Origin of the sequence: Henriciella mobilis (assembly GCF_003576285.1) — a bacterium.
Classification (GTDB): domain Bacteria; phylum Pseudomonadota; class Alphaproteobacteria; order Caulobacterales; family Hyphomonadaceae; genus Henriciella; species Henriciella mobilis.
On sequence record NZ_QWFX01000016.1, the window covers coordinates 347,119 to 400,690 of the forward strand.

At 63.3% G+C, this 53,572-nt stretch carries 64 protein-coding genes (2 of these 64 running past the window's edge); 32 read left to right on the forward strand and 32 right to left on the reverse strand.

Annotated elements, in window-relative coordinates; genetic code table 11:
- Window positions 1–585, forward strand: the 3' portion of a protein-coding gene (locus tag D1223_RS17055) for a thioesterase family protein (RefSeq protein ID WP_119377555.1). 339 nt of this gene lie to the left of the window's left edge; 585 of the gene's 924 nt are visible here — the last part of the coding sequence; its start codon lies off the left edge, out of view; it ends in the stop codon at window positions 583–585.
- Here D1223_RS17055 and D1223_RS17060 read toward each other — a convergent pair.
- The 6 genes from D1223_RS17060 to D1223_RS17085 all read right to left on the reverse strand — a co-directional run bounded on the left by D1223_RS17060 (window position 582) and on the right by D1223_RS17085 (window position 5,828).
- Window positions 582–1,550 carry an alpha/beta hydrolase gene (locus D1223_RS17060; RefSeq protein ID WP_233353220.1) on the reverse strand — a complete coding sequence of 323 codons (969 nt, stop codon included), beginning with the start codon at window positions 1,548–1,550 and terminating at the stop codon, window positions 582–584. The two genes, D1223_RS17055 and D1223_RS17060, sit on opposite strands and share 4 nt — an antisense overlap.
- The gene (locus D1223_RS17065; protein ID WP_119377556.1) at window positions 1,550–2,299 is read right to left on the reverse strand and encodes a DUF4197 domain-containing protein; all 750 of its coding nucleotides are present in this window, start codon (window positions 2,297–2,299) and stop codon (window positions 1,550–1,552) included. The genes D1223_RS17060 and D1223_RS17065 overlap by 1 nt, the downstream gene beginning before the upstream one ends.
- Before the next feature lie 147 nt (window positions 2,300–2,446).
- Entirely contained in the window at window positions 2,447–2,791 is a 345-nt protein-coding gene (locus D1223_RS17070) for an acyl-CoA thioesterase domain-containing protein (RefSeq protein WP_119377557.1), read from the reverse strand.
- Window positions 2,792–2,887: 96 nt separating this feature from the next.
- Complete coding sequence (locus tag D1223_RS17075; protein ID WP_119377558.1) at window positions 2,888–3,313, reverse strand: hypothetical protein; 426 nt, start codon at window positions 3,311–3,313, stop codon at window positions 2,888–2,890.
- A gap of 165 nt (window positions 3,314–3,478) precedes the next feature.
- On the reverse strand, window positions 3,479–5,242 hold the full coding sequence (gene argS, locus D1223_RS17080) for an arginine--tRNA ligase (RefSeq protein WP_119377559.1): 1,764 nt from the start codon (window positions 5,240–5,242) through the stop codon (window positions 3,479–3,481).
- A 28-nt stretch (window positions 5,243–5,270) separates the two neighbouring features.
- Entirely contained in the window at window positions 5,271–5,828 is a 558-nt protein-coding gene (locus D1223_RS17085) for a hypothetical protein (protein WP_233353221.1), read from the reverse strand.
- Between the two features lie 121 nt (window positions 5,829–5,949).
- Here D1223_RS17085 and ispH point away from each other — a divergent pair, with 121 nt between their 5' ends.
- The 3 genes from ispH (at window position 5,950) to D1223_RS17100 (ending at window position 8,836) form a co-directional block, all read left to right on the forward strand.
- Window positions 5,950–6,900 (forward strand): 4-hydroxy-3-methylbut-2-enyl diphosphate reductase, encoded by a 951-nt coding sequence (gene ispH, locus D1223_RS17090; RefSeq protein WP_119377560.1) that lies wholly within the window; start codon window positions 5,950–5,952, stop codon window positions 6,898–6,900.
- Window positions 6,901–6,955: 55 nt separating this feature from the next.
- Window positions 6,956–8,248 (forward strand): adenylosuccinate lyase, encoded by a 1,293-nt coding sequence (purB, locus tag D1223_RS17095; RefSeq protein ID WP_119377561.1) that lies wholly within the window; start codon window positions 6,956–6,958, stop codon window positions 8,246–8,248.
- Between the two features lie 90 nt (window positions 8,249–8,338).
- Window positions 8,339–8,836 (forward strand): hypothetical protein, encoded by a 498-nt coding sequence (locus D1223_RS17100; RefSeq protein WP_119377562.1) that lies wholly within the window; start codon window positions 8,339–8,341, stop codon window positions 8,834–8,836.
- Between the two features lie 10 nt (window positions 8,837–8,846).
- Here the strand turns inward: D1223_RS17100 and D1223_RS17105 are convergent, their stop codons facing one another.
- Window positions 8,847–10,280, reverse strand: a complete 1,434-nt coding sequence (locus D1223_RS17105; RefSeq protein ID WP_119377563.1) for an alanine/glycine:cation symporter family protein — start codon at window positions 10,278–10,280, stop codon at window positions 8,847–8,849.
- Between D1223_RS17105 and D1223_RS17110 the strand changes: the two genes are divergently transcribed.
- Window positions 10,279–10,815 (forward strand): thioredoxin domain-containing protein, encoded by a 537-nt coding sequence (locus tag D1223_RS17110; protein ID WP_158588524.1) that lies wholly within the window; start codon window positions 10,279–10,281, stop codon window positions 10,813–10,815. The genes D1223_RS17105 and D1223_RS17110 overlap by 2 nt on opposite strands.
- Before the next feature lie 116 nt (window positions 10,816–10,931).
- A complete protein-coding gene (locus D1223_RS17115) occupies window positions 10,932–12,908 on the forward strand; it encodes a transglycosylase domain-containing protein (protein ID WP_233353222.1) in 1,977 nt (658 codons plus the stop codon).
- Between the two features lie 20 nt (window positions 12,909–12,928).
- Here D1223_RS17115 and D1223_RS17120 read toward each other — a convergent pair whose 3' ends face one another.
- The 6 genes from D1223_RS17120 to D1223_RS17145 form a co-directional block, all read right to left on the reverse strand.
- A complete protein-coding gene (locus D1223_RS17120; protein ID WP_119377565.1) occupies window positions 12,929–14,518 on the reverse strand; it encodes an FMN-binding glutamate synthase family protein in 1,590 nt (529 codons plus the stop codon).
- Window positions 14,519–14,781: 263 nt separating this feature from the next.
- Complete coding sequence (locus D1223_RS17125) at window positions 14,782–15,918, reverse strand: acyl-CoA dehydrogenase family protein (RefSeq protein WP_119377566.1); 1,137 nt, start codon at window positions 15,916–15,918, stop codon at window positions 14,782–14,784.
- A gap of 69 nt (window positions 15,919–15,987) precedes the next feature.
- The gene (locus tag D1223_RS17130; RefSeq protein WP_119377567.1) at window positions 15,988–17,202 is read right to left on the reverse strand and encodes an acyl-CoA dehydrogenase family protein; all 1,215 of its coding nucleotides are present in this window, start codon (window positions 17,200–17,202) and stop codon (window positions 15,988–15,990) included.
- 141 nt (window positions 17,203–17,343) lie between these two features.
- Complete coding sequence (locus D1223_RS17135; protein ID WP_119377568.1) at window positions 17,344–17,574, reverse strand: hypothetical protein; 231 nt, start codon at window positions 17,572–17,574, stop codon at window positions 17,344–17,346.
- A 25-nt stretch (window positions 17,575–17,599) separates the two neighbouring features.
- Window positions 17,600–19,042, reverse strand: a complete 1,443-nt coding sequence (locus tag D1223_RS17140; RefSeq protein WP_158588525.1) for a glycosyltransferase — start codon at window positions 19,040–19,042, stop codon at window positions 17,600–17,602.
- Between the two features lie 36 nt (window positions 19,043–19,078).
- Window positions 19,079–20,098 carry an NAD(P)/FAD-dependent oxidoreductase gene (locus D1223_RS17145; RefSeq protein ID WP_158588526.1) on the reverse strand — a complete coding sequence of 340 codons (1,020 nt, stop codon included), beginning with the start codon at window positions 20,096–20,098 and terminating at the stop codon, window positions 19,079–19,081.
- Window positions 20,099–20,242: 144 nt separating this feature from the next.
- On the opposite strand from D1223_RS17145, the gene D1223_RS17150 reads away from it, so the two are divergent.
- Together D1223_RS17150 and D1223_RS17155 are read left to right on the forward strand one after the other, a co-directional pair.
- Window positions 20,243–20,398, forward strand: a complete 156-nt coding sequence (locus tag D1223_RS17150; RefSeq protein WP_407647009.1) for a DUF2256 domain-containing protein — start codon at window positions 20,243–20,245, stop codon at window positions 20,396–20,398.
- A 199-nt stretch (window positions 20,399–20,597) separates the two neighbouring features.
- A complete protein-coding gene (locus tag D1223_RS17155) occupies window positions 20,598–20,783 on the forward strand; it encodes a hypothetical protein (RefSeq protein ID WP_119377572.1) in 186 nt (61 codons plus the stop codon).
- A gap of 96 nt (window positions 20,784–20,879) precedes the next feature.
- On the opposite strand, the gene D1223_RS17160 is transcribed toward D1223_RS17155, so the two are convergent.
- On the reverse strand, window positions 20,880–21,395 hold the full coding sequence (locus tag D1223_RS17160) for a SixA phosphatase family protein (protein WP_119377573.1): 516 nt from the start codon (window positions 21,393–21,395) through the stop codon (window positions 20,880–20,882).
- A gap of 123 nt (window positions 21,396–21,518) precedes the next feature.
- Between D1223_RS17160 and D1223_RS17165 the strand changes: the two genes are divergently transcribed.
- Entirely contained in the window at window positions 21,519–22,154 is a 636-nt protein-coding gene (locus tag D1223_RS17165; protein WP_119377574.1) for a peroxiredoxin, read from the forward strand.
- An 80-nt stretch (window positions 22,155–22,234) separates the two neighbouring features.
- On the opposite strand, the gene D1223_RS17170 is transcribed toward D1223_RS17165, so the two are convergent.
- Window positions 22,235–23,122 (reverse strand): branched-chain amino acid aminotransferase, encoded by an 888-nt coding sequence (locus D1223_RS17170; protein WP_119377575.1) that lies wholly within the window; start codon window positions 23,120–23,122, stop codon window positions 22,235–22,237.
- A 52-nt stretch (window positions 23,123–23,174) separates the two neighbouring features.
- Between D1223_RS17170 and D1223_RS17175 the strand changes: the two genes are divergently transcribed.
- Genes D1223_RS17175 through D1223_RS17185 form a run of 3 tightly spaced genes read left to right on the forward strand, consistent with a single transcriptional unit; the run spans window position 23,175 to window position 25,650 of the window.
- Window positions 23,175–23,651, forward strand: coding sequence for a MarR family winged helix-turn-helix transcriptional regulator (locus D1223_RS17175; protein ID WP_119377576.1), 477 nt, complete (start codon window positions 23,175–23,177; stop codon window positions 23,649–23,651).
- Entirely contained in the window at window positions 23,648–24,325 is a 678-nt protein-coding gene (locus tag D1223_RS17180) for a response regulator (protein WP_119377577.1), read from the forward strand. The genes D1223_RS17175 and D1223_RS17180 overlap by 4 nt, the downstream gene beginning before the upstream one ends.
- Before the next feature lie 11 nt (window positions 24,326–24,336).
- A complete protein-coding gene (locus D1223_RS17185) occupies window positions 24,337–25,650 on the forward strand; it encodes an ATP-binding protein (RefSeq protein WP_119377578.1) in 1,314 nt (437 codons plus the stop codon).
- Here the strand turns inward: D1223_RS17185 and D1223_RS17190 are convergent.
- Window positions 25,647–26,690: a class I SAM-dependent methyltransferase gene (locus tag D1223_RS17190; protein ID WP_233353223.1), complete on the reverse strand. Its 1,044-nt coding sequence runs from the start codon at window positions 26,688–26,690 to the stop codon at window positions 25,647–25,649. The two genes, D1223_RS17185 and D1223_RS17190, sit on opposite strands and share 4 nt — an antisense overlap.
- Window positions 26,687–27,622 carry a prolipoprotein diacylglyceryl transferase gene (gene lgt / locus D1223_RS17195; protein WP_119377579.1) on the reverse strand — a complete coding sequence of 312 codons (936 nt, stop codon included), beginning with the start codon at window positions 27,620–27,622 and terminating at the stop codon, window positions 26,687–26,689. Before lgt ends, D1223_RS17190 begins: the two co-directional genes overlap by 4 nt.
- An 87-nt stretch (window positions 27,623–27,709) precedes the next feature.
- Here lgt and D1223_RS17200 point away from each other — a divergent pair, with 87 nt between their 5' ends.
- Window positions 27,710–27,955, forward strand: a complete 246-nt coding sequence (locus D1223_RS17200) for an accessory factor UbiK family protein (RefSeq protein WP_119377580.1) — start codon at window positions 27,710–27,712, stop codon at window positions 27,953–27,955.
- A gap of 12 nt (window positions 27,956–27,967) precedes the next feature.
- Here the strand turns inward: D1223_RS17200 and modC are convergent, their stop codons facing one another.
- The 3 genes from modC to modA are packed head-to-tail and all read right to left on the reverse strand — an operon-like array spanning window position 27,968 to window position 30,499.
- On the reverse strand, window positions 27,968–29,065 hold the full coding sequence (gene modC, locus D1223_RS17205) for a molybdenum ABC transporter ATP-binding protein (RefSeq protein WP_119377581.1): 1,098 nt from the start codon (window positions 29,063–29,065) through the stop codon (window positions 27,968–27,970).
- Window positions 29,049–29,720, reverse strand: coding sequence for a molybdate ABC transporter permease subunit (gene modB, locus D1223_RS17210; RefSeq protein WP_119377582.1), 672 nt, complete (start codon window positions 29,718–29,720; stop codon window positions 29,049–29,051). Before modB ends, modC begins: the two co-directional genes overlap by 17 nt.
- A 5-nt stretch (window positions 29,721–29,725) precedes the next feature.
- A complete protein-coding gene (gene modA / locus D1223_RS17215) occupies window positions 29,726–30,499 on the reverse strand; it encodes a molybdate ABC transporter substrate-binding protein (protein ID WP_119377583.1) in 774 nt (257 codons plus the stop codon).
- Window positions 30,500–30,721: 222 nt separating this feature from the next.
- Between modA and D1223_RS17220 the strand changes: the two genes are divergently transcribed.
- From D1223_RS17220 to D1223_RS17245, 6 genes are all read left to right on the forward strand, one after another.
- Window positions 30,722–31,222, forward strand: coding sequence for a type III secretion system chaperone family protein (locus D1223_RS17220; RefSeq protein ID WP_119377584.1), 501 nt, complete (start codon window positions 30,722–30,724; stop codon window positions 31,220–31,222).
- Entirely contained in the window at window positions 31,209–32,015 is an 807-nt protein-coding gene (proC, locus tag D1223_RS17225) for a pyrroline-5-carboxylate reductase (RefSeq protein ID WP_119377585.1), read from the forward strand. The genes D1223_RS17220 and proC overlap by 14 nt, the downstream gene beginning before the upstream one ends.
- Window positions 32,016–32,018: 3 nt before the next feature.
- Window positions 32,019–32,660, forward strand: coding sequence for a hypothetical protein (locus tag D1223_RS17230; protein ID WP_119455268.1), 642 nt, complete (start codon window positions 32,019–32,021; stop codon window positions 32,658–32,660).
- Window positions 32,661–32,703: 43 nt separating this feature from the next.
- Window positions 32,704–33,483, forward strand: a complete 780-nt coding sequence (gene pgeF, locus D1223_RS17235) for a peptidoglycan editing factor PgeF (RefSeq protein WP_233350019.1) — start codon at window positions 32,704–32,706, stop codon at window positions 33,481–33,483.
- Window positions 33,484–33,580: 97 nt separating this feature from the next.
- Window positions 33,581–34,513, forward strand: a complete 933-nt coding sequence (locus D1223_RS17240; protein WP_119377587.1) for a ribose-phosphate pyrophosphokinase — start codon at window positions 33,581–33,583, stop codon at window positions 34,511–34,513.
- A 92-nt stretch (window positions 34,514–34,605) separates the two neighbouring features.
- Window positions 34,606–36,003 carry an NAD-dependent succinate-semialdehyde dehydrogenase gene (locus tag D1223_RS17245; protein WP_119377588.1) on the forward strand — a complete coding sequence of 466 codons (1,398 nt, stop codon included), beginning with the start codon at window positions 34,606–34,608 and terminating at the stop codon, window positions 36,001–36,003.
- 67 nt (window positions 36,004–36,070) lie between these two features.
- Here D1223_RS17245 and D1223_RS17250 read toward each other — a convergent pair whose 3' ends face one another.
- Together D1223_RS17250 and D1223_RS17255 are read right to left on the reverse strand one after the other, a co-directional pair.
- Entirely contained in the window at window positions 36,071–37,507 is a 1,437-nt protein-coding gene (locus D1223_RS17250) for a M23/M56 family metallopeptidase (RefSeq protein ID WP_119377589.1), read from the reverse strand.
- Window positions 37,504–37,905: a BlaI/MecI/CopY family transcriptional regulator gene (locus tag D1223_RS17255; RefSeq protein WP_119377590.1), complete on the reverse strand. Its 402-nt coding sequence runs from the start codon at window positions 37,903–37,905 to the stop codon at window positions 37,504–37,506. The genes D1223_RS17250 and D1223_RS17255 overlap by 4 nt, the downstream gene beginning before the upstream one ends.
- 216 nt (window positions 37,906–38,121) lie before the next feature.
- On the opposite strand from D1223_RS17255, the gene D1223_RS17260 reads away from it, so the two are divergent.
- Together D1223_RS17260 and pth are read left to right on the forward strand one after the other, a co-directional pair.
- On the forward strand, window positions 38,122–38,796 hold the full coding sequence (locus D1223_RS17260) for a 50S ribosomal protein L25/general stress protein Ctc (protein ID WP_119377591.1): 675 nt from the start codon (window positions 38,122–38,124) through the stop codon (window positions 38,794–38,796).
- Window positions 38,797–38,873: 77 nt separating this feature from the next.
- Entirely contained in the window at window positions 38,874–39,491 is a 618-nt protein-coding gene (gene pth, locus D1223_RS17265; RefSeq protein WP_119377592.1) for an aminoacyl-tRNA hydrolase, read from the forward strand.
- 10 nt (window positions 39,492–39,501) lie between these two features.
- On the opposite strand, the gene D1223_RS17270 is transcribed toward pth, so the two are convergent.
- A complete protein-coding gene (locus D1223_RS17270; RefSeq protein ID WP_119377593.1) occupies window positions 39,502–40,518 on the reverse strand; it encodes a TIR domain-containing protein in 1,017 nt (338 codons plus the stop codon).
- A 148-nt stretch (window positions 40,519–40,666) separates the two neighbouring features.
- Here D1223_RS17270 and ychF point away from each other — a divergent pair, with 148 nt between their 5' ends.
- The 3 genes from ychF to D1223_RS17285 all read left to right on the forward strand — a co-directional run bounded on the left by ychF (window position 40,667) and on the right by D1223_RS17285 (window position 42,947).
- Entirely contained in the window at window positions 40,667–41,764 is a 1,098-nt protein-coding gene (gene ychF, locus D1223_RS17275) for a redox-regulated ATPase YchF (protein WP_119377594.1), read from the forward strand.
- A gap of 95 nt (window positions 41,765–41,859) precedes the next feature.
- Window positions 41,860–42,318 (forward strand): EF-hand domain-containing protein, encoded by a 459-nt coding sequence (locus D1223_RS17280; RefSeq protein WP_119377595.1) that lies wholly within the window; start codon window positions 41,860–41,862, stop codon window positions 42,316–42,318.
- 137 nt (window positions 42,319–42,455) lie between these two features.
- Window positions 42,456–42,947 carry a flavodoxin family protein gene (locus D1223_RS17285; RefSeq protein ID WP_119377596.1) on the forward strand — a complete coding sequence of 164 codons (492 nt, stop codon included), beginning with the start codon at window positions 42,456–42,458 and terminating at the stop codon, window positions 42,945–42,947.
- On the opposite strand, the gene D1223_RS17290 is transcribed toward D1223_RS17285, so the two are convergent.
- A complete protein-coding gene (locus D1223_RS17290; RefSeq protein ID WP_119377597.1) occupies window positions 42,944–43,336 on the reverse strand; it encodes a VOC family protein in 393 nt (130 codons plus the stop codon). The two genes, D1223_RS17285 and D1223_RS17290, sit on opposite strands and share 4 nt — an antisense overlap.
- Window positions 43,321–43,962, reverse strand: a complete 642-nt coding sequence (locus tag D1223_RS17295) for an RNA polymerase sigma factor (RefSeq protein WP_119377598.1) — start codon at window positions 43,960–43,962, stop codon at window positions 43,321–43,323. Before D1223_RS17295 ends, D1223_RS17290 begins: the two co-directional genes overlap by 16 nt.
- Before the next feature lie 107 nt (window positions 43,963–44,069).
- Here D1223_RS17295 and rmuC point away from each other — a divergent pair, with 107 nt between their 5' ends.
- From rmuC to D1223_RS17330, 7 genes are all read left to right on the forward strand, one after another.
- Window positions 44,070–45,440 (forward strand): DNA recombination protein RmuC, encoded by a 1,371-nt coding sequence (rmuC, locus tag D1223_RS17300; RefSeq protein ID WP_119377599.1) that lies wholly within the window; start codon window positions 44,070–44,072, stop codon window positions 45,438–45,440.
- Window positions 45,441–45,488: 48 nt separating this feature from the next.
- Entirely contained in the window at window positions 45,489–46,049 is a 561-nt protein-coding gene (def, locus tag D1223_RS17305) for a peptide deformylase (protein ID WP_119377600.1), read from the forward strand.
- 180 nt (window positions 46,050–46,229) lie between these two features.
- Window positions 46,230–47,183, forward strand: coding sequence for a methionyl-tRNA formyltransferase (gene fmt, locus D1223_RS17310; RefSeq protein ID WP_233350017.1), 954 nt, complete (start codon window positions 46,230–46,232; stop codon window positions 47,181–47,183).
- Window positions 47,180–47,677 (forward strand): GNAT family N-acetyltransferase, encoded by a 498-nt coding sequence (locus D1223_RS17315; RefSeq protein WP_119377601.1) that lies wholly within the window; start codon window positions 47,180–47,182, stop codon window positions 47,675–47,677. The genes fmt and D1223_RS17315 overlap by 4 nt, the downstream gene beginning before the upstream one ends.
- Complete coding sequence (gene truA, locus D1223_RS17320) at window positions 47,674–48,447, forward strand: tRNA pseudouridine(38-40) synthase TruA (protein WP_119377602.1); 774 nt, start codon at window positions 47,674–47,676, stop codon at window positions 48,445–48,447. Before D1223_RS17315 ends, truA begins: the two co-directional genes overlap by 4 nt.
- Window positions 48,448–48,453: 6 nt before the next feature.
- On the forward strand, window positions 48,454–49,014 hold the full coding sequence (locus D1223_RS17325) for an AAA family ATPase (protein WP_119377603.1): 561 nt from the start codon (window positions 48,454–48,456) through the stop codon (window positions 49,012–49,014).
- A gap of 3 nt (window positions 49,015–49,017) precedes the next feature.
- Complete coding sequence (locus D1223_RS17330) at window positions 49,018–49,464, forward strand: cupin domain-containing protein (RefSeq protein WP_119377604.1); 447 nt, start codon at window positions 49,018–49,020, stop codon at window positions 49,462–49,464.
- Here D1223_RS17330 and D1223_RS17335 read toward each other — a convergent pair whose 3' ends face one another.
- From D1223_RS17335 to D1223_RS17360, 6 genes are all read right to left on the reverse strand, one after another.
- Complete coding sequence (locus D1223_RS17335; RefSeq protein ID WP_119377605.1) at window positions 49,465–49,935, reverse strand: GNAT family N-acetyltransferase; 471 nt, start codon at window positions 49,933–49,935, stop codon at window positions 49,465–49,467.
- Entirely contained in the window at window positions 49,932–50,348 is a 417-nt protein-coding gene (locus D1223_RS17340; protein WP_119377606.1) for a hydrogenase, read from the reverse strand. Before D1223_RS17340 ends, D1223_RS17335 begins: the two co-directional genes overlap by 4 nt.
- 47 nt (window positions 50,349–50,395) lie before the next feature.
- A complete protein-coding gene (locus tag D1223_RS17345) occupies window positions 50,396–50,809 on the reverse strand; it encodes a DUF3052 family protein (protein ID WP_119377607.1) in 414 nt (137 codons plus the stop codon).
- A gap of 12 nt (window positions 50,810–50,821) precedes the next feature.
- Window positions 50,822–51,400 carry a hypothetical protein gene (locus tag D1223_RS17350; protein WP_119377608.1) on the reverse strand — a complete coding sequence of 193 codons (579 nt, stop codon included), beginning with the start codon at window positions 51,398–51,400 and terminating at the stop codon, window positions 50,822–50,824.
- Window positions 51,401–51,466: 66 nt separating this feature from the next.
- Window positions 51,467–52,291, reverse strand: a complete 825-nt coding sequence (locus D1223_RS17355) for an alpha/beta hydrolase (protein ID WP_119377609.1) — start codon at window positions 52,289–52,291, stop codon at window positions 51,467–51,469.
- A 15-nt stretch (window positions 52,292–52,306) separates the two neighbouring features.
- Window positions 52,307–52,801: a CinA family protein gene (locus D1223_RS17360; RefSeq protein ID WP_119377873.1), complete on the reverse strand. Its 495-nt coding sequence runs from the start codon at window positions 52,799–52,801 to the stop codon at window positions 52,307–52,309.
- Between the two features lie 117 nt (window positions 52,802–52,918).
- On the opposite strand from D1223_RS17360, the gene D1223_RS17365 reads away from it, so the two are divergent.
- Complete coding sequence (locus tag D1223_RS17365) at window positions 52,919–53,389, forward strand: MaoC family dehydratase (protein WP_119377610.1); 471 nt, start codon at window positions 52,919–52,921, stop codon at window positions 53,387–53,389.
- Here the strand turns inward: D1223_RS17365 and D1223_RS17370 are convergent.
- On the reverse strand, window positions 53,386–53,572 hold the final stretch of the coding sequence (locus D1223_RS17370; protein WP_119377611.1) for a helix-turn-helix domain-containing protein. Its footprint extends 809 nt past the window's final position; the window shows 187 of its 996 coding nt (coding positions 810–996); its start codon lies beyond the right edge, outside the window; its stop codon occupies window positions 53,386–53,388. The genes D1223_RS17365 and D1223_RS17370 overlap by 4 nt on opposite strands.

The following is a 53,572-nucleotide window of genomic DNA, read 5'->3' on the forward strand; positions in this document are numbered from 1 at the left end:
CATGACGGCAAGGCGTTCGCATGGAGCAAGCGGACCCGCGAGTCGCTGGAAGCGCTAAAGGATACGCCGCCAAAGGAGACCACACCTCGCGGCCTCGATATCCACTCAGAACCCCTGCCCGACAGCGAGGTCTCCAAGGCTGTAGCGGACGCGCAGGGCGTGAAGACGGTTGGCCTGGGTATGGTCCCGCAGCAGCATTGCGACATCTTCGGCCGCATGATCCCGTCATGGTTCATCGGCCGGGTGTCGGATGCGGTGCCCAACCTGCTTTACGACTGGCGCCTGAAAGTGGCCGGGGGCGAAGGCGGGCAACGGATGGGCGCCGCCGTTCTGGAGTACCGGCTGATCTATCGCCGCTGGCCAAGGCCCGGCGACCGGTTCGAGATCCGCACCGCCTTTGCCAGCGCGCAGGAAAAGACCCATTCACTCGTTCACTGGATGCTGGACCCGGAGAGCGGGCGGCCATGGATGACGAGCCAGGCGGTTGCCGTTACCTTCGATCTCGACACCCGCAAGGCGATGAAGACACCCAAAGATTTGATGGACGATCTCGAACGGGTCGCACCGGGAAAGATCGCGCTCTAGCCGGTCCCGTGCAGGCTGCGCCGCATCGGGCCTTCATCGCCTGCCGAAAAGCCTTCAATCAGACGCGCAATCGCCGTGGAAAGCTCGTCACGCACTTCATAAGGCGCTTCCATCGGGTGGAAGTGCGACGTGTTCGGGCGGTCCTTCAGGACAAGGTTCGGATATTTGTCCAGTATCATGTCGGCGACCTTGTCGGTCATGACCGGCGCGATTTCAGGCCGGAGGATGACGACCGGCATGTTGAGCTTCTTGACCTTGGACAGCGCCCCCCAGGGCTGGTTGCGCTGGGCATTGAAGGTTGCGGCTTCCCATGCCGGATCGCAAGTCAGGCGCCAGCGCTGGTCCTCGCTGCCATAGGGGTTCTCATCGACGCGCTTCAGGCCATCCATAAGGTAATCATCGAGAAACGGCTCGCGCCAGGATTTGAAGGCGCCCTTGCCCTTGTAGGATTCGCGGGCTGCTTCCATGCTCGGGAACTCTGCCCGGCGTTTCCTGGCCTGGCGCGCCATCTGGTTGCCGCCCCCGATGATCGGCGTCAGGAAAGGCAGCAAGTGCTTGATGAAATAATAGCGCCGCGTGAGGATCACCGGGTCGACGAGGACCAGACCCTTGACGAGGTCCGGCCGCTTGCCAGCGACCAGCAGAGCCACGCAGCCGCCCATGGAATGACCGCCGAGGACCACAGGCCGCGTCGCGTTGCGCTCGAGGAAGGCGATCACATCGTCGCGGTATTTGTGCCAGGACTTCAGCTTCTTCGGCTCCGCCGCAAGCGTCGTGCGGCCATGGCCGCGCATGTCCAGCGCCGTCACCTTGGTGCGAAGGCCGAGCGGCGCCAGAAGCGACTGGTAGGTCATCGCATTGAAGCCTGTCGCATGCAGCCAGAGCGCCGCCATTTCGAGCGCCGGGTTTCCGAAGTCGATGGCCTGCATTTCACCGTCGGCGAATTCTGTCCGGTATCTGCGCATCAGCGGGCCCCGAATACCTTGCGCAGGAGTTCGGTCGTCCGCGCGACGGGGTTTTCCCGGATCTTCTGCTCCTCGACCGCGAGATAGTCGAACATGCCATCAAGGCCGAGACTGACGGCATGATCGGTCAGGGACGTCTTGTAGTCGACCGCGGCCACAGCAAGCAGCGGCACGGACGATGTCACGGAATCGAGTGTCTGATAGGCGCCCGATGCATCCAACGCCTGCTCGACATAAGGCTTGAAGGTGGCGCGCAGCGAGGTCTCGGTTCGCCCGCGCAGGAAGTCGGTCGCGGCCGTATCGCCGCCATTCAGGATGGAAACCGCGTCCTGGATCGTGATGGACCTCACCGCGTCGATAACAATCTTCTTGCCGGCCGGCACAGCGTCTTCCGCGGCCCGGTTCATGCGCAGCTGCAAATCATCCAGCGGTGCCGACAGGCCAACCCTGGCCAGCTCGCGCTGGGCTTCCCCAAGCCGCCCGGGAAGCGGGATGCGGATTTTCGGGTCGGCCCAATAGCCGTCCGTCACACCGATCTGGCTGGCGACGCGTTCCGTGCCGATTTCGAGAGCCTGACGCAGGCCGGCTTCGATCTCCGCCTGGGACAATGCGCCCTGGCTCGTGCCGCTGCCCCCCGGATAGCCGGAAATGCCACCGAGGACGTCACCCAATCCGCCGACAGACCCGTCGGTTTCACAAGCCGCAGGAAGGAAACATGCGAGAATGGCTCCCAGAATGACGCGCCGCATGTTTGTCCTCTCCTACTCTACCCGCCTGTCTTGAAACGATTTTCAACGTCCCGTTAAACCGGTCGGTCCTCGCTGGACAGAGTCTGCACAGACCCCATGAGACTTGTAAAGCGCTGTCGGGCTCAGGCCTGTTGTCGCAGCGCAGCCTCAGGCTTTGTCGGCCAGCCGGAATATCGCCGTGGCTTTCAGCAGGACCTTGCCGCCGCAGCTCAGGCTTCCGTTCATGAAGGCAAGTGTGCGGGTCTGCCGGTCGACCTCGGTCTGGATGGCAACCTCGCCGCCCAGGAAGGCCGCGCCTGTCATGTCGAGGCTGACAGAGACGGTGTGGGCGGCTCGGTCCCCGGCAATGCTGTTAGCGAGGGATCGCAGGCCCTGGACCATCAGCGCCGCAAGCAACTCGTCCGAAGCGTCAGGCAGCGTCGCGGTGCCGTTACCGGGCGATGCGTAATTGATGGCGGGGAAAATGGATGCGGGCGCGGCGGTGTCTGTCATGACCGGTTGCTAGATCGCCCGCCGGAAAAAGAAAAGGCCTGCCGCACGGAGAGTGCAGGACAGGCCCTTCCATTGGAGCTTGTGTGGCGAGACCGGTCAGGCGACGGCCGTGCGGCGCTCTTCGCCTGCGGACGGATCGGTGACGATCAGGTCGCCGAGATGGCCAATGCCACTGACACTGTAGGTCTTTTCCATATGCTCGCCGACGCACTGCAGCAGCTGGGCGATCTGCGAGTGGCCGAGCCCGATCTTGTGCAGGCTGGCAAACATGGACAACGAAACGTGCTGGCGCCCGCCCGGCGTCTGTTCGATGAGGCGGGCGATTGTGCCGGTCGCAGCGCCGCTCTGGGCGCCTGTGGTTGCAGAAAGTGTGCGTGCGCCCGGCATACGGGAGAAGACTTTCTCGATCAGCGGCGCGCCTTGTCGTTCGGCGGTGTTGAAGAGTACGCCGAGCGCGTCGCGCGCCTGGCTTTCGTCCAGTCCTGTTTTCTCGGACGTGGTTCTGATCAGGTCGTTCAGCATGTCAGCCTCCTCAACACTTAGCCTCGCAGGCTTAAGAGGCTAGGCGCCGTCGGTTAGCCGACCGTAAAGAGCCGCCCCTGATTCGTTCACTTTTTCAGGACGAATCCTTAAAACGCGTTAGGGCCGGGTAAAAATTTTCAGGGGTTCTGTTAACGAATCGCCGGTCTACATCCGGTCCGGCGCTTCGATGCCGAGGATACCAAGGCCGGTTTCCAGCTGTTTCAGCACCGCTTCGCAGAGGCCAAGGCGTGAGGCGCGGACGGCCGCATCTGCCTCATTCGCGATTGGCGCATCGGCATAGAGCGCGCTGAAAGCCTGGGCGAGCGTGTAGACATGTTCGCACAGGATATGCGGCTGGCGCTTGGCATGCGACTGGGCGAGCGCATTGGCGAAACCATCCATGGCGAGCACGAGCGCGCGTTCGGTATCGCGTTCGATGGTGACCGGACCGGGCTCATGACCGGCCTCTCTGGCCCGCCGCAGCAGAGATTTGATCCGCACCGCTGCGTACAGCATGTACGGCCCCGTCTTGCCTTCGAAGCTCGTGAAGCGTTCGAGGTCGAAGACGTAATTGGTCGTGCGGACATTCTGAAGGTCTGCAAAACGAAGTGCGGCGCGGGCGACAAGCATGGCAATCTTGCCGCGTTCCTCATCGCCAATATCGCCGGAAAGCCCCGTCTCACCGATTTTCTTCTCAGCCTCCTCAAGCGCCATACGGTTGAGGTCAGACAGGCGGAGCACACCGCCCTCGCGGGTCTTGAAGGGCTTTCCATCGGTGCCGTTGACCGTGCCGAAGCCGATATGCTCCATCCGCTCCTCAGCCATCAGCCCGGCCATGTCGGCCGCGCGGAAGACCTGTTCGAAGTGCAGCGCCTGGCGCTGATCAACCACGTAAAGCATCCGGTCGGGGTGAAGCGTCTCTATACGGTCGACGATCGTCGCAAGGTCGGTGGCGTGATAGCCGGTGCCACCGCGCGAGTTGATGAGCATGAAGGGCGGCATTTCCTTCTTGTCGCTCTCGCGCGAGACATCGATGATCCAGGCCCCGTCATCAAGCTTCGCCAGCCCTTTTGCCTTGAGGTCCTCGACCATACCGGGGATCAGGTCATCGACATCGCTCTCACCCTTCCAAAGGTCGAATTCGACGCCGAGGAAGCTGTAATCCACCTTAAGCGCCTCGACAGAGACATTGATGAAATGGCGCAACAGTGCGCGATAGCCCGGATGGCCAGCCTGCATCTCCGCGACGGCCAGCTGGCTCGCCTCATTGCGCTGGGGATCTTCCTTGGCCCTGGCCGATGCCTGTGGATAAAGCCGGCCGAGGTCCTCGATCGTGACCGGCGGCTCGTCTGGGTACGGGCCTTTGAAGTCCGGATCGAAATAGACAAGGTCCGGCTGCTCGGCGAACAGTTCGGTGATGAGATGGCCCATCTGCAGGCCCCAATCGCCGAGGTGGGCATCGCCCGTCACATCGTCGCCGAGGAACCGGAACAGCCGCACCAGCGTATCGCCGATCACAGCCGAGCGCAGGTGGCCGACATGCATCGGTTTGGCGACATTCGGCCCGCCAAAATCGATCACGACCTTTTCGGTCGCCTCCAGCTTGCCGCCGCCAGCCTGCGCATCGGTGCGGATGAATTCGGTCTGCCGGGAGAGGGCCTCACCCGAGACTCGGATGTTGAGGAAACCCGGCCCCGCGACATCTACGCGCTCGATCGGTCCCTGCCCGCTGATCCGTTCGGCGATCTTCGCCGCCAGGTCACGCGGCACGAGACCCTGCAACTTTGCCGCCCCCATGCAGCCATTGCACTGGAAATCGGCCAGCTCCGGCCGGTCGGAACGGCGTACGGCGCCCCAGCGCGCTTCGAAACCTTCAGCTTCAAAGGCAGCGGCACACGCCGCCGAGAGTTCAGTGGCGAGATCGCTCATCCTGGTCCCCGGTTTTCTTCTCTAGGATCTACTGGCCCGCATCGAGGCGGAAACGGCGGCCTTGCCGGTTGAACGCCAGCTGGTCGTCAGTCAGGTCGAAACCGACAACGACCTCGAAGTTCGCGCCGGAAATCGTCGAATCGGCCCGCGGGATGATGATGTCTTCAAGGGTAACCGTCTGCCCCGTGACCTTCTCGCCTGCGAAATTCGCATCCACGGAGAAGTACTGCTTGGCGAGCACTTTCGAGCTGCGGCGCGTCACTGCGACCCAGTAGCGATATTCGTGGCGATTGGCGTCCGCCTTTGGCCCCTTACCGAAGGCAAAGTCCAGTTCGAGATTGGCACGCAGCGGCTGGTCATCGACATAGCGGCAGAACAGGCGGATGCCATTCAGCTCACCTGTATAGGTGATGTTGCTGAAGTTCGGCTCCTCGCCTTCCAGCTCGACAATGCGCGATGCATCATAAAGGACCGCAGCTGGCGGACAGGGTCCGGCATTGTTTCTGGTGTCAAATGCCCGGGTGACAGCGTTGCTCGAACACGAAGCAAGCATCAGTCCGGCTGCAATTCCCGCAAATACGCGCATGTTGAATGCCTTGTCACTCTTGGCCTGAGCCTTCAGGCTGTCCATCTGGAACGGGGAGTGTTACCGGGCACCTGAAGATGGCGCAACGTCCCATCTGCCTTACGGTGCAGCAAGGAGCGATATGCAAGGCCGCAAACTCGAAATCAGGCTCGCCGCACCGCGCGGATTCTGCGCCGGCGTCGACCGTGCCATCCAGATCGTCGAAGAGGCGCTCGGAAAATGGGGCGCGCCCGTCTATGTCCGCCATGAGATCGTGCACAACCAGCATGTCGTCTCACGACTGGAGGGCATGGGCGCCGTCTTCGTCGAGGAGCTGGACGAATGCCCGCCGGACCGGCCGGTCGTCTTCTCCGCCCACGGTGTGCCGAAAGCGGTCCCGGCGGAAGCCGAGCGCCGCGAGATGGTTTATGTCGACGCGACCTGCCCGCTGGTGTCAAAGGTGCATGTCGAGGCTGAACGTCATCACAAGGCTGGCCGCGAGATCGTGCTCATCGGCCATGCCGGCCATCCGGAGGTCATCGGCACGATGGGACAGCTGCCGGAAGGCGCGATCACGCTGATCGAGACAGAAGACGACGCCCGCGCCTTCGAGCCGAAGAACGCCGCGAATGTCGCTTTCGTCACCCAGACCACGCTGTCGGTCGACGACACCGCCGATATCGTCGCCATCCTGCAGGACCGCTTTCCGGATATCAGCGCGCCGCACAAGGAAGACATCTGCTACGCCACGACCAACCGTCAGGAGGCCGTGAAGGCGATGGCCGATGGCTGTGACCTTTTCCTCGTTATCGGGGCTGAGACCTCTTCGAATTCCAAACGCCTCGTCGAAGTCGCCAAGCGTGCCGGCGCGAAGGACTCGAGGCTAGTCGCGAGCGCATCGAATGTCGACTGGGACTGGTTCGAGGGCGTGGAAACGCTCGGCCTGACGGCTGGCGCCTCGGCCCCGGAGGACCTTGTCCAGGGCCTCATCGCCGCATGCCGCGCACGGTTCGACATTGAGGTCGTGCCCATCACGACGGCGCAGGAAACAGTGACGTTCAAACTGCCAAGGGTGCTCGCTGCGGAAGTCTAGGACTTGCCCCTTCTGCCTATCGGCGTAGAACGCGCGGCAAGAACGGAGAGGCCCGATGATTCCACGCTATGCCCGCCCTGAGATGACCGCGATCTGGTCGCCGGAAGAAAAGTACGGCATCTGGCTGGAAATCGAGACGCTGGCCGCCGAGGCGATGGAAGAGCTGGGCCAGATCCCGGCAGGCACTTCTGCTGCCGTGCGCGAAAAGGCAAGCTTCGAGGTCGATCGCATCGACGAGATCGAGGCCGAGGTGAAGCATGATGTCATCGCCTTCCTGACCAATGTCGCCGAACATGTCGGTGAGCCCGCGCGCTTCCTGCACAAGGGCATGACAAGCTCGGACGTGCTCGACACCTGCCTCAACGTGCAGCTGGTGCGCGCCGCCGACCTGCTTCTCGTCGGCATGGACCGCGTCCTCGCCGCCCTCAAGAAACGCGCCGAGGAGCACAAATACACGCCCAAGATCGGCCGCAGCCATGGCATCCATGCCGAGCCGACCACATTTGGCGTCACACTTGCAACCTTCTATGCCGAGTTCGCGCGGGGCCGCGAGCGGCTTGTCGCTGCCCGCAAGGAAGTTGCCACCTGCGCCATTTCCGGCGCTGTGGGTACGTTCGCCAATATCGATCCGCGCGTTGAGGAATATGTCGCCGAGAAGCTCGGTTTCGAGCCGGAGCCGGTCTCGACGCAGGTCATCCCGCGCGACCGCCACGCCATGTATTTCGCAACGCTGGGCGTGATCGCCTCGTCCATCGAGCGGCTGGCGACCGAAGTGCGCCACCTGCAGCGCACCGAGGTGCTGGAAGCCGAGGAATTCTTCTCCAAGGGACAGAAGGGCTCGTCGGCCATGCCGCATAAGCGCAATCCGGTGCTGACCGAAAACCTGACCGGCCTTGCACGTCTCGTCCGCTCAGCTGTGACGCCCGCGCTGGAGAATGTCGCCCTCTGGCATGAGCGCGATATCTCGCACTCCTCTGTCGAGCGCGGCATTGGCCCGGACGCGACCATTCACCTTGATTTTGCCCTTCACCGCCTGGCGGGCGTGGTCGAGAACCTGCTCATCTATCCCGACCGGATGATCGGGAACATGGAGCGCCTCGGCGGGCTGCATAACTCTCAGCGCGTGCTTCTGGCCCTCGTCGAGGCCGGCGTCAGCCGCGAGGATTCCTATCGCCTCGTCCAGCGCAATGCGATGAAGACCTGGGCCGGCGAAGGCGCCTTCCTCGATTTCCTGAAGGCCGATGACGAAGTCTCGTCCAAACTCAGCGACGACCAGCTCGAAGCCCTGTTCGACCTGGACTATCACTTCAAGCGGGTCGACCTGATCTTCGACCGGGTCTTCGGCTAGATCGAATTTCCCTGAAATTCAAAATCGCGCGCACACGCCGCGCCAAGACTGATCGCCTCTAATGACCCTTCCTGACAAGGAGGGCCGATCATGAGTGCATCCTGGAACATGGCCGTGGGCGAAACCTCGCGCCTGACGTCCACCCATGAGGATAATCTCCACCAGCCGTCCGGCATGGGCAGCCTTGCCAATCTCGCTGACACATTCGCTCGCCAGCTCTTCTGCGCCGCCTTCGACTGGGATGTCAGCGCGCCGCCCGCGATCACCGGTTATGACGCCATCGATGGCGAAGGCCGGCGCTTCCGCATCAAGGGGCGCAAGCTGACGCCGTTTGACGGCTCCTGCCAGCTATCGGCCATCCGGAACCTGTCGAACGCGCCTTTCGACTATCTCGCGGCTGTCCTGTTCGACGCCAGCAGCCAGGTCCTGCGCGCGGCCATTGTGCCTGTCGACCTGCTGCCGGAGTTCGCCACTTACCGGCGCAGCGTCAACGCGCATTTCGTCCATCTCGGCGACGCGGTCTGGCAGAGCCCCCGCGTGCAGGACGTCACGGCGCACTTGCAGGCGGCACTGCTGCACCACCGCTGACAGGTTTGCCTCAGGACGGGTGCCTGCTCGGTCGCTCGGTGAGCTGCCAGGCGGACTTGTCAATATCCAGGTCATCGAACTTTTCCGGGTCGAAGACCGGGATCTTCACGCCGGCTTTGCGCTGATCGTCGAAGTCCTTCATGACGCGCAAGCCGATCGGGAAGAGCATGGCCACCGCAATCAGGTTGACGATGGCAAGCAGGCCCATGGTGACATCGGCAAAGCCGAACACAGAAGACAGGTCCAGCACCGCCCCAACCAGCACGAAGCCGATGACGATGAACCGATAGGTCATGAAGGCTGTCTGGTTGTCCGGGATGTAGTAATCGACCGCCGTCTCACCGAGATAGTAGGAATACATGATCGATGAAAAGGCGAACAGGAACAGCGCGACGGCGATGAAATACTCCGCCCAGCCTCCGATATGGTCGGAAAGGGCAACCTGCGTCATCACAACCCCGTCCACATCGGCACCGTAATAGGTCTGCTGAGAGAGGATGATGATCAGCGCCGTCACTGTGCACATGACGATCGTGTCGATGAAGACGGAAAGCGACTGCACCATGCCCTGCTGTGCCGGGTGCTCGACATAAGCCACCGCCGCAACGTTGGGCGCCGAGCCGAGCCCGGCCTCATTGGAAAATAGGCCGCGTCGTACGCCCTGCATGATGGCTGCGCCGATGCCCCCGCCAATTGCTTCATTGAGGCCAAAGGCGCTGGTCACGATCGTGGTGAGCGCGGCGGGTATCTCTGTGATGTGAAGGCTTAGGACGAGGATGCCGACCAGTGCATAGAACACTGCCATGACGGGCACGATGAACTCCACGACGCTGGCGATCCGGTGCAGGCCGCCGAGGATGACCACGCCGACCATCACAGCTAAGACCATGCCCGAGCCCATGCGCGGCAGCTCGAACGCGCTCTCGACCGAGCTCGTCATCGCAAAGCTCTGGAAGCAGATGAAGGCAAAACCGAAGGTCACAAGCAGCAGCAGCGAATAGACAAAGCCCATGATCGGGGCTGCCGGGCCAAGCTTCTTTCCAAGGCCGTGCTTGATGTAATAGGCCGGCCCGCCGCGGAAATCGCCATTCGGTTCCTTCTGCTTGTAGAGCTGGGCCAGCGAGCATTCGAAATAACTCGTCGCCATGCCGACCAGGCCGACAATCCACATCCAGAAGATCGCCCCCGGCCCGCCAAGCGCAATGGCCACCGCCACGCCTGCTATGTTGCCGCCGCCGACGCGTCCGGCAACGGACAGGGCCAGCGCCTGGAAGGAAGAGGGCTGGTCTGTCTCATGCTGGAAGCCCTGCCCCAGCACGGAAAACATGGATCCGAACAGTCTGAACTGGACGCCCCTCGACCAGAGTGTGAAGATCAGGCCGATCGGGATGAGGGTGAAGATGAGGATTTTTCCCCAGATGAGATCGTTCAGGAAAGCGAGCATGACATCCTTGTTAAGTCTGGCTTGGACCCGTCTTAGAGGCCGGGCACGCGGGAGTAAAACCGCCCGCTGTATCGGGGCTGGTCTAATCATAGGCCTGCTTGCTCCGCAGGCGAGTTTTGCCGAAGCGAAACTGAAACTGATCACACTCACGGCCGACTGGTGCGCGAAATGCCACCTTCTCGAACCGGCCCTGTCCCGGGCGCTACAAGCGGTGCCGTCCGGAACGGTCGATTATATCGAGATAGACTTGACCCATATGCGCGACGGACCCGAGGCGCGGCAGGGTGTCAGCGCGGCAAGCGCGGCCCGCCTCGCCATTCACAAGGCTGGCTGGATCTGGGAGGCCTATGGCGAGCGAACTGGCTTCGCCTTTCTCATCGACGCTCGTTCGGGAGAGCCTTTCGCCTGCCTGACCAGCGCCATCCCGGCCGAAACCATGGCATCGCAGCTCAAGCTTGCCTCCCGAATGGCCGAAGACACAGAAAGCATACCTAACGGCACGAGCGGCCCTGACTGCCCCGCCCTGATCGGCTAGGTTCCAGAACGCAGGATGCCGGACTGCACGGCAGGTTCATTCCGCCTTCAGCCTGCCTCATTTAGAGCGCATAGCGCAGCCGGATTTTCAGGAAGAGCCCGACTGGAAGGACCTACGTGGCCGCTAAACCGACGCAACGGACCGCAACACACCGTGCCCGCGCATCCGGCGGCGGCTGGTTTTCGGCGATCCTGCGCGGAAAGCCGATCCTGAAATGGAGCCTGATTACCAGCCTGGTCGCGATGATGATCGCAGGTGCCGCAGGCTGGATCTACTGGCAAAGCCTCTATCGCGGCATGCCGGAGCTGCCCTCCAATGAGGCCCTCTGGGCCAGCGGGCGCGAGCAGGCCATCGAATTTGTCGACGCCAATGGCCAGACCATCGCCATTCGCGGCCCGCGCTATGGCCGTGCCATCAAGCTGGAAGACCTGCCGCCGCATGTTCCCCAAGCCTTCATCGCGGCCGAAGACAAGCGCTTCTATGAACATGACGGCGCCGATACCCGCGCCATCATCCGCGCTGTCTGGGCCAATGTCACATCTGGCGAGACCGTGTCGGGCGCCTCTACCATCACCCAGCAGCTGATCAAGAATCTGGTGCTGACGCCGGAGCAGACGCTGAAACGGAAGGCGCAGGAAATCCGCCTCGCCCGCCGGCTGGAAGAGCGGCTCAGCAAGGAGCAGATTCTCGAGCTTTATCTCAACCGCGTCTATTTTGGCGCCGGGTTCTACGGCCTCGGCGCTGCCTCACGCTTCTATTTCGGCAAGCAGCCCGAGGACTTGAGCATCGCAGAGGCGTCCCTGCTGGCGACGCTGCCGCAGGCGCCCTCGCGCCTTGCGCTGACCAACAACATGACGGACGCAAAGACCCGTCAGCGCTATGTGTTGAAGGAAATGGTCGATGCCGGCTTCATCACCGCGCCGCAAGCCGCAGCAGCCGAGATCGAGGAAGTATCGCTCGCCGAAGCGCCGGAACGCGACCCGCAATTCGGTTATGCCCTCGATGTCGCGACCGAGAAGATCGACGAGATCCTGCCCACCGTGCCAGGTGACCTGATCGTCCAGCTGACCATCGATGCGGACCTGCAGTCAGCCATGGACGAAGCCTTCACCGCGCGCATGGAAGAGGAAGGCACCAAGGTGAATGCCAGCCAGGCGGCCGGCATCGTGCTCGACACCAAGGGCCGGATCCTCGCCATGTATGGCGGCGTCGATTACACCGAAAACCAGTTCAACCGCGCGACGCAGGCGCTGCGCCAGCCCGGCTCCTCGTTCAAGCCTTTTGTCTATGCCGCCGCCATCCAGATGGGCCTGTCGCCCTATGAGGTGCGCCGCGACGAAGAAATCACCATCGATGACTGGACGCCGGAGAATTACAGCCGCGTCTTCCACGGGCCGATGACGCTGTCGGAAGCCCTTAAGGACTCCGTCAACACGATTGCCGCCCAACTTGCCCAGGAAGTGGGTGAAGAGAAGATCATTGCACTCGCGCGGCGTTTCGGCATGGCGAGCGCCGACAAGATGCGGCCCCTGCCCTCCATTGCGCTCGGCTCGCAGGAAGTCACCCTGCAGGACCTCGCGCGGGGCTATGGCGTGTTCATGACCGGCGGGAAGCGGATCGACCCGTACATCGTGGAGAAGATCTCGAACTCGCGCGGCGATGTCCTTTATGAGCGCCCGCAATACGATTTCGAACAGGTCTATGAGCGCGACAATGCCGAAACCATGGTCGCCATGATGGAACGGGTCATTACGGACGGCACCGGGACCCGCGCCCGTCTCGATGGCTGGCAGGTCGCAGGCAAGACCGGCACCAGCCAGGACTTCCGCGACGCCTGGTTCGCTGGCTTCTCAGCTGCCCGCGTCGGCGCAGTCTGGGTCGGCAATGACGATGACAGCCCGATGAAGGAAGTCACCGGCGGCGGCCTGCCCGCATCGCTCTGGCATGATATGATGGTGCTCGCCCATGACGGGCTGAAGCCGCAGCCGCTGGCCGGGGCCGGCACGCTGATCACCCTCTCCCCGCAGGTTCAGGAACGCATCGCCTTCTACCGCGACCTCAGCATGGCGTTCGAAGGCGCGTTGACCAACTAGCCTGTTTTGGCGGGACCGCCTCAGCGCACGGGGGCGAAGCTGCCCGCCTGGGCCATCGACCATTCGCGCCTCAGCGATGTGCTCTCAGGATCTTCGAGCAGGACGCCCGGCTTGAGCAGCTTGTAGGCGATGTGGCCCGGCTCGGTGATGTCCTCGGTGACCCGGTGCATGATGTGGCGCGGCGTCAACTCGCTCGGGTGGCTGCACCCAGCTGCACCGACCACTTCCATCAGAGCGCGCACCGTATTGCGATGGAAATTGTAGACCCGCTCGGCTTTGTCGGAAACGACAAGCCCGCTCTGACGGGATGGATTGGTCGTCGCAATGCCGGTTGGGCAGGTATTCTTGTGGCAGTTGAGCGACTGGATGCAGCCCAGCGAAAACATGAAACCACGCGCCGTGTTGATCCAGTCGGCACCGAGCGCCATGCTTGCTGCCATGGCGAAGGCCGATATCTGCTTGCCGCTGGCGGCCAGGCGGATCTCGTCCTTGAGGCCGCAGCCGACCAGCGCATTGCGCACCAGCACCAGGCCCTGGCGCAGCGGCGCGCCGATATGGTCCATGAATTCGGCCGGCGCCGCACCGGTGCCCCCCTCGGCGCCATCGACGACGATGAAGTCAGGTTTGATCTCCGTCTCGAGAATGGCCTTGCAGATGGCGAGGACTTCCCAGCGATTGCCGACGCAGAGCTTCATGCCCACCGGCTTGCCACCGGACAGCTCGCGCAGTTCGCCCACCCATTCCATAAGGCCTGTCGGGGTGGAAAAGGCGGTATGGGCGGGTGGGGAAAAACAGGTCTCGCCAATCGGAATGCCGCGTGCCTCCGCAATTTCCGCAGTGACCTTGGAGCCGGGCAGCACGCCGCCATGACCGGGTTTGGCCCCCTGGCTGAGCTTGATCTCGATCATCTTGATCTGGTCGGAGGCGGCTACATCCGCAAAGCGCTCGCGGTCGAAGCCGCCATCCCTTGCGCGGCAGCCGAAATAACCCGAGCCCAGCTCCCAGACGAGGTCGCCGCCGCCGGCGCGATGATACTTGGAAACACCGCCCTCGCCGGTGTCGTGATAGAAGCCGCCTTTTGCCGCGCCCCGATTAAGGGCCTCGATGGCATGGGCGCCGAGCGAGCCGAAGCTCATCGCAGATATGTTAAGCACGCTCGCCGAATAGGGCTTGGCTGTCCCAAGCGCGCCGACCATCACACGCGGGTCTTCGTCCTCATTGTGACGCGCGGCGATCGAGTGCGAGAGCCATTCATAGGGCGGCTTGTCGATATCGAGCTGGCTGCCGAACGGCTCTACCGAAGACACATCCTTGGACCGGCGGTACACCATCGTCCGCTCTTCATGGTTGAACGGTCGGCCTTCGGTCTCGCTCTCGACAATGTAGGACCGCAGGAAGGGCCGCAACTCTTCGGCAATCCACCTTATCCGGGCGAGGATCGGATAGTTGCGCCACAGCGTGTGGCTTGTCTGCAGGAGGTCATAAAGGCCAAGCAGCGAGAGCGCGGCAAAAAAGACGACACCGATCGCGAACCAGGGGCTGATGGCCATGAGCGCGGCGAAGGCGCCGGTCAGCAGAATGACAATGGCGAGCGGCAGGAAGCGGTACATGACGAATCAAACCTCGCTGGATGGCCCGGCGCAACTTAGCCCGGCGCTGCGAGTCTGCAATGCGGCGTGCATGTGAAGCCGGCTCGCTGGCGAGTAATCCGCAGCCCCGATGGAACTGGCGCGTTCTGCACCTGTTGTTACTGTTCCAGACGCGATCTGGTGGCCGTGCGTGCGAAACCGGACCATTCTCATGCGCACGGCTGACGGGCTGGAGCTCCCGAATAGGGCTCCAGCCCGTTTGAAATCATGACATTGCTTCGATGCTAGAAATCGTTCAGCCGCGCGAACCGGTCGCGGTGGAAACTCGCCGACCCCAGCAGCGCTTCCTGCACCCGAGCCCGCTTCATATAGAAGCCGGCATCGTGGTCGTCGGTCATCCCGATACCACCATGCAGCTGCACCGTATCGTTCGACACCAGATGGACCGTCTCACCGGCCCGCGCCTTGGCGAGGCTGGCCAGTTCGGCAAGGTCGTTGCGCTGCTCATCCACTGCCGAAAGCGCTGCTGACACGCAGGACGTCGTCAGTTCGATCTCGGTGAACATCTTCGCCGCTCGATGCTGCAGGGCCTGGAAGGACCCGATCAACTGGCCGAACTGCTTGCGCGTCTGGAGGTACTCGTGGGTCATTTCAAATGCCGCGATTGATGAGCCGAGCATTTCTGCGGCCAACGCAATCCGTCCACGATCCAGCACCGGCTCCAGCAAGTCGTGGCCCTTGTCCGGGGCGCCGAGGACATGGCTGTCATCGACGTGCACGCCATCCAGCGTCAGGTGAGCGGCGCCATGGCTGTCCACCGTCTTCAGCGTCTGGACCGTCAGCCCTTTTGCGTCGCGCGGCACCAGGAACAGCGTCAGGCCGTGCGTATCGCCGGCTTCGCCAAAGGTGCGGGCGACCACGATGAACACGTCTGCGTGATGGCCGTCCTGGACGTATTTCTTCGCTCCGTTCAGCGTGTAGCCCTGCCCGTCGCGTTCCGCTTCAGTGGCAACGCCCGTCGGGTTGTGGTGGGTGCCCTCATCGAGGGCCAGCGCTGTCGTGATCTCACCGGAGGCGATCTTCGGCAGCCATTCCTTTTTCTGCGCCTCGGTGCCACCCAGCAGGATGGCTGATGCGCCGATGCAGGCAGTCTGCAGGAGCGGCGTCGAAGCCAGGGTCCGCCCCTGAGCTTCCATGACCTGGCCAAGCGCGACCATGCCCATGCCGACGCCGTCATACTCTTCCGGGATCAGCACACCGAAAAAGCCAAGCTCGGCGAGCTGGTTTCGCGCGTCGGGGTCGACGCCATTCTTGCCGCTGTCACGCAGGGTCCGCAGGTGTTTCACCGGCAGCTCGTCACGCGTGAAATTCATCGCAGTGTCGCGCAGCATCTCCTGGTCTTCAGTCAGGACAAATGTCATCTCGTATTTCCTCTTTCCTTTGAGGGCGCGCCATCTGTAGGCGCGCGCCGGAACCTTGTTTTGGGCGTCCTACTGGTGATCGCGCAGGCCAAGGACCCGCTTGGCCACGACGTTGAGATTGATCTCGCTCGTGCCGCCCTCGATGGAGTTGCCCTTCGAACGCAGCCATCCACGGGTCGCCATCTTCGCGCCCTTGTCGAAGCCCTCGCCTTCCCAGCCGAGGCCTTCGGTGCCGAGCGCCTCGATCATCAGCTCGAACTTGTCCTGGTTCATCTTCGCCGCGGCATATTTGATGATGGAGGCCGTGTGACCGACTTCCTGACCGGCCTTGGCCTGCTCGCCGGACCGCTTGACCGTCAGATTGAACGCCTTGGCATACATCATGTGGTCGGCGATGCGCCCGCGCAGGTCGCCATCGAGCACCTTGCCATCCTTGTCGGTGCCGACATGGATCTTGGCATACTCTTCCGGGCCCAGCATGCCCGAGCCGCGTGTGGAGCCAAAGCCGCCAGCGGAAATTGAGGAGCGCTCATGCTGCAGCAGGCGTTTGGCGATCTTCCAGCCGCCATTCACCTCGCCGACAAGCTGGTCCTTGGGCACTTTCACATCGTTGAAGAAGGTCTCGCAGAAGGGCGAGGAGCCGGAGATCAGCTTGATCGGACGGGTCTCGACGCCTTCGCTTTCCATGTCGAACAGGATGAAGCTGATGCCTTCATGCTTCTTGGACGTGTCAGTGCGCACCAGGCAGAAAATCCAGTCGGCCTGATCGGCATAGGAGGTCCAGACCTTCTGGCCGTTGATCAGGTAATGGTCGCCCTTGTCCTCGCACTTGGTCTGCAGACCGGCGAGGTCGGAGCCGGCGCCCGGCTCGGAATAGCCCTGGCACCAGCGCGTCCTGCCCATCACGATATCGGGCAGGAAACGTTTCTTCTGCTCTTCATTGCCGAATTCGATGAGGGCCGGGCCAAACATCCAGAGGCCAAAGGAAAAGAGCGGCGGGCGCGCATGGATCCGCGCCATTTCCTGCTCAAGCACCTTGGCCTGGTCGCGCGTCAGGCCGCCACCGCCATATTCCTTGGGCCATGTCGGTGCGGTCCAGCCTTTTTCACCCATCCGCTCCAGCCAGACTTTCGAGTCCGGATTCTTGAACTTTTCCCGGCGCCCGCCCCAGACAACCTCGTCTTCGGTCATCGGCGTTCGCATGGATGGCGGACAGTTTTTCTCAAGCCATTCGCGCACTTCCGCACGGAACGCTTCAAGTTCAGCAGGGCTATCATAGGCCATGTCAATTCTCCTCCGGACAGTCTTGTTTTCGCTTCTGTCGAATTATTAGCGCCCGACGTGTGAAAGCGCCACGATTTCCTCGACGTCACCATGCGACCGGATGTGCAGTCGCCCTAACCGTAGGGGCGTCTACGTTAGTGCCTAGCGCCCACGGCCGAGCAGGCTGTGCTCCGGCCCGGTCTCCAGACCGACGAGGTTTATGCCGTGAACCATGGCGAGGAAGCCCACGAGGACACAGCCGACCATCACGAGGCCCCAGGGCACCTGGTTGGGACGGCCATCCTTGCGCACACCGCCCATCTTCTGGCTTGCGAAAAAGACGCCGCTGCCGGCGGCGACGAAAACGAGGATGGTGACGATAAGGGCGGCCATGCGTCGAGCGTGCGCTCCAGCTCCACTATTCAGGTTGGTGAGGCGTCTTTGCCCAGAAGTACGGCCTGACCGCAAGTCCATATAGCGCGGCAAATGCAGCAAGTGTCTGAAGCGGCCAGTAGAGCGGGCGGGACAAGGTGGCGAGCAGACGTGAAAACCGCCAGCGGCCGGGCGCCAGCACATCGCCAAGCGTGCTGCAGGCCCAGCCAAAACCGAACAGGGCAAAGCTGTAGGGGTCGACGAGGTCACCCGGGAAGGCCAGCGCGACGAGAATGAATACGGTTGTCGGCCCGTATAGCAGCGCGCTCAGTATGGATGCACCGAGCGTCATCTGAAGGCTGATCCAGGCGGACAGTCCTAGTTCCCGCAACAGGCGGAAGGGGTTCCGCATGCAGACCAGCCAAGTCTGGATATAGCCCTTGATCCAACGCGTGCGCTGCTTGAACCAGACCGGCAGGGTTTCCGGCGCAGTTTCAAGCGTTGGCGGCGATATTGTCATCGTCCGCCCGCCGAGCCGCGCAGCCCTCAGGCCAAGATCGGCATCCTCGGTCACGTTCCACGCATCCCAGCCACCAAACGCAATCAGGTCGGCGCGCCGGAAATGGTTGCTTGTCCCGCCCAGCATGATCGGGTGTCCCCAGCCAGCCAGTGCCGGCAGGTAGAGATTGAAGTGAACGGCATATTCGAGCGCCCATTGCGCCGCGACCCAACCGGCTGCGCCATTGGTGGCGGTCAGCGGCGCCTGCAGGCAAAGCACGTCAGCCGGCGCGCTTAGAAAGGTGGCATAGGCAGCCTTGAGCTGGCCGGAATGCGGCCGGTCCTCGGCATCATAGATGGTGACATAGGTCCCGGTCGCGTGCGCCAGACCATAGTTCAGCGCCCTCGGCTTGGTCAGCGGCTTGCCCGGCGGGACCGTCAACACCAATGTGCCGAGCGGAAACGGCGCCTTTAGGGCCGCGTCACGCGTCGCATCATCATCCGCCTCGACCAGGAGGATCACCTCGAGCTTGTCAGCCGGCCAGTCCAGACCGCGCAGGCAGGCGGCGAGCTGGGGCATCATCGCCGCTTCATCCCGCAAGGCGATCAGCACCGAGTAGACGGGCCACTGTACAACCGGGACGTCGCTCGGCAGCCGGGCCGGCTTTTCGCGGAATCGGTGGAAAAGGCCGGCCACGACGAAACAATACCGCCAGAGCACGATCAGGAAGAATCCAAACCAGAACAGGAATCCGAGCGTGTACCCGGCAAGGTCTGGCCGTTCATGGAAAGCCCAACCCGCAAGGACCAGCATCAGAACGAACGACGCGATCTGCTTTAAGCTTGGCACGCTGCGCGCGCTCAGTTTCGGGGAAAGAGCCTTCGATTGCGCCAGCGCAGACAATGGGCCGGGAACACTGTTCCATTCACCCTCATGCCCGCCCTTTTTGGCGCGCCCGCCCGCAATAGCGGGGTCCGGTTCGCCCCTCATGCCCTCACCCATGGCGGAACCTAAGCGCGTTTTTTCTTACATTTCAAGTTGTTCCGAAACGTCTGCAAGGAAAGCGGCAAAGGACTCGCCGCTGTTCCAGGCCGCCTCGACACGCGGTCCGCTGCGCCAGTCCCCGATTGTAGCGATCCGCTTTGCATCATCCCATCCGAAGGGCGAGCGCGCCGCCCGGTCGACTTTGGCGTAAAGCCAGCGATGCGCTGCCGCGAAGACGGGCGCCCCAGCTCCGGTCATCTCCCGGAATTCACCGGCCAGGATATCGATGACCGCGTCTGGCGGAAGACCGACATGCTCGCGGCTCCAGTCTGGCGACGCGTGCAGGACCCAGCTCTCGACGTCGCCGCGGCCAGGCTTGCTGGAATTCCTGGCCATCCAGGAGAGCGCGCCTCCACTCACATTGGCACCATCCCACGATACTGGGATCGCGGCATCATAGGCCAGCATAACCGCCCAGCATGGCGCCGTCACAGCCTGTCCGGCTTCAAGTGCAAGCTCCGGACTAATCTCCTGCAACAAGGCTGCGGCCTGTTCAGCCGGCAAGGCGCTGACGACTGTGTCATAGGGGCCTTCCTGCGAGCCATCTTCGAATATCAGCACTTTCTGGCGACCGGTCATGGTGATGCCGGTGACACGACGCCCCCAATGGACATGCTGGTCAGCTGCGAGCGCCTTGATGACCGCATTCATCGATGGCGTTCCGACAAAGACGGTTTCACGGCTCGGATCGGATGGGCGCACGCCGACCGTCCAGCCTGCCGCGCGTCGGCGGATATCAGCCAGGCCGGGATGCCAGGCGGCCAAGGCGCCAGCATCGCGAAGGGCGACGATTACGGACTGGAAACCGCTCGACCGCGCGGTGAAAAACTGCGCCCCATGGTCCCAGCGTAATTCGCCGAGCGGTGTCTCTGCCCTGCGGGTCGACATCCGCCCGCCCGGTCCGCGCCCCTTGTCGAACAGGGTGACGGGTTCACCGCTTGCCGCCAATGCCCGTGCCGCGCTCAAGCCGGCGATGCCTGCCCCGATAACTGCCGTCGTCATGTGAATTCCCAGACCTAGTTCAGCGCATGGAACTAGAATTCTCATGCAGATGGCAAGCCACCCGGCGCGGCAATTCACCCCGCCGGCTGTGCAAGGAGGGCAAAAGCGATGGCACGGCGCGGACACGGCAGGCCGGCAAGAGGCGTGGGGCGGGCGGGAAAGGGACAGTTACCTGAAAAGACATGCGCCGCCTGCGGACGCCCCTTCGAATGGCGAAAGAAGTGGGAAAAGGTCTGGAATGAGGTGAAATTCTGCTCCGATCGGTGCCGAAAGCGGGGCGATTCTACCCTAAAGACCTGAGATTATCGAAAAACAATAAAAATAGTGCCTTGATTTTATTAGATTTCACCGTTTTTCGGAAAAAAGTTATTGATTTTCGATAATTCCTATCCTAACTCTTCTTCATCGGCGGCAACGAAACAACAAATCGCCGACACAAAGAAAGAAGCCAAACCAACCGGCATAAAGACCGGAAGATTGCAACGAAGGAGAATACTAGATGTACCCGCTCGCCTCCCAGAGCTCCGCCGCTTCGGCCCACCCCGTTGAAGCGTCGTCCATGGCCCAGACCGTCCCGACCATCTCCCCCAAGGTCGAGTTCGCGGCCAACGACAACTCGGCAGCCTGGAAACCCAGCCTGCTGGTCCAGCGCCGCCGCAGGCTCAATCGCCGCGCGGTACGCTAGTCAAAGTCGGGGACCTGGCACGGAATACTCCTTGCGCCGCTCCTGCCAGTACCCGTTTCGAACCGCCCTGCCCCGCCTGGCAGGGCGGTTTTTGATTCAGGCGAGGTTTTTCGGTTTGACGAAATCGACCAGCTTGAACAGGACCGGCACATAAGGCCCGTCATCTTCCTGTTCGAAAAAGGCGGCCGCCGAGGTTGGCAGCTTCGCCGCAAGCTTCATCGCCGCGCGGTGGTTTTCGCTGCCGGCCTGGCGAAGGATCGATCCTGACAGCTCATGTAGCCCCGGATTGTGGCCGATCACGATCAGTGTCGAAGCCTCCGGCGCATGTTTCGAAATCAGCTTTTCTATGGCCGGAATGCCCGCCAGGTAGAGGTCGTCGGAGAGGATCTTGCGGCACTGGGGAAAGGCCAGCGCCAGATGCTGCCATGTCTCGCGCGTGCGCCGGGCGCTCGACACCAGCGCAAGGTCTGGAATCCAGCCTTCCTGCTGTAACGCCACACCCATGGCTTCTGCATCCCCATGTCCACGGGGTGTCAGGATGCGGTCACGGTCTTCAACGCCTTCATTCCAGGGTTCGGTTTTTGCGTGGCGCATCAGGATAAGGCGTTTCATACGCGGGCGGCTGCCTTTCGAAGCTTAGTAAAATTAAACACCGGAATCAGCACGCAAAGCTTGTTGCCCCGCCACCTCCGGACCATCTTCCGCGGCAAGATAAAGCAATTACTGGAGAATTCCATGAGCCTGCTGCTTGGCGACATCGCCCCTGACTTTGAAGCCGAAACCACCGAAGGCAAGATAAAATTCCATGACTGGATCGGCGACGACTGGGTTATCTTCTTCTCGCACCCCGCCGACTTCACGCCTGTCTGCACGACCGAGCTGGGCTATACGGCGAAACTCAAGGACAAGCTGGCCGCGCGCGGCACGAAGGCCATCGTGATTTCCGCCGACAGTCTCGAAGATCACAAGGCATGGATTGGCGACATCGAGGAAACGCAAGGGTGCACCGTCGACTTCCCGATCATTGCCGATCCCGACAAGAAAGTCGCAACGCTTTACAACATGATCCACCCGAATGCCGACCCGAAGGTCACGGTCCGGGCGGTCTATGTCATTGACCCGAACAAGAAGATCCGGGCCTCGATCATCTACCCGCCGAGTGCGGGCCGGAACTTCGATGAAATCCTGCGTCTTCTCGACTCGCTGCAGCTGACCGACGGCTACAAGGTCGCAACGCCTGTGAACTGGCAGCAGGGCGAGGATGTGATCATCGTTCCGAGCGTGTCCAATGAAGACGCCGACAAGCTCTTCCCGAAGGGCTACAAGACTATCAAGCCTTACCTGCGGACCACGCCGCAGCCCAACAAATAGGCATCGGCTCCTACAACAAGAAAGCCGCACCGGTCCGGACCGGTGCGGCTTTTTTATTGCGTCACGCCAAAGGCGCCGGGTCAGGCGACAGGATGTTTCACCCGGCCGTTTACCAGGTCGGAATAGTCCGTCACCAGGGCCTCGGTCACCGCGCCCGGCTTGTACTCGACTTCACCGATGGAGCGGACCGGCGTGATCTCAGCGGCGCTGCCCGTGATGAAGCATTCCGAGAAGGTAGGCAGCTCTTCCGGCAGGATGGTCCGTTCGACAATCTCGATGTTGCGGGCCTCGGCCAGCTTGATCGCCGTCTGGCGGGTGATGCCGTTCAGGAAGCAGTCGGGTGTCGGCGTGTGCAGCGCGCCGTCACGCAGGAAGAAGATGTTCGCGCCGGTCGCCTCGGCCACATGGCCGCGCCAGTCGAGCATCAGCGCATCAGCAAAGCCTTCACGCTCGGCGGCGTGCTTGGACAGGGTGCAGATCATGTAGAGACCCGCGGCCTTGGCTTCGCATGGCGCGGTTTTCGGATCGGGCCGGCGCCATTTTGCGTGGGTGAGCGCGATGCCTTTCATCTTGTCGGCAAAATAGTCGCCCCAGGCCCAGACAGCGACGGCCAGGTGGATCGTATTGTTCTGCGCAGAGACGCCCATCATCTCGCTGCCGCGCCAGGAAAAGGCGCGCACATAGGCATTCTCCAGGCCGGATTTGGCCAGCGCTTCCTTCTTGACGTCTTCCAGCTCATCGACCGTTCCTGGCACCTTGAAGTCCAGGATTTCACCGGAACGGTGGAGCCGCTGCGAGTGCCGGCGCGATTCGAAGATCTTGCCGCCATAGGCGCGCTCGCCTTCGAAGACGCTGGACGCGTAGTGGAGCCCATGTGTCAGGACGTGAATGTTCGCCTCGCGCCACGGGACAAACTCACCATCCATCCAGATGTATCCGTCGCGATCATGATACGGGATGGAAGTCATTTTTTTAGTCCTTGCTTGAACTTCTACAGGAAAACCGCTCCATTCTCAGATTGTGGCATCCGAAGTCAACCAGAAGCCGGGCGAAACGGGGCGGGTAGATCCGCGGCTCTTCCTCAGGGAGGAGGAGCTCGACAATGGTATTGCGCTTTTGCTTGCAAGCGAACGCATAATATCAGCGGCCCTTCGACGCAATCAGGAGCGTATCGGGCTCAACATGCCGGCGCTCCGCCTGATGGTGACGATTCGCTTCCAGCCCGGACTGACAGTCTCTGAATTGCGCGACGCGACCGGTGCAACGACTCCGACACTGGCGCGCCTGCTCGGCGAGCTCGACAAGCGCCAGCTGATCCACAAGAAGACGGGCGGGCGCGATGCCAGACGGCGGCGCCTGTCCCTCTCGGAAGAAGGCAACAAGCTCATCGGACCCCTGATCCTGGACCTGCGCTCGGCCATGCGTGAGGCCTATCGCGAGGCGGGCGCGAGCGCCGTCGCCGGCACACGATCGGTGCTTGAGGCGCTGACGCGATGAGTGAGCCGCCGCACATCCTGGTCGTCGATGACGATGACCGCATCCGCTCGCTGCTGAAGCAGTATCTTGAAAAGCTGGACTACCGCGTCACGACGGCGGCGCAGCCGGCCAGCGCTCGCAAGCTGCTCGCAACGCTCGATTTCGACCTCGCGGTCTTCGACATCATGATGCCGGGTGAGACCGGCCTCGACCTGCTGCGTTCGATCCGCAGCGACGGGCGGAAGACGCCGGTCCTCCTGCTGACTGCGCGCGGCGATACCTCCGACCGAATCGAGGGCCTGAAGGCTGGCGCCGATGACTACCTGGCCAAGCCTTTCGAGCCTGAGGAACTGTCCCTGCGCGTCGGCGCCATCTTGCGGCGCACCCATGTCGAGCCGGCGCCGGAGGAGATCGAGATGTCGGGCATGATGTTCAACGCCAAGCGCGGCGAGCTCACGGAAGGTGACCGGCGGATCAAGCTCACCGAAGCCGAGCTTCAGTTGCTGACCATGCTGGCCGCGCATGCCGGCGAACCGGTCAGCCGCGAGGAGCTGGCCTCACGGTCGCCCGGAAGTACCGAACGCTCCATCGATGTCCAGGTGACGCGCCTGCGCCGCAAGATCGAGCCGGACCCGAAAATGCCGCTGCACATCCAGACCGTGCGTGGTATCGGCTACCGGCTGATGCCCGACTGACGACAGGATCGATGTCCAAACGCTTTCCTCTTCGCCTGAGAGACATCACGCCGCGCGGGCTCTATCCGAGGTCGGTTCTGATGGTCGTCCTGCCGGTCATCCTGCTGCTGACGGCCGTGACCTATATCTTCTATGACAGCCACTGGCGCCACACCTCGCGCAAGCTCAGCCAGACCATATCCAGCGAGATCGAATTCATGATCGCGCTGCGCCACCAATATCCCGATGAATTCGACTCGATCCGTGAAGACGCCCGCAGGGCGATGCAGATGGACGTGACCGTCCTTGAGGATACGCAGCTGCCGACCGAGCAAAAGCAGCTCTTCTTCACGGCCCTGGATGACATTCTAAGCCGTGAACTCGACGTCTCGCTGGAGCAGCCCTACTGGTTCGACATTTCCGGTTATGGTGCGACGGTGGAAATCCAGGTTCAGGACGGGCCGGACGTGCTCCGGATCATGGCCGAGCGTGACCGGACCTTCTCGACCACCGGACATATCTTCATCGTCTGGGTAATCGGCGCGACCGGCATTCTCATTGCGCTCGCCCTCGGCTTCCTGCGCAATCAGGTCCGCTCCATCCTGAAGCTCACCGAGGCGGCAAAATCCTATGGGCGCGGGCGGGACGTGGAAAACTTCCGCCCGGCTGGCGCGACCGAAATCCGCGATGCGGCCCGCGCCGTCATGGATATGCGCACCCGGCTGACCACTTTCGCCGAAGAACGCACCACCATGCTCGCCGGGATCAGCCATGATCTGCGCACGCCGCTGACGCGCCTGAAACTCCAGCTTGCCATGATGGAGGACAGCGAGGACATCCGCGCCGCCAAGGCTGACCTCACCGAGATGTCGGCCATGCTGGAGGAATATCTCGCCTTCGCCAGCGGCAAGGAGGGCGAACAGCCCGAAACGCTGCGCTTTGACACGCTCGTCAGGGATGTCGCCAGCGGGCTTGAGGGCGAGATCACGCTTCGGCGGATGGACTCTGTCGAGATCATCGCGCGGCCGGGCTCGGTCCGCCGGGCCGTGTCGAACCTGTTGTCCAATGCGCTCGGTTTCGGCACGCATGTGGAGGTCGACGTCATCGACGGCCCGCACATGGCCGAACTGGTGGTCGATGATGACGGCCCGGGCATCCCGACAGAACAGCGCGAGGAAGCCTTCAAACCCTTCCACCGGCTCGACGCGTCCCGCAGCCAGAATGTGCCCGGCACCGGCCTCGGCCTTTCCATCGCTCGCGACACGGCCCGCCAGCATGGCGGCGACATCCGGCTTGAAGACAGCCCGCTGGGCGGCTTGCGGGTAAGGCTCCGGCTGCCGCGCTAGAAACCGACGGGCGCTGGCAGATCAGGGGCGCTGAGACAGATGACCTTGAACCGGCTGCCCATTTCCGCCGGGTCGACCAGCCGGCTGACACCTGCATGGATCGCCTCGGCCTTGTCCGGATTGGCCCGGATCAGCGCCTGCATACGTGCCTCAGCGCCCAGCGACAGGAGGAACGGCCCCTGCGCGACCGGCCCGCTGACATGCAAGCCGGCCGCCCCGGCCAGCCGCGACAGGCGCGCGAAATCGACATCGACAGTCAGATCGCTCTCACCCGGCATGGCGAGCGGATCGACTTGCCGGCCGTCCTTGAAGGCACGCAGCGTATCGCCGGGCGCGCCCTGCACCGTGCCGTAGTCGATGAAGAGCGCCCGTCCGGGCGCGCTGGCGAAGGCTTCGCGCAGGACATCGACCAGCGTGTCCAGTGCCGGCTGCATATCCACCTGAACATGCGCTGCGCCGGGCACGCTGTCGGCGGGGGCGGCGTCCGCGGCAAGGCCAAAGGCGAGCTCGCCCGCCTCGTCGAGGCCGACAACCTGCTCGTGCCAGCGTTCACCCTTGGCGAGGAACTGACGGGCTGGCAGGCAGTCCAGCCACTCATTCGCGAGGAGGATAAAGGGCGCATCGCCAAGCGTGTCGAAGCCGCCGAGAAAGTCCGGGTGGAAGGCCGCCAGCGCATTTGTCTGCCGCGCAGCATGGACGGGGCTCGCCTCATTCATCGCCAGCGTGAACGCTTCGCCGCCGCCCGCGGCGCGGATGGCGCGCATCATGTCGGCCATCATCGTGCCACGCCCGCCGCCGACTTCGACAAGCCGCGCCGGGGCCGGGCTGCCCATGGCCTGCCACTCATACAGCGCCCAGAGGCCGAGCAATTCACCAAAGACCTGGCTGATTTCAGGGGCAGTAATGAAATCCCGGCCGATACCGGGCCGGGTCGCGTAATAGCCGTGCCGGGGATCATGCAGGCAGGCATTCATATAAGCCGAGACAGGCAGCGGCCCGCCCGCCTGAATAAGGGCCTTCAGCTCGTCCTTGAGGCTCAAGCCGAGACCTGTACCGGCGGTTTGCGCAGCGCATTCCAGACGAGGAAGGCCCCGCCAATCCACATCGGCAGCGACAGGAGCTGGCCCATGGTCAGCCAGTCCGGCATCACGCCCCAGGTAAAGCTGTCGGGCTCACGGAACTGTTCGGAGATCGACCGCCCGACGCCGTAGAACAGCAGGAACAGGCCTGCCGCCAGGCCCGGCCGTTTCAAAAGTCCGAAGCGCCAGACCAGGATCGAGATGATGATCGCCGGGACGAGGCCCTCCAACGTGGCCTCGTAGAGCTGGCTCGGATGGCGCGCGACCTCATTGCCGGTATAGACCCACTCATGGGTCTGCCAGTTATAGGCCGACGGCGTGCCGCCCGCCCGGCCTTCGGGAAAGACCATGCCGATTGGCGCGTCGGTCGGCCGGCCATAAAGCTCGGCATTGATGAAGTTCGCGCACCGCCCCAGGAACAGGCCGATGGGCGTTACGACCCCGGCGATGTCGGCAATCGGCATCAGTTTTATGCCGCGCTGTTTCGCAATGATCAGGATGGCGATGGTTACACCCAGCAGGCCGCCATGGAAGGACATGCCGCCTTCCCAGATGCGCAGAAGGCTCATCGGGTCGCGCTGGACAACGTCGAACTGGAAAGGCAGCTGGTAGAACAGGATATAGCCGACCCGTCCGCCAAGGATCACGCCGAGCGTCGCATAGAACAGCAGGTCGTCGATATCGTCTTTTGTCGCCGGACTCTTGCCGCCCCAAAGCGCCGGGCGCCGGACGAGGGCCAGCGCATAGCGCCAGCCGATGACGAGGCCGGCAATATAGGCCAGCGCGTACCAGCGGATCGGGAACTTGCCGAGCCCGAGAAAGCCGAGATCGATCTCGATCAGCGCCGGGCTGAAGCCGGGAAAACTCAGAGCGGCGGTTGTCAGTTCGTGCATGCGGCGTCTTTCCCCTGTCTGCCACCCGTCCTATCTGCTAGGCATTCCGGGTAAACAGTCCCTCTCAACGCGGCAAGGAGTAACCGCATGGCGAGCTCGAATCCACTACTCGATGATCTTGCAGGCCTGATGACAGGCGCCATGGGCGCGGCCCGCGCCGCCGGTGACGAAGCGCGCACCGCCATGCAGGCGCGTGTACGCTCCATGGTCGCTGACATGGATCTTGCCGAACGCGACGAGGTCGAGGCACTGAAAGCCATTGCCGTGAAGGCGCTGGAGCAGGTCGAAGAGCTCGAAAAGCGCGTCGCGGCGCTGGAGAAAAAGAAGGGCTAGGCCCTCTGTCGCCTAATCGGCAAAGCTCATCGTTTTCACGAGGGCGAAGACCTCCATACCCTCCGTAAGCGCAAGCTCTGCCAGCGATGCCCGTGTGATCCGCGCCCTGAGCTGACCTTTGCCAATGGTGACGACGATATCGGCATAGGGGCGGCTGGCATTCTTCTCGATTGCCTTGATCTGCCCCGGCAGGATATTGCGGATGCTGATCCCTTCGGGCCGCGCCGTCGCCAGGGCGACATCGCTCGCATCCACGAAAAGACGCACCGTACGCCCCGTCTCAAGACGCTCATCCAGCGGGAGGCTGAGCGGGGTGCCGGCAAGGTCGAGCTGGGTGACGCCAAGCGCGGCATCATGCCCGGTAACGGTCGCTTCGATCAGGCTGCCGGTCGTGCCGTCGGCGAGAAGAGGGCCGAGATCCAGCGTCTGGAGAACATCGCCAAGCGCCCCGTGCGCGGCGACCCGGCCGCCATCGAGGACAAGGATCCGGTTCGCCAATGCCGTCACTTCCTCGATGTCGTGACTGACGAAAAGCGCGGGAATGCCGAACCGCGCGGGCACATCGCGAAGGTAGGGCATGATCTCGCGCTTGGCCGCCCGGTCGAGCCCGGTGAGCGGCTCGTCCAGCAGGAGGAGACGCGGACGCGCCAGCAGGGTCCGGGCCAGCGCGACCCGCTGGCGTTCACCACCCGATAGCCCGCCAATATTGCGCGATAGCAGGTCTGACAGCCCCGTCGCGGCGACCACATCCTCAAAGGCGATGGCATCGCCCTGATGCCCGCTGCGCTTGTCGGCGAAGGCGAGATTACCCGCTACGGAAAGGTGGCCGAACAGACGCGCATCCTGGAAAAGATAACCTGCCCCGCGCCGATGCGGCTTCATGGACTGGCGCGTGTCGGTGTCGAACCAGACATCGTCACCAAAGACGATCCGCCCCTGCGCTGGACGGTCCAGCCCGGCAATCGCGCGCAGGAGGCTTGTCTTGCCGCTGCCGCTGCGCCCGAAAACGGCCGTGACCCCGTCGAGCGCGATCGTCTCGTCGAGACGCAGGCGGAAATCGCCCCGCTCCAGCAGGAGGCTGAGCGTCAGGGAATTAGCCGGTCCGGACACGCCAGCTCCTGTTCAGGACATAGACGGCGATCAGCACCAGGAAGGCAAAGACCAGCATGCCTGCCGACAGCCAGTGCGCCTCGGCATAGCTCTGCTCCTCGACATGTTCGAAAATGGCGATGGAGACGACGCGTGTGCGCTCGGGAATGTTGCCACCGATCATCAGCACGACGCCGAACTCACCGATCGTGTGCGCGAAAGTCAGCACGCAAGCCGTGATGAGCCCGCGCATGGACTGCGGCAGCACCACGTTGCAGAAGGCATCCAGTTTCGAGGCCCGTAGCATGGCAGCCGCTTCGACGGGGCCCTTTCCGACATTCTCAAAGGCGGACTGGAGCGGCTGCACCATGAAAGGCAGCGAATAGACAATCGAGCCGACAACGAGGCCCGCAAAGGAGAAAGTCAGCGTGTCACCGGTCATCGACACCCAGAAGGCCCCGATGGGCGCCTGCGGGTTGAGCGCGATGAGGAGGTAGAAGCCGATCACGGTCGGCGGCAGGACAAGCGGCAGGGCCGTCACCGCCTCGGCCACCGGCTTGAAGACAGACCGGGTCGTCGCCAGCCACCACGCTAGCGGCAGGGCCAGCACCAGCAGAAGAACCGTGGTCACGGCGGCAAGCTGCAGGCTGAGAAGGACGGGGCCGAGATCAGGCATGGCGGTCAGTCCGTCTCATAGCCGAATTGCGCGATGGTTGCGCGCCCCTTCTCGCTCCTGAGATAGGCAAGGAAGGCGCGAGCCGCTTCATTCGAACTTGCCCGCTCCAGCAGGACCGCATCCTGACGGATCGGGCTGTAGAGGTCCGATGGCACCTGCCAGAACGACCCGCCGGCATTGTCCGCGAGCTGCACCGTCTGCGACAGGGCAACCAGCCCCAGCTCGGCATTGCCGCTGGAGACCATCGCGAAAGCCTGGCCGACCGTCTGGCCGCGCACCAGCTTGCCGGCGAGCGCATCAGACAGGCCGAGACCGGTAAGCACCTCCATGGCGGCCGTGCCATAGGGGGCCAGATGCGGGTTCGCGATGGCCAGCCTTCGGAAGGCGCCCGACCGAAGAACGGCCTCGCCCGAGACGCAGCTCAGCAAGGCCTCATCGGCGCTCCACAGGACCAGTTTGCCGGTCGCGTAGGTAAACAGGCTGTCGGCACCTGCCAGCCCATCCTCGACCAGCATTTGCGGGCGGCGCCGGTCGGCTGACAGCATGACGTCATAGGGCGCACCGTTCTGGATCTGGGCGTAGAGCTGCCCTGTCGCGCCAGCGGCCAGCGAAATTTCATAGCCCGACTCCGCTTCGAAATCGGCCTCCAGGCGCATGGCTGCTTCGCGGAAATTGGTGGCCACGGCAATGAGCGCGTCGCCGGAGGGGCGCCCGTCATGACAGGCTGCCATGCCAGCCAAAAGCAGGAGCGCAAGACTGCGCAGGATTTTCCCGGCCATGACGTCGCCTAGCACCCTGATTTTGCAACGGCAACTACGGGCCTTGCGCATTCGCGCCGATACGAAGGCTGCGGTTATGGATTGAAGACTGGCCCGATGCATGCAAAGCGGGTCTGGGGGCTTCCACAACCCATAGGAGAAGGCCGGTTGCAGCCGCACCGCCTCGTGTTACCGTCCCCTCTAATGGCGCTGTCGCCATGTTGATTCGGAAGGACCAAGCGCATGAGCCTCGACCTTCATTCCCATGATATTTCCGCCGATCCGCTCGATCTTGTTGAAGCGTGTCTCGAAAACGCAGGCTGGGAACACCAGCGCGAGGATGACACTGCCATCCAGTGCATCGCGCAAAGCCGCTGGGGTGAGATGGGCGCGCTGTTCGCGGCCCGTCAGCAACCGCCAGCCCTGCACTTTACCCTGACACTCGACCTCAAGCCGACCGCCGCCCGCCAGACCGCGATTTCAAAACTGATCCTGATGGCAAATGAACGCCTGTGGCTCGGCCACTTCGATTACTGGATCGAGGACCAGGTCGTCCTGTTCCGTCATACCCTTCCGATGCTCGACCGGGTCGAGCCTGATCCCGGTGAAATCCGCGCCGTCCTCGCGGCTGCAACCGATGCGGTGAACATGTTCGTGCCCGCGTTCAACTTTGTGATCTGGGCCGGCAAGTCGCCTGAAGAAGCGATCGACGCAGCGCTATTCGAGACCGATGGCGAAGCCTGAGCCGGGTATTACCCTTATCGGCGGCGGGCGTATGGGCTCGGCGCTGGCTGGTGGCTGGATAAAGGCCGGCCAGTCGGGTCCCATTGCGATCCACGATCCCGGCCCGTCCGACCTGCTGAAGGGCTGGCAAGCCGATGGCAAGATCGCGCTGAACCCGGCACCGGAACCCGCCTCGACCCTGGTCGTCGCGGTCAAGCCTCAGGTCTTCGGCTCCATCGCCGATGATATCCGCAAACATGTCGGACCCGACACGCTTGTCCTGTCGATCATGGCAGGCATCACGCTGGATGGCCTGTCGCGAACGCTTCAGACCAAACGGGTGGCCCGCGCCATGCCGAACACGCCCGGCCTTGTCGGCAAAGGCATGACGCTGCTTTGCCTGCCGGACGACGCCTCTTCGGAAGATGCAGCCTATCTGAAAGAGCTGCTTACGCCGCTGGGCGATGTCGAAGGCCCGATTGGCGAGGACAAGATTTCAGCAGCCACGGCCATATCCGGCTGCGGGCCGGCCTACGCCTTTCTGCTCGCAGAAGTCATGGCAGCCGCCGGCAAGGCCCACGGCCTCGACGAGGCGCTTGCCCTCCGCCTTGCCAAAAAGACGGTCGAAGGCGCTGGCGCGCTGATGATGGATGCCGCCGAGCCTCCTTCCAAGCTTCGCGAGAACGTCACCTCACCGGGCGGCGTCACGAAAGCCGCGCTCGACGTCTTGATGCGCGAGGGCGCGATGCCATCTCTCATGGAAGAAGCTGTCGGGGCGGCGATCAAACGGGATCGCGAACTCTCAGGAGACTGAGCCTTGGTCGAAGACCGCAGGAGTATTCTCGAAATGGGCGTCCGCGCGGCGCTCAAGCTGGCGGCTGAAACGCCGTGGGGCGAGCTGACCCTGGCCGAGATCGCAGACGAAGCCGGGATCCCGCTCGAACAATTCCACGGCGTTGCCGACAAGGACACCATCGCCGACTCGGTGGAGCGCTATTTCGACCGCGCGATGAGCGAAGGCTCCTTCGACGAGGAAGAAACCCCGCGCACCCGCCTGTTCGATGTGATCATGCTGCGCTTCGAGGCGATGGAAGACTATCGCACCGGCCTGCTCTCCCTGATGAAATGGCGCCAGACCCAGCCTGCGCGCCTGCTGGCGCTGGTGGCTGCGCGTCACGCCTCGGCCAGCTGGGCCCTGGTCTGCGCCGGGCTCGACAAATCCGAGACCCTGCCAAAACCGCTTCGTGCTACCGCCATCGCCTGGTGCATCGCGCAGGCCGAACTTGCCTGGCGCAAGGAAGAGTCTGCCGATCTCTCACGCACCATGGCCAAGCTCGACGGCGAACTGCGCAAGATGGAAGAGCGCGCTGGCTGGTTTACCGGCCGCCGCCGGAAGAAACAGCGGGCCGAAGACGAGGTTGAGCCCGCAGCCGATGCGTCCACGGACCAGGCTGAGTGATCGCGGCGTTTGCATTTTTAGTATTTGGCCCTAGGCCCTCTGCATGACCGTCATTCCGCACACCCTCGCCCCGCACCTTGCCAGCATGAAAGGCATACGCCACGGCTTCTTCGGCCGTCAGGGCGGCACGTCCGAGGGCATTTATGAAAGCCTCAATCTGGGTATCGGCTCGGATGACAAGCCCAAAGCGGTGATGCGCAACCGGCGGCGCGTGGCCGACACGATTGGCGTGAAGGAGGTCGACCTTCTCCTCTCCTGCCACCAGATCCATTCCGACCGCGCCATCCTTGCCACCATGCCTTGGGGAAAGGACCGCCCGCAGGCCGACGGCATGGTAACGGACCTGCCCGGCATTGCCCTCTGCATCCTCACGGCTGACTGCGTCCCCGTCCTCTTTGCCGACCGCAAGGCCGGGGTGATCGGCGCCTGCCATGCCGGCTGGAAGGGCGCGCTTGGCGGCATTTGCGAAGCGACCATCGCCAAGATGGAAGAGATCGGCGCCCACCGTAAAGATATCCACGCCGCCATCGGCCCCTGCATCGGCCAGGAAAGCTACGAAGTCGGCCCGGAATTTCGCGACGAGTTCCTCAAGCAGGCCCCGTGGAGCGGCAACCTCTTCCATGCCGGACAAGGCGACCGGTTCCACTTCAATATCGAGACCTTCGTGAAGAACCGGCTACTTCAAACCAAGATCGCCTGGGTCGACGTCATCGGCCACGACACCTGCGCCATGGACGAGATGTACTTCTCCAACCGCCGCCGCAATCACCTGGGCGAACCCGACTATGGCCGCCAGGGCTCGGTGATCATGCTGGAAGGGTGAGGCCCCTGCGCCCCACCTGCACCCTTTTCCTTGCGACTCGGCGCGCCTTGTTCCAAAAGCACCGCAAACGGACTAACGGGAAGGGCTGACCTGAGCGATGAAACTGATTTCCTGCAATGCCAACCGGCCGCTCGCAGAAGCCATCGCCGACCATCTCGACTGCCCGCTCTCGAATGCCGAGATCAAGAATTTCGCAGACAATGAGATCTTCGTGCGCATCAACGAGAATGTGCGCGGCGAGGACGTCTTCGTCATACAGTCGACCTCCAAGCCGGCCAATGACAACCTCATGGAACTGCTGATCTGCATTGATGCGCTGGTGCGGGCATCAGCCAGCCGCATCACGGCCGTCATCCCCTATTTCGGTTATGCCCGGCAGGATCGCAAAACCGACGGCCGCACGCCGATTTCAGCCAAGCTGGTCGCCAATCTTATCGCCAAGGCCGGCGCCGACCGCGTCCTGACCATGGACCTGCATGCTGGCCAGATCCAGGGCTTCTTCGACGTTCCGACGGACAACCTCGTCGCCATGCCGGTGATCGAAAAGGATATCCGCACCAGCCATGCGAGCGATGATGTCATGGTCGTCTCACCCGATGTCGGCGGCGTGGTGCGGGCGCGCAACCTCGCCAACCGGCTGGGTGTCGATCTTGCCATCGTCGACAAGCGCCGCCCGGAAGCCGGCAAGTCGGAAGTGATGAACATTATCGGCGATGTCTCGGGCCGCCACTGCATCATGGTCGACGATATCTGCGATTCCGGTGGCACGCTGGTCAACGCGGCAGCCGCGCTCAAGGACAAGGGCGCCAGCGGCGTCAGCGCCTATGTCACCCACGGCGTGCTGTCGAACAATGCGGTCAAGCGGATCGAGAAGTCCGTCATGGACGAGATCGTGATCTGCGACACGATCCGCCCGACCGAAGAGGACTTCAAGTCCAAGAGCCTGCGCGTGCTGTCGGTCGCGCCGCTGCTCGGCGAAGCGATCCGCCGCATCGCCAATAATGAGAGCGTCTCGAAACTCTTCGACTGATGTAAAGTCACCCCTGCGGCATTATCGCGGGAACAGGCCCCTCCTCCTGGTGTTGGTTTCGTAACGAACCAGCAACAAGGAAGGGCCAAGAAATGGCTGACAGTCAAAGACTGGGCGACATGCTCACCACCATCAATCCCGCAACCGGCGAAGAGCTGGAACGCTATCCGCTCATGGGCGACAGCGATGTGGAGAACACGATCCGGAAGTGCCATGAGGCATTCCTGGACTGGCGCCATGAAAGCCCGGAAAAGCGCGCCGAGATCATCAAGGCCATCGGGGACGGGCTGCGCTCGAAGAAGAAAGACCTTTCGCGCCTGATGACCAACGAGATGGGAAAGCTCGTCAAACAGGGCGAGCAGGAAGTCGATCTCTGCGCCGGCATCTGCGACTGGACGGCGGCCAACGGCCCGAAGGAACTCGCTTCCGAGGAGCGAGAGTTGCCGAATGGCGGCAAGGGCCGGATCGCCTATTCGCCGATCGGCGTGGTCTACGGCATCCAGCCCTGGAACTTCCCGACCTATCAGGTCATCCGCTATGCCATCGCAAACCTCATGGCGGGCAATGGCGTCCTGCTGAAGCATGCGGAGTCGGTGACCGGCTCCGGCCTGATGCTGGAGAAAATCTTCCGCGAGGCCGGCCTGCCGGACAACCTCTTTTCGGTCCTGCGCATCAGCCATGACCAGTCCGACGCCGTCATCGCGCACAAGCTGGTGCGCGGCGTGACGTTGACGGGCAGCGCGTCTGCGGGCCGGATCATTGCCAAACAGGCGGGCGAGAAGCTGAAGAAGACCGTCCTCGAGCTCGGCTCGAACGACGCCTACATCGTGCTCGCCGATGCCGATCTTGAGAAGGCCGTGCGCCAGTGCGTCATGGGCCGCGTCTACAATAATGGCGAGACCTGCGTGGCCGCCAAGCGCTTTATCGTCGTCGACGAGATCTTCGATGCCTTCCGCCATGAATTCGTGAAGGCGATGAAGGACGTCAAAATGGGCGACCCGCTTACCAATGAGGGTGATATCGGCCCGATGGCGCGTAAAGACCTGCGCGATGACCTGCATGAGCAGGTCGGCAAGAGCGTGGAAAAGGGCGCGCGTATCCAGTGTGGCGGCGAAGTGCCTGATGAGGATGGCTGGTGGTATCCGGCAACCGTCCTCGACAATGTCCAGCCCGGCCAGCCGGCCTATGACGATGAGCTGTTCGGGCCCGTCGCTTCGCTCATCCGCGCGAAGGATGCCGAGGATGCCATGCGCATTGCCAATGACAGCCGGTTCGGCCTCGGCGGCGGCATTTTCACCGAGGACACCGACAGAGCGATCGAACTGGCCGAAAAGCATTTCGACACCGGCATGGTGTTCATCAACGGCTTCGGCCTCGCCCAACCCAACATGCCCTTCGGCGGCGTGAAGGATTCAGGCTATGGCCGCGAGCATGGCGGCTTCGGCCTGAAGGAGTTCGTCAACGTGAAAGCCATCAATGTGATGGGCTGAGGCATGCAAAAGGAAAGGCTCTCTTGCCATCGGGGCAAGAGAGCCTTTCACCTGATAGCTATCCACCCTAGCCGTTCGTATAGAGCACGAGGCCAGCGGTCTTTCGCGGGTCGACCGGGCTCATCTTCACATCGCCTGTCTCAGGGTCGAGCGTCGGTTCCCAATGCTCGAGATGCAGGTGCGGCCCCGTCGCGCGGCCGGACATCCCGACATGACCGATGACCGATCCGGCCGTCACCTCTTCGCCATGATGCACGAAACGTTCGGACAGCTGCGCAAACCGCATCTTGCTGCCATCGCCATAAGCGACCTCGATGGTTTCGCCATAGCCATCCTTGTAGCCGGAGAAAATGACCTTGCCGCAGGCCGGCGCGTGGACCGGGGTCCCCAGCGGCGCGCCGATATCGGTGCCATTATGGAAGGCAATCTTCTTCTTGATCGGATCCTTGCGCTCGCCAAAGTCTGAGGTGACGCGCGCCTCCGGGCTGAGCAGGACAGCAAAGTCGAACGAGGCTTTCTTGCCCTCTTCAGACGATGCGATGACGTCTTCCCCGCCGGCCTGGGCGAGAGCGAGCGGCGAGAGCGCCAGCGCGACCAGGCTGGCGCCGAGCGCCATGATCGGACGCGACTGCGCGGGGCTTGGCTCCAGCAGGCGGCTGAGGCGCCGGGGAAGGCTCTTGCGGCGCGGCAGGATAAAGGCGGCCACTGGCAGGGCACGCAGGGGCGCGGCAATCCGTGCGGCCTGAGCCAGCGTCCGGGCATAGCCGATGCGGTCACCGCTGAGGTCTGATGCAATCTCGTCGCAGACAGCCTCGCGCCAGAAATCCAGCTGGCGGCGCATCATCCAGGAAAATGGCGAGAACCAGAACACATCCGCCACGATCCGCTCGAGCGGCCGGGTGATCAGGTCACCGCGCTTCAGGTGAACACATTCATGGATCGCGATCTGGCGCAGGTCCCGCGGCTCGGTGAGCGCTTCCGGAACGTAGATTTCCCGCCGCAGAAAGCCCGCGATGAAGGGCGAGCCGCCGGGGATGCTGCGGATAGCGGGGACCCGCTCAAGGCCCAGCTCTGTCAGGGGCAAGGCGTCGATAAGGTGCCGTTTGGGCGTCGAGCGGGATTTCAGCCGCTGCAGGCGGGCCTGCGCGAGGAGGGCTGCGCCGAACCGTACCGCCCAGCCTGCCGCCAGCACGATCATCAGGGCTGGTACGGTCCAGGACCATTCAGGGCCTGACACGGCGGTCTTCAGGCTTGTGGTGGCGCTGGTCATGAGACCAGCGGCCGGCTCGACATAGGGAATGTCCGGCAAGGCTGCCGGCAGCCTGGCGGGTATCAGCTTCGACAATCCGATCACAGCCAGCGGCGCAACCGACAGCAAGGCCGCGCCGCGCCAGACCAGCTGGGCAAACCGCGCCTGCACGCGCCCGGATGTCACCAGGCTGGCGATACCGGCTAGGAAGCCGGTCCAGAGGATAATGAAGATAACCAGCCAGGCGATGCTCATTTTTTCTCGTCCCCTTTGGCGTTTTCCTTGTCTTCGGCGGCGTTGATGATCGCGTCGAGTTCGTCGAGTTCCTCTTCCGACAGGTGCGGGCTATCGGCGAACAGCGCAGCGGGCACCGGTCCTTTCAGATCCAGCACCTGGCGGGCAAGCTGGCGGACCAGACCGCCCAGCGTTTCGACCCGGTCCAGCACGGCAACATAAAAGGCAGCCGCTTCCGGCGACTCGCCGTCGCGCTTGACCCAGCCTTTGGTTTCCATGCGATTGATAACGGTACGCGTCGTCGAGAGCTGCCAGTCGCGCGCCGGCCCGACGGCATCGTGGATCTCACGTGCCGTGCGCCGTCCTGCCGACCACAGATATTTCAGGATGACGAGTTCTGATGAGTTTGGTTTGGACATTGTGTGGTGACCCTTCCACGTTACAGCTGTCACTTTACTGATTTATGTGTGACATCTGTAACGTATTGCGTCAAGCCCGATTCAGTGGGCCGGTTGTCAGGTCCGGCTGCTTCGTGTAATGGCCCACGCTTCAGAAAGGGCGGCGCAAGGCCGTTCCTGTCAGGCTGTCACCGGCGGAAGGTTCCGCAGGCGGACTTCAGGGCGAAAGGAAAGAACATGTCCAGCAAGATCAGTCTCAATGTGACCGTGCGCGAGCGCACCGGCAAGGGCGGCGCACGCGAAGCCCGCCGCAATGGCTACGTCCCCGGCGTCCTTTATGGCGGCGGCGAAGACCCGGTTGCGATCAATCTGAAACTCAACGAAGTGATCCGCGCCGTGAACTCCGGCCAGTTCCTGACCTCGACGGCCAACCTGGTCCATGACGGCAAGAAGCAGCTGGTCATCCCGCAAGCGATCCAGATGCACCCGGTCACCGACATGCCGCAGCACGTTGATCTCTATCGCGTGAAGGCGAGCCAGGTCATCTCCGTTGAAGTGCCCGTCCACTTCCACAATGAAGAGAAGTCGCCGGGCCTCAAGCGCGGCGGTGCGCTCAACATCGTTCGCCACGCGGTCGAACTGCATGTGCGCGCCGACAGCATTCCGGAACAACTCGATGCCGACCTGACCGGCCTGGATATCGGCGACAACGTCAAGATTTCCGACATCACCCTGCCGGAAGGCGCCGAGCCGACCATCACCGATCGTGACTTCACCATCGCAACGATTGCTGGCCGCATGGCTCAGCCGGCAACCGAGGATGAAGAGGCACCGGAAGCCGACGAAGTCGAGGCCATCAAGCAGGACGAAGAAGAAGGCGGCGAAGAAGAGAGCGGCGAATCCGAGGAATAGTCACCCGGATACTGGGCTGGCTGACTGGCCAGTCCAGGCCCTCGGGGCCTGACACGGGTGCGAGCGCGGAGCCTGTCATGCAGATTCTTGCAGGCCAGGGAAATCCCGGCGCGAAGTATGCCGGAAACCGGCACAATCTCGGTTTCATGGTCCTTGACCGTATCGCATCCGACCATGGCTTCGGCCCGTGGAAGCAGCGTTTCCAGAGCGAGGCCGCTGAAGGTACCATCCAGACCGCGAACGGTCCGGTGAAGCTGCTCCTGCTGAAACCGCAGACCTTCTACAATGAAAGCGGCCGCGCCGCTGGCGAAGCTGCGCGTTTCTACAAGCTGCCGGCAGAGGCCGTCACTGTCTTCCATGACGAGATCGATCTGGCGCCCGGCCGTGTGCGCGTGAAGCGCGGCGGCGGCCATTCCGGCAATAATGGTATCCGTTCCATGCTGGCGCATCTTGGCCCGGACGTGCGCCGCATCCGGCTCGGTGTCGGCCATCCTGGCGACAAGACCAAGGTGATGCCCTATGTGCTCGCCGATTTCGCGAAGGCAGAGAAGGAATGGGTCGAGGCCCTGCTGGACGCCTGCTCCCGCGCACTGCCCTATCTCGTCGAGGGCAATGACGAGCGTTATCAGACGGAAGTCCTGAGACTGGCGCCGGCGCCCAAGTCCGATCCGCGCAAGGACGCGCGCGAAAGCTAGCGGCCGCGGCCTATTCGGCCGGTTCTGCCTCTTCGGTATCGTCGATGATCGGCCCAGTGCGCAGCGGCGGAATCTCGATCAGTGAGCGCGGCACCTGGCCGGGCGGACAGACATCCATCACGACAGGCCGCGCATTGGCGATCGCCGGCATGCCGGCCGCCGGCGCACTCGCCGTCGTTGTCGAGCGGAAAGCGTAGGCCAGCAGCATCATCAGGACGATGCCGGCGATGATCGGGCCAAGCATGACCCAGCCGATCTCCTGACGGTCTTCATCGCGCAGCGACGGTTCGGCCGGGCGCCGATACGGCATCGCGGACGGCGAGACAGGCGGGTTCAGCTTGATCTTCGGAACGAGGTTGTCGGTATTCGGCGTTTCCGGCGCGGCCGTATCCTTGGCTGGCGCCGCGTCGGACGCTGCCGGTGTGCTGGCACCCGCCGCTTTGGTCGCAGTCTTGCTGGCCGTGGTCTTCTTCGCAGCCGGCTTCTTGGTCGCCGCTTTCTTCTTCGCCGCAGCAGCCTTGCCTGCAAGCGAAATCGGGTCGCGCGGATGCGCCTTCTTCCAGGCATCCTTGGCTTCGGTGTCGCCCGCGGCGATCTTCAGGAAGTCCGACAGGTCCTTGCGGCGCTGCTTCTTGCCCAGCGCGTCGGCCAGGTCGAACAGCCCGTTCGGGATTCGCTTCGGGCCCATGCCTGTCAGCTTGAACCGCTCATCCTTGTCGAATGGCTCGTCTGGAGTCGTCGCGTCGAGATCGGCCTGGAACAGGGCGTTCCTGCGCGAGCGCGCAAGGTGCGCAATCGAATGCACCCAGTCGCTGTCGCCTGTGCTCGTGTCACACGCCGCCTTCGACCACAGCACCAGCACGGCGCCGGACCTGTTGGCATCGTTCAGGTCGCGCGTGGTCGGCGTGGTGTGCTCACGCTTGGCGTCGTAGCGGACCCTGAATTTCAGCGACCGCAAGCGCTTTGCGACCAGTTCAGCTTTCGCCTTGTCCGCCATGGCAGACGCGATCATCACGTCATAAGCCATCGATAGTCCTCCGGGTTTTACCCACACCTGATGCAAGCTTTGCGCCTGTCTTCAGCCCTGAATACCAGTTTCTACACACAAAACACCCTGTCCTGCTGCGCAAAATGCGCTATGCCGCTCGCCGCAAGACCAGCCGGAGGAGTGTTCCATGGGATTCAAGTGCGGCATCGTCGGCCTGCCGAATGTTGGCAAGTCCACCCTGTTCAATGCGCTGACCCAGACAGCGGCCGCCCAGGCGGCGAACTATCCGTTCTGCACGATCGAGCCGAATGTTGGCGAGGTCGCCGTGCCTGAACCGCGCCTTGCCGAGCTGGCCAAGATTGCCGGATCCAAGGAAATCATTCCGGCGCGGATGAACTTCGTCGATATTGCCGGCCTCGTCGAAGGTGCCTCCAAGGGCGAAGGCCTCGGCAACCAGTTCCTTGCCAATATCCGCGAAACCGACGCGATCATCTACGTCCTGCGCTGCTTCGAGGATGACGACATCACGCATGTCGCCGGCCGCGTCGATCCCATCGCCGACCTCGATATCGTCGAGACCGAGCTGATGATCGCCGACATGGAGAGCCTGGAGAAGCGCCGCGCAGGCGTCGAGAAGAAAGCCAAGTCCGGCGAGAAGGAAGCGAAGGAAACCCTGGCGCTGCTCGACCTCGCGCTCGCCGAACTCAATGAAGGCCGCCCGGCGCGCATGGCCGATGTGCCGAAGGAAGACCGCAAGGCGTGGCGGATGCTGCAGCTGCTGACCGCCAAGCCGGTCCTGCTGGTCGCCAATGTCGATGAGGAGAGCGCGGCCACAGGCAACAGGTATTCAGAGGCCGTCATGGAACGCGCTGCAAAGGAAGGCGCCGAGGCCGTTGTCATATCGGCCCAGATCGAGGCCGAGATGGCCATTCTGGACCCAGCCGAGCGGGCCGAGTTCCTGGAAATGCAGGGCCTCGAAGAGCCGGGCCTCAACCGTCTCATCCACGCCGGCTACAAGCTGCTCGGCCTGCAGACCTATTTCACGGTCGGCCCGAAGGAGGCCCGCGCCTGGACCATTCGCAAGGGCTGGACGGCCCCGCAGGCCGCTGGCGTCATCCACGGCGACTTCGAGAAAGGCTTCATCCGCGCCGAGACCATCGCCTATGACGATTTCATCGCCTGCGGCGGTGAAACGGCGGCCAAGGAAGCGGGCAAGATGCGCGCGGAAGGCAAGGAGTACGTCGTCCAGGAAGGCGACGTGATGCACTTCCGATTCAACGTCTGAGGCGATTGGGCCCACCCCCTCAGATTGATCTGAAGTTCATTGGAACACGCTCCGGTTGCCCTCCGTTGGTTGGGCATCAAAGAAAGGAGCCAACCATGACACTCAGCAAACATTTCTTTTCCGCCCTTCTCGCCTCAACCGCCCTTGGCGCAGCCATCACGATTGCGCCGGCACCGGCATCAGCCGAATCCGAAGCGACCGACGACACCTATCAGTGGCGCACCTTCGAAGATGTCGATGTTGACCGCAGCGGTTTTGTCGAAGACGGCGAGTACTATGCCTATGCATTCGGCATGGCCGACTGGGACAATGACGGCTATCTCGAAGACACCGAATGGGTCTCCTTCACCGAAACCTTCCATGACGACTGGGACCTCGATGAGGAGGCTTACACCGAATACGACTCCGATGGTGATGGCATGATCGACTTCGTCGAATATGCCGATGCCACGAACGATGCCGACCTGTTCGACGACTGGGACTTCAATGATGACGACGCCGTCGACACTCAGGACTGGGATCAGGTCCGCGTCAAATATTACGATGACGAGTAAATCGGTCCGATGACCCAGACGCCATTCGAGCCGAATGGCGCGCCGCCCGCCTGCCCGACCCTGTGCAGGCGGGCTTTTTGTGATCTGCAGGAGTCCCGCTAGACAGCGAGAACCAAACACAATGCGGTTGCCACGCCATGCCCAAACTCCTCATCGTCTACTTCTCCCGCACCGGCGGCGCCAAGCAGATGGCCAAAGCCGCCTTCGAGGCCGCGCAGTCCGAAGACGGCACCGAGACTATCCTGAAATGGGCTGAAGACGCCGGGCCGGACGACCTGCTCGCCGCCGACGGCTATATCTTCTGCGCACCGGAGAACCTCGCTGCCATTGCCGGCGGCATGAAGGAGTTCTTCGACCGGTCCTATTATGCCGTTCTGGGCAAAATCGAGGGACGGCCCTATGCGCAGATGATCTGCGCCGGCTCCGATGGCGAAAACGCGATGAAACAGACCGCGCGGATCGCGACCGGCTGGCGGCTGAAAGTAGCGCAGGAGCCGTTCATCATCTGCACCCACGCCCAGACAACCGAGCAGATCCTCGCCGACAAGACCATCGGCGAGGAAGACCTGCAAAAGTGCCGCGAGCTCGGCGAAGCCATGGCCGCCGGGCTCGCCATGGGCGTCTTCTAGCGCGGCTTGTCCGGCGCCTGGTACATGGACAGGGTGTGACCGTCGGGGTCGGCGAAATCAGCCGTCAGGCCGCCGTCCGGGGCGTGCGAGACCGGGGGCACAATCGTCACCCCCTTTGACGCCAACCCCTCAACGATCGCCTCGATCCCGCCCTCCGCGAGTTCGAAGACGGGGACCGGGCTGTCGCCCTGCTTGCCCGGCATCTGGAAGAAGATGAGGCTGACACCATTGGCCATGCCGGCCATCAGCCAGTCAGCCCCGCCGCTTTCGCCCGGTTCGCCGGGCATGCGGTTCAGGTCCAGGCCGAGGGTTTCCCTGTAGAACGCCTCCGTCCGGTCGATGTCCGAGACATAGAAAACGATGGCGCCGATATTCATTTTTGCGAGCATGGATGTCTCCCCTTTTCTGGTGGCTCACCCTGCTGTTGCCGCGTGGCCGGCTTTTGTGAGCTGGCAATGACAAATAAATGCCCGTCCGGGTCATGGCTGGCGAGGAAACCGCCGCGCGCCTTCAGCCGCTCGACCATGCTGCGCCGGAGCGCACCAAAGGGTAGCGCACCCTGCAGCGCCGGGCCGCCCTCGCCTTCCGGCGAACCGTCCAGGGCGCGTTTCAGCTGCGATATCCGCTGGCGCAGCGCGGTGTCCGACAGGCCGAGCAGCCAGGCGATTTCCGGCCGCGTCGCCCCGGCAAAGGCAAGCAAGGCGACCAGCCGCAGCGAACGCGGCAGCGCGGACACATCCGGCAGGCCAGCGGTGCTGCCTTCAATGTTCAGAGCTGCCCCGTCCTGCCAAGCCGTCTCGCGCGTGCGCCGGCGCACCGCTCCGCGAGCCGCCATGCGCGCCTTGTTGCGGATCACGCCTTTCAGCCAGGCCCGTGTCTGTCCGGATGTAAAATCCGTTCGCCCGGCCTCGATCGCGGCCAGCAGCGCCTGCTGGACAAGATCGTCCGCCTCATCCGCCGACCGGGCGTGCCGGCGCGCCACAGCTTTCAATGACGGGTCCATACTCGCGATCATGCCCCACCCTGCCTGCCGCTCCACACTGGACGGCGCCATTTGTTCCTTGTATGTTCTGAGCGCTTGCGGACAAGAGAGTCAAGCCGAATCGGACTAGGAATAATGCCATGGACGCTTTCATCACCATCGGCTCGGTCGGCCTCGACCTTATCCACCTCATCCTTTTCGTCACCGCGGCCGCGCTGGCCGGCGTCCTGGTCTGGATGCGCGGCGAGCTGCAGACGCGCGCGGGCGACGTTGAGCGAGACCTCGCCCACACACAGGAGTTGCTCGAAACGGCCAAGGCCGAGCGCGAGGATTTGCGTCAGCAGCTGAAGACACAGGCAGCGGTTGCCGAAGAGGCAAAGATCGCTCTCGCCCGCGCCGAGGCGCGCAGTGAGGAAGACGAGAAGAAGTTCGCCGACCTCGCCCAGCGCGTGCTCGACCAGTCGAGCCGGCGCTTCCTCACTCAGGCTGATGAGCATTTCAAACGCCACAAGGAAGGCGCGCAGTCCAACCTCAAGGAGCTGATGAGCCCGATCAACAAGAACCTTGAGGACTTTGCGAAAAAGGTCGCTGACCTCGAAAAGGTCCGGGCTCAGGACAAGTCCGCCATTCAGGAACAGGTCAAGGCCATTGGCGAGAGCCTGAAGATGCACACGACCGAGACCAACAAGCTCGTCACCGCGCTGTCTGCCCCGAAAGGTGGCGGTCGCTGGGGCGAGACGACGCTGCGCAATGTCATGGAGCATGCCGGCCTTTCGGCCCATTGCGACTTCTCCGAACAGGTGCATGACCGCGTCGACGACAAGTCGATCCGCCCGGACGTGATCATCAAGCTGCCCGGCGGACGCGAGATCGTGGTCGACTCAAAGGTCTCCATTGAGGACTATCTGAAAGCCCTCGACGAGACCGACCAGGCTCGCCGCGCGGCCTATCTCAAGGCGCATGGCCAGAAGGTTCGAGAACACATCAAGCGCCTTGGCTCGAAGGACTATCAGAGCGCCTTTTCCAAGCGCGTGGACTTCGTCGCCCTCTTCATCCCGGGCGAGAATTTCTACGTCGCCGCCCTCGAGCACGAGCCGGACCTGTTCGACTTCGCGGCCGCCCGCCAGGTCATCGTGGTGACGCCGTCCACCCTGCTCGCGCTCGCCAAGGCCGTCGCCTATGGCTGGCGCCAGGAACAGGCGACCGAGAATGCCCGCCAGGCCGCGGAGCTTGGCCGCGATCTCTATGCCCGTCTCACCACGCTGGGCGGCCATGTCGAGAAGGTCGGCAAGTCGCTGAATGGCGCGGTGGACGCCTATAACAAGCTCGGCTCCAGCCTGACCTCTCGCGTCCTGCCAGCGGCCCGCAAGTTCGAGGATTTGCAGATCGCCCCGCCGGAAAAATCGGTCCCGGAGATCGAGACCATCGAGAAACGCGCCATGCTGCCGGACCGCACCGGCGAGCTCGATTTCTCCAGCGCCGACAATGAGGATGAGGAGGATGCGGCGTAGTCAGCCACCAGCGTTGATTTTCCGCCGCCCGCCACCTATTTTCTTCGAATGGCCATTCGTGAAATCATCACCGTCCCGGACCCGCGTCTGAAGGAAGTCTCCAAGCCCGTCGAAGGCGGCGTCACGGATGAAATCCGCGCGCTGATGGATGACATGCTGGAGACCATGTACGACGCCCCCGGCATCGGCCTCGCGGCGATCCAGATCGGCGTGCCCAAGCGCGTCATCGTGATGGACCTTGCCGGCGAAGGCGAGGAGCCCAATCCGCGCTATTTCGTGAACCCGGAAATCCTGCCGCTGACCGAAGACCTGGCGCCTTATGAAGAAGGCTGCCTGTCGGTGCCGGACGTGTTCGACGAGGTTGAGCGCCCGACGCGCTGCCGTGTCAGGTACCTCGATTACAATGGCAAGGAAGTCGAGGAGATTGCCGAGGGCATGTATGCGGTCTGCATCCAGCACGAGATGGACCACCTCGAAGGCACGCTCTTCATCGACCACCTGTCGCGGCTGAAACGCCAGCGCGCCATCGACAAGGTGAAGAAGGCGAACCGCCTGAACGCCAAGGCCTCGAAGTCGCGTGCTCGTTCCACACCGGCCACGGTGGCCTAGGACAGATTATTGCTGGGCAATTGACATTTGACGCCTCACCACGGCTGGACCGTGGTGCCCATCTCCAATGGTCGATTTTCCTGAGAACTCCGGGGATGGACCGAACGGTCAAGCCGCAGGGCCGCGTCGGTTTTCACCGAGCCGCTTGCACTTCCCCGCCGCTTCGCTAGACCCCGCCACATGACGACACCCCTGCGCATCGCCTTCATGGGCAGCCCTGATTTCTCCGTGCCGGTCCTCGCCGCCCTCGTCGAGGCGGGTCACGAGATTGCCTGCGTCTATTCCCAACCGCCCCGCCCGGCAGGCCGTGGCAAGAAGCTGCGCCCGACCCCCGTGCATGCCTGGGCAGAAGACCATGGGTTTGAGGTGCGCACGCCCAAATCCCTCAAACCCGCCGAGGAGAAAGCCCGCTTTGCCGCCCTCGACCTCGATGCCGCCGTCGTCGTCGCCTATGGCCTGATCCTGCCACAGGCGGTGCTCGATGCGCCGCGCCTTGGCTGCCTGAACATGCACGCCTCGCTGCTGCCGCGATGGCGCGGCGCCGCGCCGATCCAGCGCGCCATCATGGCCGGGGACGAGATGACCGGCGTGCAGGCAATGATGATGGAAGCCGGCCTCGATACCGGCCCCGTGCTCGCCAGCGAGGAGACGCGCATCTTTCCCTTCGACACGGCCGGCAGCCTGCACGACAAGCTCGCCGACCTCGCCGCCGACCTCGCCCCGCGCGCGCTGGAAGGCCTGGCCGATGGCAGCCTGAAACCGGTTCCTCAGGCCGAGGACGGCGTCACCTATGCTTCGAAGATCACCGCCGCCGACCAGCGCATCGACTGGTCGCAGCCGGCCCACGCGGTCGACTGTCAGATCCGGGGGCTTTCGCCCTTCCCCGGCGCCTGGTTTCACTGGACGCCTGCGGGCGAGACCGAACCGCTGCGGATCAAGGCCCTGTCCAGCCGCCTCACAGACGAAACCCATGACCAGCCGCCAGGCACCGTGCTGGACGACACGCTGCACGTGGCCTGCGGCGATGGCGGCGCGGTGCGCCTGCACGCCTTGCAGAAACCCGGTTCGCGCGCCATGGAGGCAGACGACTTCCTGCGCGGTAACAAGGTGGCGAAAGGCACCCGCTTCGAATGAGAGACATCTGGACCCGCCTCGCCCGCCCGGAAGACGCCGACGCCATCGCCGCGCTCAATACCGAGGCCTTCGGCTCACCGGCCGAGGCCAACATCGTCGCCCGCCTCGCTGAAGACGGCGACAGCCTCGCCTCGCTGGTTGCCCATGACGACCGCGACATTCTCGGCCACATCCAGTTCTTCCGCATCCTCGTCGATGGCAATGACATCGCCGCCGGGCTCGGCCCGATGAGCGTGAAGCCGGGCCGGCAGGCATCGGGGATCGGACGCGGGCTCATCAAGCTTGGCATGACGATGATGGAAGGCCAGGGCCGCGGGCTGGTCTTCGTGCTCGGCCATGCCGACTATTATCCGAAATTCGGCTTCTCGCCCGCCGTCGCCGCCCGCTACCAGGCGCCATGGTCGGGCCCGGCCTTCATGGGCATCGAACTGCGCGAGGACGCCCCGCGCGAAGGTGAGCTCACCTATCCGAAAGCCTTCACGGCACCCGCATGAGCCAGCGTGTCCGCCTCCTGATCGAATATGACGGCCGGCCCTTCTATGGCTGGCAGCGTCAGGACGACCAGCCGACCGTACAGGGCGCGCTGGAAGACGCCTGCGCCATGCTCGACGGCGCGCCGGTCCTGGTGCAGGGCGCCGGGCGCACCGATGCTGGCGTCCACGCCACAGGTCAGGTCGCGCATATCGACCTCCTAAAGCCGAGGCCGATCCGCAAGATCGCCGACGCGCTGAACTTCCACCTGCGGCCCAAACCGGTCGCCGTGCTGAAGGCCGAGGAAGTCGACCAGAATTTCCATGCCCGTTTCTCCGCAACGGGGCGGGCCTATCGCTATATCATCGTCAACCGGCGCGCGGACCTCACCGTCGACAAGGGCCTTGTCTGGCGCGTGCCCCAGCAGCTCGACACCGATGCCATGCAGGCCGCCGCCCGCCACCTGATCGGCGAACATGACTTCTCAACCTTCCGCGATGCCGAGTGCCAGGCAGCCAGCCCCGTCAAGACGCTCGACACGCTCGAGGTTCACCGGATGGCGGGCCGGGTGGAGATCACAGCCACGGCCCGCAGCTTCCTGCACCGGCAGGTCCGCTCCATTGTCGGCAGCCTGGTCGAGGTCGGCCGGGGCGTGCGAGATCCGGGCTGGATGAAGGAGATCCTGGAAGCATGTGAGCGCTCAGCCTGCGGGCCGGTCGCTCCGCCGGACGGGCTCTATCTTGAGCGGGTGATGTATGAAGACCATCCCTGGGGTCAGGCGACAGGAAAGTGAGGCCAGGTGAGAGACCGGCGCCGGATCGTGATCTCGGGCTGCTCTTCGGGCGGCAAGTCCTCCCTGCTGGGCGAACTGTCAGCGCGCGGGTATCACACCGTCGAGGAGCCTGGCCGGAATATTGTGCGCGAGGCGCTGGCGACGGGCGGGGACGCGTTGCCATGGATCAACCCCGAAGCCTTTGTGCGCAAGGCGATCGAGTATGCGCACGAGACCCTGCATGCTGTTGCGAACCTCGACGCGCCCGTTTTCTTCGACCGGTCCGCCGTCGACGCACTGGCGCATTTCGAGCGGCTGTCGATTTCCGCGCCGCCTGAGCTGAAGGCGATCGGAGAGGCCTGCCTTTATTCCAACCCTGTCTTCTTCGCTCCGCCCTGGGAAGCACTCTACGAACAGGATGACGAGCGCCCGCTACCCTTCGACATCGCCGTGCTCGAATATCAGTGGCTGCGCCATGCCTATCCGAAACGCGGCTATGCCATCATTGACCTGCCAAAAGCAAGCGTGGCGACACGGGCGGACTTCATGCTACGAGCACTCGGCCTGACACTCACGAAAAAGACCTGAGCCATGCCCAAGATCGACCTTGCCGCTGTGCCCGAAAAGAGCGGTACGAATTATCCCGATCCACATGCCATGAAGGTAAAGGCGCGGCGCTGGAAGCCCGTCGGCGATGCGGGCGGTCTCAGCCTGATCGGCGTAAACTATTGCACCATCCCGCCGGGCACATGGTCGAGCCAGATGCATGACCACAGCCATGAGGATGAATTCGTGATCATCCTTTCAGGCGAAGGCCGGCTCGTCACCAGCAAGGGCGAGGACATTTTGAAACCGGGGGAGATGGCGGCCTTCCCGGCCGGGGGCGAGGCCCATCATATTCGGAATGAAGGCAGCGAAGACCTTGTCTTTCTCGTTGTCAGCAACCGGAACGAGATGGATGGCTGCACCTATCCCGGCCTCGACATGAAGGTCGGCCCGGACGGCATCTACCGCCATGAGGACGGAACGCCCTACTGATCAGGCCAGCCGCTTCTCCATCGCCCAGTTGTGGATCGAGACGCCGTCGACATTCAGCTCCCGGCGGCGAAGAATGAGAAAGCCCGCCTTCCGGAAGACAGGCTTTGCCGCTTCGCTGGCCTCCGTGAATAGCCGGTCGATCCCGACAGAGCGCGCATTGCTTTCCACTGCTTCCAGCAAAGCCGTCGCAACGCCTTGCCGGGCAAAGGCCGGATCGCAATAGAGCATGTCGATATGACCGTCGGCGGCATGGTCGCTGAAGGCGATGGCCCGGTCCTCGCGGTCCGTCGCGATGAAGGTTACCCGGCCGTCGGAATAGAGCCCATCGAGGCGTTCGGCACTGACGCGCGGGCCCGACCAGGCCGCGACCTGCTCGGCTGAATAGAATTCCCGGCCGATCTTGCGGACCGCTCGCAGGAAGATGTCTTCCATGCGGCCGGCATCCTCAGGCTGGTAGGGGCGGATCTTCATGTCTTTCTCAGAAATCCGGCAAGAACCAGCGCTGTCCCCGCCAGCATGGCCAGCGTCAGCGAGAGCAGCATAACCGAGACAATCGCTTCCTGCCATCCCGGCGCCGTGGGATCCGGCGAAATAATCGGCGTCAGCTGTCCCGTGCCCCAGAAAGCCGCAAGACTTGTCGCCAGCCAGTTGGCGACCGTCCCGAAAGCCAGGAGCCAGAAGCAGAGCGGTTCGAGCTTTTCGCCCAGCGAAACATGCGGCCAGGCTGCGCCCAGTGCGATCAGGAACATGCCATTGGTGAGCCCCTGCATGTGCGCCGACAGGCCCATTCGGGGATTGGCCATGATCCCCGGAAGCAGGCCGGAGACCAGTCCGAGCAGGAACAGCGCCGCCCCCAGCACCAGAAACCGCTTTTGAATTGTCATGTCTTCCTCCCTGTTATTCGTCACGCGGAGGCAAGCAGGGGGCTCACTCATCCCTTCTTGCGACGCATCAGCTTGAGGCCCGACCAGTCGGCATCGACCGCACAGACCTTCACATCGACCAGACCCATAGGCAGCGCCACACGGCGCACATCGTCCTCGGTCATGTCGCGCCACAGCTTCGAGGATTTCTTTGGCCACGACACCCAGATCATTCCGCCTTCCGCCAGATGCGCGAAAACCGGCGCCAGTCCGGCTTCGAGGTCGGCGGTCTCGCGGCAGAAGAGATGAAGGAACGCCCAGTCCCCCTCCAGCCTGTCGGAGGCCGGCACATGGGTGACCGGAAAGGCGTCGATCAGCGCGTCATACTGTTCGGGCGCGGCAATCACGGCGGCCTGCATACCGTCTTTCAGGCCCAGCTTCTGTGCCAGAGGCTTTCCTGAATATCCGGCGGTCTGGGCCATTCGTCCTGCCTCCTACTCGGTGTTGAGAGCTGCCTCAAAATCCTCGAGCGGGAACTGCGCCCGGTCGCACATCGAGGTGCGGTAGACGCCATTGCTGCCCTGCGCCAGCAACAGCACCTGCGCCCCCGGGCGATAGCGCACGCCGCAGGCCGGCATGCCGGGGTCCATCGATTTCACGACCACGTGACGCGACATCTCACCCTTCAGCACACTCTGCACATGCATCATGGTAAGGTGCGACCCGATCACATAAGGCGCCGGCCGGTAGGTGGACTGGCTGTAGAAATTGTCCATGAAGTCCGCCAGCGGCGGCACATCCTCGCCCGCCGCCAGCGCCTCTGCATAGGTCCGTAGCGCCTCGGCCTTCTCGTCCTGGTACGACTTGTACGCCTCGGCCTCCGCCGTCTCGCTCTCGGATTCCAGCGCCCAGCTTTCGCCGACTGTGACCACGGCGACGAGGTCATACCCGGCCGCCTGGGCCTCGGCGCTTTCGGCCGGTGCGCAGGAGCAGGCCAGCGCTGGCCCGGCGCCGAGGGCCAGCACGGCGGCGGCGATCAGGCCGGCACGTCGAATATTCCGGATAATTTTCACGCCTGCCCCCTCATCTCAGCCTGCCGGCCAGTAAGGTCCGTCGCGGCGCCGGGGTCAAGGCGGCGTTCAATTCAGGCGCGCGCGCAGCCAGCCGAGCACCGTCTCCATCGCCCGCTTGCGGTCGGTGTCGTCGAGCAGCTCATGATAGCCGCCCTTGAATTCCTCAAGCGTCTTGTCGCTGGCCGGCACCGTCTCGACAAAGCGGCGGCTGCCGCTGATCGGAACGAGCCGGTCCGCATCGCCGTGGATGACGAGCACTGGCAGCTGCCAGCCCTCAAATTCGCGCCAGGCCCGATCGAGTACCTTGAAGGCCGTCGCTCCCGTCCGGGCAGCCGGTGCGCGCTTTATGACCATCGGATCGTCGCGATAGGCGTTGACGACAGCGGCGTCGCGGGAGATGGCATCGGCGTCCAGCGGCGGGGTCAGACGGGCTGTCGGCGCGATGGCCGCGACGGCCCCGGCAATCGCACGGAGCACTGGATTGACGTCGATCTCCAAGGCGGGCGCGCTCAGCACGACGCCGGCTGTTCCGTCAGGATCGTGCGCAGCGCTGGCCGCCGTCACCAGGCCGCCGAGCGAGTGGCCGAACAGGAAGAGCGGGCGGCGATCGCCTGCCAGGGTCTTGCGCGCGGCCAGATGGTGCGAGACGGCCCGTTTCAGGTCGATCATCCCGCGCGGACCGGGTGTGCGGCCATGGCCGATGGCGTCATAGGCATAGACGCTGATCCCGGCCGCGTTCAGCGCCGGAATAAGGCCGCCATGGCCCGTAACGAACCGCTCGGCATATTCGCCATAGCCATGATGCAGCAACAGGTTGGCTTTCGGCTGGTCTGCTGGCCAGGCATAGCCGACAACCGGCGCTCCGGAGGTCCATCTTTCAGTCGCGGCCATGGGCGTTCTCCTTGTTCAGCTCAAGGCGTTGTGCAGCAGTTGCAGCGCCTCATAGGCAAACCGGCGCATATTCTCTTCGCGATCGGACAAGCCCGTCTCCAGCGTGCGGGACAGTTCGAGCGGGCCGGTCTCGTCTTCGCCGATCAGCGCGACGCAGGTATGACCAGCGGCATCGCCATATGGATTGCCGGACGGCCCGGATGCACCGGTCTCACAAAGGCCCCAGCTGGCGTCCAGCTTGCCGCGAATGGTACGCGCCAGGACGCGGGCATAGGGCTCGGTCGATGAGCGCATGCCCTCGATGTCGGCCCGGCCAAGCCCCATCAGTCCGCGAAAGGCCTGCGGCGTATAGATGACACCGCCGCCGCGATAGAACGCCGATGCGCCCGGCTGTGCCAGCAGCGCCGCCGAAATCAGGCCGCCAGACGACGATTCGGATATGGCGACGGTCTCGCCACGCGCTTTCAGCCGCTCGCCGATCTCGGCTGCGATGGGAAGAAGTGTATTCATCCACCGCTTGAAGCAGCCGCCCCGCGCCTTGGCAAGCCGGACTGCCGTACCGTCAGGCTTGGCGGAAGGCGGGCGCTTCGTCATTTAGGGCCTTCAGGAAACCATCGAGGACAGGGAATGAAGTATTTCGAGGATCTGGAAATCGGTACCATCACGCGCTCGCCGCGCAGCTATGAGGTGACGCGCGAGGAAGTCATCGAATTTGCGGGCAAGTACGATCCCCAGCCCTTCCACCTCGATGACGAGGCTGCAAAGCAGACCTTTTTCGGGCGGCTGTCCGCATCGGGCTGGCATACGGCGGCGATGACGATGCGCCTGATGGTCGAGACCTTCCAGGCCGGCGAGCCGCAGGCCGGCCTTGGCTCACCCGGCATTGACGAGCTGAAATGGATCAAGCCGGTCTATCCGGGCGACACGCTGCGCACTGAGTCGGAGCTGATTTCCAAACGGCGGATGAAGAGCCGGCCCGATATGGGGCTTACCAAATCCGAAACACGTGTCTTCAACCAGGATGACGAGCTGGTCATGAGCATGATCGGCAATGGCCTCATCCGGGTGCGCGACCCGGACGCGCCTGTCGAGGACTAGTCGGCCGGCGCCCCGGCCCGGCTGATCCCGCACTCGAAGCGCTTGCGATAGGCGTGCGGGGTGATGCCCGCAATTTCTCGGAAAGCGGCGCGGAAGGTCTCGAAGGAACCGAACCCGCACTGGTGCGAAACATCAGACAGCGGAAGCTGCGTCTTTTCCAGCAGGCTCATTGCCCGCAGGACG

What these genes read in the sequence shown, in the direction of transcription:
- D1223_RS17155 (WP_119377572.1), top strand. Translation starts at nt 20,598, where the DNA reads ATGTACCCGCTCGCCTCCCAGAGCTCCGCCGCTTCGGCCCACCCCGTT.
- modA (WP_119377583.1), bottom strand. Translation starts at nt 30,499, where the DNA reads ATGGCCGGGAAAATCCTGCGCAGTCTTGCGCTCCTGCTTTTGGCTGGC.
- D1223_RS17340 (WP_119377606.1), bottom strand. Translation starts at nt 50,348, where the DNA reads ATGACAATTCAAAAGCGGTTTCTGGTGCTGGGGGCGGCGCTGTTCCTG.
- D1223_RS17125 (WP_119377566.1), bottom strand. Translation starts at nt 15,918, where the DNA reads ATGACATTTGTCCTGACTGAAGACCAGGAGATGCTGCGCGACACTGCG.
- D1223_RS17145 (WP_158588526.1), bottom strand. Translation starts at nt 20,098, where the DNA reads ATGACGACGGCAGTTATCGGGGCAGGCATCGCCGGCTTGAGCGCGGCA.
- D1223_RS17060 (WP_233353220.1), bottom strand. Translation starts at nt 1,550, where the DNA reads ATGCGCAGATACCGGACAGAATTCGCCGACGGTGAAATGCAGGCCATC.
- D1223_RS17075 (WP_119377558.1), bottom strand. Translation starts at nt 3,313, where the DNA reads ATGCTGAACGACCTGATCAGAACCACGTCCGAGAAAACAGGACTGGAC.
- D1223_RS17170 (WP_119377575.1), bottom strand. Translation starts at nt 23,122, where the DNA reads ATGACTTCCATCCCGTATCATGATCGCGACGGATACATCTGGATGGAT.
- proC (WP_119377585.1), top strand. Translation starts at nt 31,209, where the DNA reads ATGGCGAAGCCTGAGCCGGGTATTACCCTTATCGGCGGCGGGCGTATG.
- pth (WP_119377592.1), top strand. Translation starts at nt 38,874, where the DNA reads ATGCAGATTCTTGCAGGCCAGGGAAATCCCGGCGCGAAGTATGCCGGA.
- purB (WP_119377561.1), top strand. Translation starts at nt 6,956, where the DNA reads ATGATTCCACGCTATGCCCGCCCTGAGATGACCGCGATCTGGTCGCCG.
- D1223_RS17070 (WP_119377557.1), bottom strand. Translation starts at nt 2,791, where the DNA reads ATGACAGACACCGCCGCGCCCGCATCCATTTTCCCCGCCATCAATTAC.
- D1223_RS17245 (WP_119377588.1), top strand. Translation starts at nt 34,606, where the DNA reads ATGGCTGACAGTCAAAGACTGGGCGACATGCTCACCACCATCAATCCC.
- D1223_RS17130 (WP_119377567.1), bottom strand. Translation starts at nt 17,202, where the DNA reads ATGGCCTATGATAGCCCTGCTGAACTTGAAGCGTTCCGTGCGGAAGTG.
- def (WP_119377600.1), top strand. Translation starts at nt 45,489, where the DNA reads ATGGCCATTCGTGAAATCATCACCGTCCCGGACCCGCGTCTGAAGGAA.
- D1223_RS17285 (WP_119377596.1), top strand. Translation starts at nt 42,456, where the DNA reads ATGCCCAAACTCCTCATCGTCTACTTCTCCCGCACCGGCGGCGCCAAG.
- D1223_RS17140 (WP_158588525.1), bottom strand. Translation starts at nt 19,042, where the DNA reads ATGAGGGGCGAACCGGACCCCGCTATTGCGGGCGGGCGCGCCAAAAAG.
- D1223_RS17365 (WP_119377610.1), top strand. Translation starts at nt 52,919, where the DNA reads ATGAAGTATTTCGAGGATCTGGAAATCGGTACCATCACGCGCTCGCCG.
- fmt (WP_233350017.1), top strand. Translation starts at nt 46,230, where the DNA reads ATGACGACACCCCTGCGCATCGCCTTCATGGGCAGCCCTGATTTCTCC.
- D1223_RS17180 (WP_119377577.1), top strand. Translation starts at nt 23,648, where the DNA reads ATGAGTGAGCCGCCGCACATCCTGGTCGTCGATGACGATGACCGCATC.
- argS (WP_119377559.1), bottom strand. Translation starts at nt 5,242, where the DNA reads ATGAGCGATCTCGCCACTGAACTCTCGGCGGCGTGTGCCGCTGCCTTT.
- D1223_RS17135 (WP_119377568.1), bottom strand. Translation starts at nt 17,574, where the DNA reads ATGGCCGCCCTTATCGTCACCATCCTCGTTTTCGTCGCCGCCGGCAGC.
- D1223_RS17100 (WP_119377562.1), top strand. Translation starts at nt 8,339, where the DNA reads ATGAGTGCATCCTGGAACATGGCCGTGGGCGAAACCTCGCGCCTGACG.
- D1223_RS17220 (WP_119377584.1), top strand. Translation starts at nt 30,722, where the DNA reads ATGAGCCTCGACCTTCATTCCCATGATATTTCCGCCGATCCGCTCGAT.
- D1223_RS17110 (WP_158588524.1), top strand. Translation starts at nt 10,279, where the DNA reads ATGACATCCTTGTTAAGTCTGGCTTGGACCCGTCTTAGAGGCCGGGCA.
- D1223_RS17240 (WP_119377587.1), top strand. Translation starts at nt 33,581, where the DNA reads ATGAAACTGATTTCCTGCAATGCCAACCGGCCGCTCGCAGAAGCCATC.
- D1223_RS17360 (WP_119377873.1), bottom strand. Translation starts at nt 52,801, where the DNA reads ATGAATACACTTCTTCCCATCGCAGCCGAGATCGGCGAGCGGCTGAAA.
- D1223_RS17160 (WP_119377573.1), bottom strand. Translation starts at nt 21,395, where the DNA reads ATGAAACGCCTTATCCTGATGCGCCACGCAAAAACCGAACCCTGGAAT.
- modB (WP_119377582.1), bottom strand. Translation starts at nt 29,720, where the DNA reads ATGCCTGATCTCGGCCCCGTCCTTCTCAGCCTGCAGCTTGCCGCCGTG.
- D1223_RS17260 (WP_119377591.1), top strand. Translation starts at nt 38,122, where the DNA reads ATGTCCAGCAAGATCAGTCTCAATGTGACCGTGCGCGAGCGCACCGGC.
- D1223_RS17165 (WP_119377574.1), top strand. Translation starts at nt 21,519, where the DNA reads ATGAGCCTGCTGCTTGGCGACATCGCCCCTGACTTTGAAGCCGAAACC.
- truA (WP_119377602.1), top strand. Translation starts at nt 47,674, where the DNA reads ATGAGCCAGCGTGTCCGCCTCCTGATCGAATATGACGGCCGGCCCTTC.
- rmuC (WP_119377599.1), top strand. Translation starts at nt 44,070, where the DNA reads ATGGACGCTTTCATCACCATCGGCTCGGTCGGCCTCGACCTTATCCAC.
- D1223_RS17355 (WP_119377609.1), bottom strand. Translation starts at nt 52,291, where the DNA reads ATGGCCGCGACTGAAAGATGGACCTCCGGAGCGCCGGTTGTCGGCTAT.
- D1223_RS17200 (WP_119377580.1), top strand. Translation starts at nt 27,710, where the DNA reads ATGGCGAGCTCGAATCCACTACTCGATGATCTTGCAGGCCTGATGACA.
- pgeF (WP_233350019.1), top strand. Translation starts at nt 32,704, where the DNA reads ATGACCGTCATTCCGCACACCCTCGCCCCGCACCTTGCCAGCATGAAA.
- D1223_RS17330 (WP_119377604.1), top strand. Translation starts at nt 49,018, where the DNA reads ATGCCCAAGATCGACCTTGCCGCTGTGCCCGAAAAGAGCGGTACGAAT.
- D1223_RS17295 (WP_119377598.1), bottom strand. Translation starts at nt 43,962, where the DNA reads ATGATCGCGAGTATGGACCCGTCATTGAAAGCTGTGGCGCGCCGGCAC.
- lgt (WP_119377579.1), bottom strand. Translation starts at nt 27,622, where the DNA reads ATGCACGAACTGACAACCGCCGCTCTGAGTTTTCCCGGCTTCAGCCCG.
- ispH (WP_119377560.1), top strand. Translation starts at nt 5,950, where the DNA reads ATGCAAGGCCGCAAACTCGAAATCAGGCTCGCCGCACCGCGCGGATTC.
- D1223_RS17270 (WP_119377593.1), bottom strand. Translation starts at nt 40,518, where the DNA reads ATGGCTTATGACGTGATGATCGCGTCTGCCATGGCGGACAAGGCGAAA.
- D1223_RS17085 (WP_233353221.1), bottom strand. Translation starts at nt 5,828, where the DNA reads ATGCGCGTATTTGCGGGAATTGCAGCCGGACTGATGCTTGCTTCGTGT.
- D1223_RS17315 (WP_119377601.1), top strand. Translation starts at nt 47,180, where the DNA reads ATGAGAGACATCTGGACCCGCCTCGCCCGCCCGGAAGACGCCGACGCC.
- D1223_RS17120 (WP_119377565.1), bottom strand. Translation starts at nt 14,518, where the DNA reads ATGTACCGCTTCCTGCCGCTCGCCATTGTCATTCTGCTGACCGGCGCC.
- D1223_RS17280 (WP_119377595.1), top strand. Translation starts at nt 41,860, where the DNA reads ATGACACTCAGCAAACATTTCTTTTCCGCCCTTCTCGCCTCAACCGCC.
- ychF (WP_119377594.1), top strand. Translation starts at nt 40,667, where the DNA reads ATGGGATTCAAGTGCGGCATCGTCGGCCTGCCGAATGTTGGCAAGTCC.
- D1223_RS17335 (WP_119377605.1), bottom strand. Translation starts at nt 49,935, where the DNA reads ATGAAGATCCGCCCCTACCAGCCTGAGGATGCCGGCCGCATGGAAGAC.
- D1223_RS17345 (WP_119377607.1), bottom strand. Translation starts at nt 50,809, where the DNA reads ATGGCCCAGACCGCCGGATATTCAGGAAAGCCTCTGGCACAGAAGCTG.
- D1223_RS17185 (WP_119377578.1), top strand. Translation starts at nt 24,337, where the DNA reads ATGTCCAAACGCTTTCCTCTTCGCCTGAGAGACATCACGCCGCGCGGG.
- D1223_RS17290 (WP_119377597.1), bottom strand. Translation starts at nt 43,336, where the DNA reads ATGCTCGCAAAAATGAATATCGGCGCCATCGTTTTCTATGTCTCGGAC.
- D1223_RS17065 (WP_119377556.1), bottom strand. Translation starts at nt 2,299, where the DNA reads ATGCGGCGCGTCATTCTGGGAGCCATTCTCGCATGTTTCCTTCCTGCG.
- D1223_RS17250 (WP_119377589.1), bottom strand. Translation starts at nt 37,507, where the DNA reads ATGAGCATCGCCTGGCTGGTTATCTTCATTATCCTCTGGACCGGCTTC.
- D1223_RS17255 (WP_119377590.1), bottom strand. Translation starts at nt 37,905, where the DNA reads ATGTCCAAACCAAACTCATCAGAACTCGTCATCCTGAAATATCTGTGG.
- D1223_RS17105 (WP_119377563.1), bottom strand. Translation starts at nt 10,280, where the DNA reads ATGCTCGCTTTCCTGAACGATCTCATCTGGGGAAAAATCCTCATCTTC.